Annotated in this window: 43 protein-coding genes and 3 pseudogenes; 12 read left to right on the plus strand and 34 right to left on the minus strand. The window is 35.5% G+C overall.

Annotation, left to right across the window (positions count from 1 at the left end):
- From KI356_RS05955 to KI356_RS05965, 3 genes and pseudogenes are all read left to right on the plus strand, one after another.
- Window positions 1-842, plus strand: a pseudogene (locus tag KI356_RS05955) (methyl-accepting chemotaxis protein); the annotation flags it as partial.
- Window positions 843-974: 132 nt separating this feature from the next.
- The gene (locus KI356_RS05960) at window positions 975-1,787 is read left to right on the plus strand and encodes an undecaprenyl-diphosphate phosphatase (RefSeq protein ID WP_128282832.1); all 813 of its coding nucleotides are present in this window, start codon (window positions 975-977) and stop codon (window positions 1,785-1,787) included.
- A 338-nt stretch (window positions 1,788-2,125) separates the two neighbouring features.
- A complete protein-coding gene (locus KI356_RS05965) occupies window positions 2,126-2,413 on the plus strand; it encodes an antibiotic biosynthesis monooxygenase family protein (RefSeq protein WP_212935043.1) in 288 nt (95 codons plus the stop codon).
- A 38-nt stretch (window positions 2,414-2,451) separates the two neighbouring features.
- On the opposite strand, the gene KI356_RS05970 is transcribed toward KI356_RS05965, so the two are convergent.
- Window positions 2,452-2,655 carry a hypothetical protein gene (locus KI356_RS05970; protein ID WP_002116219.1) on the minus strand — a complete coding sequence of 68 codons (204 nt, stop codon included), beginning with the start codon at window positions 2,653-2,655 and terminating at the stop codon, window positions 2,452-2,454.
- A gap of 171 nt (window positions 2,656-2,826) precedes the next feature.
- Here KI356_RS05970 and KI356_RS05975 point away from each other — a divergent pair, with 171 nt between their 5' ends.
- Window positions 2,827-3,978 (plus strand): VanZ family protein, encoded by a 1,152-nt coding sequence (locus tag KI356_RS05975; protein WP_212935044.1) that lies wholly within the window; start codon window positions 2,827-2,829, stop codon window positions 3,976-3,978.
- Between the two features lie 7 nt (window positions 3,979-3,985).
- On the opposite strand, the gene KI356_RS05980 is transcribed toward KI356_RS05975, so the two are convergent.
- The 5 genes from KI356_RS05980 to bdhA form a co-directional block, all read right to left on the minus strand.
- Window positions 3,986-5,299 carry a D-arabinono-1,4-lactone oxidase gene (locus tag KI356_RS05980; RefSeq protein WP_212935045.1) on the minus strand — a complete coding sequence of 438 codons (1,314 nt, stop codon included), beginning with the start codon at window positions 5,297-5,299 and terminating at the stop codon, window positions 3,986-3,988.
- A complete protein-coding gene (locus KI356_RS05985; RefSeq protein ID WP_128282829.1) occupies window positions 5,287-6,459 on the minus strand; it encodes an amino acid deaminase/aldolase in 1,173 nt (390 codons plus the stop codon). Before KI356_RS05985 ends, KI356_RS05980 begins: the two co-directional genes overlap by 13 nt.
- A gap of 321 nt (window positions 6,460-6,780) precedes the next feature.
- The gene (gene cerA / locus KI356_RS05990) at window positions 6,781-7,632 is read right to left on the minus strand and encodes a phospholipase CerA (protein ID WP_002116209.1); all 852 of its coding nucleotides are present in this window, start codon (window positions 7,630-7,632) and stop codon (window positions 6,781-6,783) included.
- 264 nt (window positions 7,633-7,896) lie between these two features.
- Complete coding sequence (locus KI356_RS05995) at window positions 7,897-8,241, minus strand: potassium channel family protein (protein ID WP_002116206.1); 345 nt, start codon at window positions 8,239-8,241, stop codon at window positions 7,897-7,899.
- A 119-nt stretch (window positions 8,242-8,360) separates the two neighbouring features.
- Window positions 8,361-9,413 carry a (R,R)-butanediol dehydrogenase gene (gene bdhA, locus KI356_RS06000; RefSeq protein WP_002116204.1) on the minus strand — a complete coding sequence of 351 codons (1,053 nt, stop codon included), beginning with the start codon at window positions 9,411-9,413 and terminating at the stop codon, window positions 8,361-8,363.
- 225 nt (window positions 9,414-9,638) lie between these two features.
- Here bdhA and KI356_RS06005 point away from each other — a divergent pair, with 225 nt between their 5' ends.
- Entirely contained in the window at window positions 9,639-10,817 is a 1,179-nt protein-coding gene (locus tag KI356_RS06005; RefSeq protein WP_212935046.1) for an MFS transporter, read from the plus strand.
- Between the two features lie 352 nt (window positions 10,818-11,169).
- Here KI356_RS06005 and inhA2 read toward each other — a convergent pair whose 3' ends face one another.
- From inhA2 to KI356_RS06055, 10 genes are all read right to left on the minus strand, one after another.
- Complete coding sequence (inhA2, locus tag KI356_RS06010) at window positions 11,170-13,563, minus strand: M6 family metalloprotease immune inhibitor InhA2 (protein ID WP_212935047.1); 2,394 nt, start codon at window positions 13,561-13,563, stop codon at window positions 11,170-11,172.
- 409 nt (window positions 13,564-13,972) lie between these two features.
- Entirely contained in the window at window positions 13,973-14,620 is a 648-nt protein-coding gene (gene fsa, locus KI356_RS06015) for a fructose-6-phosphate aldolase (protein WP_000667669.1), read from the minus strand.
- 38 nt (window positions 14,621-14,658) lie between these two features.
- The gene (rbsB, locus tag KI356_RS06020) at window positions 14,659-15,582 is read right to left on the minus strand and encodes a ribose ABC transporter substrate-binding protein RbsB (protein WP_128282825.1); all 924 of its coding nucleotides are present in this window, start codon (window positions 15,580-15,582) and stop codon (window positions 14,659-14,661) included.
- A gap of 14 nt (window positions 15,583-15,596) precedes the next feature.
- A complete protein-coding gene (locus tag KI356_RS06025; RefSeq protein WP_212935048.1) occupies window positions 15,597-16,532 on the minus strand; it encodes an ABC transporter permease subunit in 936 nt (311 codons plus the stop codon).
- A 3-nt stretch (window positions 16,533-16,535) separates the two neighbouring features.
- Window positions 16,536-18,020: a ribose ABC transporter ATP-binding protein RbsA gene (rbsA, locus tag KI356_RS06030; protein WP_128282823.1), complete on the minus strand. Its 1,485-nt coding sequence runs from the start codon at window positions 18,018-18,020 to the stop codon at window positions 16,536-16,538.
- 18 nt (window positions 18,021-18,038) lie between these two features.
- Window positions 18,039-18,434, minus strand: a complete 396-nt coding sequence (gene rbsD, locus KI356_RS06035) for a D-ribose pyranase (RefSeq protein ID WP_128282822.1) — start codon at window positions 18,432-18,434, stop codon at window positions 18,039-18,041.
- Window positions 18,431-19,327: a ribokinase gene (gene rbsK / locus KI356_RS06040; protein WP_212935049.1), complete on the minus strand. Its 897-nt coding sequence runs from the start codon at window positions 19,325-19,327 to the stop codon at window positions 18,431-18,433. The genes rbsD and rbsK overlap by 4 nt, the downstream gene beginning before the upstream one ends.
- A 13-nt stretch (window positions 19,328-19,340) precedes the next feature.
- Window positions 19,341-20,312: a ribose operon transcriptional repressor RbsR gene (gene rbsR / locus KI356_RS06045; protein WP_002116186.1), complete on the minus strand. Its 972-nt coding sequence runs from the start codon at window positions 20,310-20,312 to the stop codon at window positions 19,341-19,343.
- A 138-nt stretch (window positions 20,313-20,450) separates the two neighbouring features.
- On the minus strand, window positions 20,451-22,064 hold the full coding sequence (locus KI356_RS06050) for an MDR family MFS transporter (protein ID WP_212935050.1): 1,614 nt from the start codon (window positions 22,062-22,064) through the stop codon (window positions 20,451-20,453).
- Between the two features lie 19 nt (window positions 22,065-22,083).
- On the minus strand, window positions 22,084-22,542 hold the full coding sequence (locus KI356_RS06055) for a MarR family winged helix-turn-helix transcriptional regulator (protein ID WP_105586101.1): 459 nt from the start codon (window positions 22,540-22,542) through the stop codon (window positions 22,084-22,086).
- 269 nt (window positions 22,543-22,811) lie between these two features.
- Between KI356_RS06055 and glpT the strand changes: the two genes are divergently transcribed.
- Window positions 22,812-24,161 carry a glycerol-3-phosphate transporter gene (gene glpT / locus KI356_RS06060; RefSeq protein ID WP_128282818.1) on the plus strand — a complete coding sequence of 450 codons (1,350 nt, stop codon included), beginning with the start codon at window positions 22,812-22,814 and terminating at the stop codon, window positions 24,159-24,161.
- Between the two features lie 130 nt (window positions 24,162-24,291).
- Here glpT and KI356_RS06065 read toward each other — a convergent pair whose 3' ends face one another.
- From KI356_RS06065 to KI356_RS06080, 4 genes are all read right to left on the minus strand, one after another.
- Window positions 24,292-24,408, minus strand: a complete 117-nt coding sequence (locus KI356_RS06065; protein ID WP_128282817.1) for a DUF4027 family protein — start codon at window positions 24,406-24,408, stop codon at window positions 24,292-24,294.
- A 375-nt stretch (window positions 24,409-24,783) separates the two neighbouring features.
- Window positions 24,784-25,206, minus strand: coding sequence for a universal stress protein (locus KI356_RS06070; protein WP_002116162.1), 423 nt, complete (start codon window positions 25,204-25,206; stop codon window positions 24,784-24,786).
- Between the two features lie 67 nt (window positions 25,207-25,273).
- Window positions 25,274-26,725, minus strand: coding sequence for a SulP family inorganic anion transporter (locus KI356_RS06075; protein ID WP_128282816.1), 1,452 nt, complete (start codon window positions 26,723-26,725; stop codon window positions 25,274-25,276).
- 309 nt (window positions 26,726-27,034) lie between these two features.
- Window positions 27,035-28,282: a cell wall-binding repeat-containing protein gene (locus tag KI356_RS06080; RefSeq protein ID WP_212935051.1), complete on the minus strand. Its 1,248-nt coding sequence runs from the start codon at window positions 28,280-28,282 to the stop codon at window positions 27,035-27,037.
- Between the two features lie 174 nt (window positions 28,283-28,456).
- Between KI356_RS06080 and KI356_RS06085 the strand changes: the two genes are divergently transcribed.
- Window positions 28,457-29,134 carry a response regulator transcription factor gene (locus KI356_RS06085; RefSeq protein ID WP_128282814.1) on the plus strand — a complete coding sequence of 226 codons (678 nt, stop codon included), beginning with the start codon at window positions 28,457-28,459 and terminating at the stop codon, window positions 29,132-29,134.
- Between the two features lie 11 nt (window positions 29,135-29,145).
- Window positions 29,146-30,516: a sensor histidine kinase gene (locus tag KI356_RS06090; RefSeq protein ID WP_212935052.1), complete on the plus strand. Its 1,371-nt coding sequence runs from the start codon at window positions 29,146-29,148 to the stop codon at window positions 30,514-30,516.
- Window positions 30,517-30,549: 33 nt separating this feature from the next.
- Here KI356_RS06090 and KI356_RS06095 read toward each other — a convergent pair whose 3' ends face one another.
- A complete protein-coding gene (locus KI356_RS06095; RefSeq protein ID WP_128282812.1) occupies window positions 30,550-31,071 on the minus strand; it encodes a dihydrofolate reductase family protein in 522 nt (173 codons plus the stop codon).
- 108 nt (window positions 31,072-31,179) lie between these two features.
- Between KI356_RS06095 and KI356_RS06100 the strand changes: the two genes are divergently transcribed.
- Complete coding sequence (locus KI356_RS06100) at window positions 31,180-32,121, plus strand: helix-turn-helix transcriptional regulator (protein ID WP_212935053.1); 942 nt, start codon at window positions 31,180-31,182, stop codon at window positions 32,119-32,121.
- A 316-nt stretch (window positions 32,122-32,437) separates the two neighbouring features.
- Here KI356_RS06100 and KI356_RS06105 read toward each other — a convergent pair whose 3' ends face one another.
- The 9 genes from KI356_RS06105 to KI356_RS06145 form a co-directional block, all read right to left on the minus strand.
- On the minus strand, window positions 32,438-32,815 hold the full coding sequence (locus KI356_RS06105; protein WP_212935054.1) for an OsmC family protein: 378 nt from the start codon (window positions 32,813-32,815) through the stop codon (window positions 32,438-32,440).
- Window positions 32,790-34,217: an amino acid permease gene (locus tag KI356_RS06110; protein WP_212935055.1), complete on the minus strand. Its 1,428-nt coding sequence runs from the start codon at window positions 34,215-34,217 to the stop codon at window positions 32,790-32,792. The genes KI356_RS06105 and KI356_RS06110 overlap by 26 nt, the downstream gene beginning before the upstream one ends.
- Before the next feature lie 204 nt (window positions 34,218-34,421).
- A complete protein-coding gene (locus tag KI356_RS06115) occupies window positions 34,422-35,066 on the minus strand; it encodes an amino acid ABC transporter permease (protein WP_128282808.1) in 645 nt (214 codons plus the stop codon).
- On the minus strand, window positions 35,067-35,723 hold the full coding sequence (locus KI356_RS06120; protein ID WP_128282807.1) for an amino acid ABC transporter permease: 657 nt from the start codon (window positions 35,721-35,723) through the stop codon (window positions 35,067-35,069).
- A gap of 83 nt (window positions 35,724-35,806) precedes the next feature.
- Window positions 35,807-36,637 (minus strand): glutamine ABC transporter substrate-binding protein GlnH, encoded by an 831-nt coding sequence (gene glnH / locus KI356_RS06125; RefSeq protein WP_128282806.1) that lies wholly within the window; start codon window positions 36,635-36,637, stop codon window positions 35,807-35,809.
- Window positions 36,638-36,649: 12 nt separating this feature from the next.
- On the minus strand, window positions 36,650-37,570 hold the full coding sequence (locus KI356_RS06130) for an amino acid ABC transporter ATP-binding protein (protein ID WP_274387939.1): 921 nt from the start codon (window positions 37,568-37,570) through the stop codon (window positions 36,650-36,652).
- Entirely contained in the window at window positions 37,515-38,975 is a 1,461-nt protein-coding gene (locus KI356_RS06135; protein WP_002116142.1) for an alanine/glycine:cation symporter family protein, read from the minus strand. Before KI356_RS06135 ends, KI356_RS06130 begins: the two co-directional genes overlap by 56 nt.
- Before the next feature lie 159 nt (window positions 38,976-39,134).
- A complete protein-coding gene (locus tag KI356_RS06140; RefSeq protein WP_128282804.1) occupies window positions 39,135-40,106 on the minus strand; it encodes a phosphotransferase enzyme family protein in 972 nt (323 codons plus the stop codon).
- Window positions 40,107-40,135: 29 nt separating this feature from the next.
- Entirely contained in the window at window positions 40,136-40,822 is a 687-nt protein-coding gene (locus KI356_RS06145) for a CPBP family intramembrane glutamic endopeptidase (RefSeq protein ID WP_212935057.1), read from the minus strand.
- Between the two features lie 148 nt (window positions 40,823-40,970).
- Here KI356_RS06145 and KI356_RS06150 point away from each other — a divergent pair.
- Together KI356_RS06150 and KI356_RS06155 are read left to right on the plus strand one after the other, a co-directional pair.
- A pseudogene (locus KI356_RS06150) lies at window positions 40,971-41,177 on the plus strand (spore germination protein); the annotation flags it as partial.
- Window positions 41,166-41,434 (plus strand): annotated as a pseudogene (locus tag KI356_RS06155) (Ger(x)C family spore germination C-terminal domain-containing protein); the annotation flags it as partial. The pseudogenes KI356_RS06150 and KI356_RS06155, both read left to right, overlap by 12 nt.
- A gap of 83 nt (window positions 41,435-41,517) precedes the next feature.
- Here the strand turns inward: KI356_RS06155 and treC are convergent.
- The 3 genes from treC to treR form a co-directional block, all read right to left on the minus strand.
- Window positions 41,518-43,179: an alpha,alpha-phosphotrehalase gene (gene treC / locus KI356_RS06160; protein ID WP_212935058.1), complete on the minus strand. Its 1,662-nt coding sequence runs from the start codon at window positions 43,177-43,179 to the stop codon at window positions 41,518-41,520.
- 13 nt (window positions 43,180-43,192) lie between these two features.
- A complete protein-coding gene (gene treP / locus KI356_RS06165; protein ID WP_212935059.1) occupies window positions 43,193-44,620 on the minus strand; it encodes a PTS system trehalose-specific EIIBC component in 1,428 nt (475 codons plus the stop codon).
- A 140-nt stretch (window positions 44,621-44,760) separates the two neighbouring features.
- Complete coding sequence (gene treR / locus KI356_RS06170) at window positions 44,761-45,471, minus strand: trehalose operon repressor (protein ID WP_002063767.1); 711 nt, start codon at window positions 45,469-45,471, stop codon at window positions 44,761-44,763.
- Window positions 45,472-45,920: 449 nt separating this feature from the next.
- Here treR and KI356_RS06175 point away from each other — a divergent pair, with 449 nt between their 5' ends.
- The gene (locus tag KI356_RS06175) at window positions 45,921-47,315 is read left to right on the plus strand and encodes an amino acid permease (RefSeq protein ID WP_128282800.1); all 1,395 of its coding nucleotides are present in this window, start codon (window positions 45,921-45,923) and stop codon (window positions 47,313-47,315) included.
- Between the two features lie 35 nt (window positions 47,316-47,350).
- Here the strand turns inward: KI356_RS06175 and KI356_RS06180 are convergent, their stop codons facing one another.
- Complete coding sequence (locus KI356_RS06180) at window positions 47,351-49,054, minus strand: putative bifunctional diguanylate cyclase/phosphodiesterase (RefSeq protein ID WP_128282799.1); 1,704 nt, start codon at window positions 49,052-49,054, stop codon at window positions 47,351-47,353.
- Window positions 49,055-49,486: the final 432 nt, after the last annotated feature.

Raw genomic sequence — 49,486 nt, forward strand, 5'->3', positions numbered from 1 at the left:
GAAATTATATCTTCTATCCATAATCGTGTAAAAAGCGTTATGCAAGAGCACGAACTTGTAAATAACCAACATCATACACTCCAAAACTTAATTCAACAATTGAACGCATGCTTTGAAAATGTTTCTATGCGTACTACACATTCCAACGAATTAAATAACGAAATGCTACAAAAAGAGCAAAACTTAATTCAATCTATTGAAGAAATCATTGATTGCTCTAATGAAGGAAAAGAATCAGTTCATCGCTTACTCATTGTAATTAATAAATTAGGTGAACAATCTCAACGTACCTCTAATAGTATGAATCATTTAAGTGAGCGATCTAAAGAAATTGAACAAATTGTAGAAGTGATTCAAAACATTGCAGCACAAACAAATTTACTAGCATTAAATGCAAGTATTGAAGCTGCACGTGCTGGAGAACACGGTAAAGGATTCGCTGTTGTTGCTAATGAAGTAAGAAAACTAGCAGAAAGCACAGCTGAAAGTACAAAAAATATCGGTAACTTAACGAAAAAAATTCAAGAAGAAATTGAAAAAGCATATGAAAATACAAAAGATAATTTACATTTAGTTGATGAAGGTGTAGAAATGAGCGCTGATACTAACGCTAGAATTGAAAATATTTTAATGATGATTCAAACACTACAAAGTGGCGCTACAAATGTTATTAAAGCTATCGAAAACCAAAAATCTTGTAATGATGATATATTAAGAGAATTTGCAAACACACAACAAATGTTCCAAAAGTTAAATACTACTATTATGAACCATATTAATGATGCTGAAAAAGTCGATGTCCAATTATCAACAGTATTCAAGAAATAGTAGTTTCTCAATAATGCAGAAAATCCCCTATGACGTCATAGGGGATTTTTATTATATTTCGAATATTATTTTCTTCTCAATATTCGCTCTCTCTTTTGTTATAATAAAAAAGTTGTTTCTTTCGACTAATACACAAGGAGGATGTTATGGAACAATTTTATTACATTTTGAAATATTTAATTCTTGGTCTATTCCAAGGACTAACAGAACCAATTCCGATTTCTTCAAGCGGTCACCTCGTTTTAGCACAACATTTGCTAGGACTAAAAATAGAAGGGTTTAGCTTTGAGCTACTTGTTAATTCAGCTTCATTATTAGCTGTATTACTTATTTATAGAAATGACCTAATTCGTCTAACAAAGAATGGTCTATCTTATATATTCACAAGAGCAGAAGATGCAAAATCAGATTTCTTCTTTATTATTTATCTTGTTATTGCAACCATTCCAGCAGGTGTAATTGGTGTTTTATTTAAAGATTATATCGATCAGTATTTAAAAGGTGTGAAAATGGTTGGGATTTCCCTTCTCATTACCGCTATCGGTCTTTGGATTATTCGAAACTTACGTGGACGTAAAAATGATGGTGACCTTTCTATAAAAGATGCAATCATTGTCGGTCTAGCACAAGCTTGTGCACTAATTCCTGGTATAAGCCGATCAGGTGCTACAATCGTAGCAGCAATGTTACTTGGTATGAAGCAAGAAACAGCTCTTCGCTTCTCATTCTTACTATACATTCCTGTTAGCTTAGGTGGTTTATTGCTAAGTATTACAGACATTGCAAACGATCCAAATTTAGATACATTATTTGTACCTTATATTGTTGCTTTCATCGCAACATTCATCATGACATATATTTCATTAAAATGGTTTATGAACATTATGGCAAAAGGAAATTTAAAATATTTCTCTTTCTACTGTATTATCGTAGGTTTACTAACTATCATTTTCTTATAAAGTGAAACTTTAATCAGCCCTCACCAATCGGGATTTTATGGGCAGTTGATCTCCCACCTAACTTCTTTGCTCCGGCCGAATTTTAAGGTGGAAGTTTTACTGCCCACAAATAGCAGGATAAAATGATAGTTAACACTCTTTAAAGCAAGTCACTCTATTTAAATAGGATGACTTGCTTTTTTATATTTCCATTTTAAATAAGCTTTTTATTTACTTTGAATTTTCCGAATAGTATAATATTAATTATTCTCGTTACTTTTTCTTACTATAAAGAAAATAAAGTAAAACTGCTCTCTTCTATCCTATTTTTTTACTACTATCGAAAAAGAGGTGTTCGTATGTTTATCGTTACTAAACTTATTCATATAAAATATGGATATGAAAATGAAATATTTCATTCACTTAAACAGCATTCTCCGTCATATGGAACACATGGCTTTATTAACATAGAATTTCCACAGATGCATCGTACAGATAATAGTGCCGAATATATGGTTCGTATGCTATGGAAAACTCAACAAGATTATCACAAATGGCTTTCTCAAAAAAAGAATGATGAAACGTGGAAACACCAAATACAAAATTATATCCTTTCTTCAAAATCCAATGCTGCCTATATGCAATAAAAAACCTCTTACTGCCCCCATACAGTAAGAGGTTTTCCTTACACATAAACTTTCTTTTCCTGACAATACAAGCGAATAACATGTGTATTTTTTTGAAATAAATCATGTGTTAAGCGAATAATAATAAAATTTCGTTTTGTATTATCATCATGAACAAAAATCTGTTCCCCCTCCTGAAAACGCCACGTGCTTTCAAAAGTTGTAATATGATCCCCGCTTACTGAAAAAAGCTCATATTGCATATCATGTACCCTCTCTCAACTCATATTATCATAATATACTTATATTAAATTCAATATAACTTAATATAAGTATAATTTGTAATTTTTTCTATTTCGAACTATTTTAACTTTGTTTTACACTCCTTTTAACGCTATAATGATAAACGAATTTTCAATGAAAGGAGCTTCATTTTGACTGCATATTTATTTCCAGTAAAAACAGCTTTTATTTTATTCCCTATTTTGGCAATGTTTCTCTTAATTCCTTTTTTAATATTTAATTATCGAAAATACGGTTATTTAAATAAATGGCGCTCATTTATTTTATACTCATTATTACTCTACTTATTAAATGCCTATTTTCTTGTTATTTTGCCATTACCACAAACGTATGATACTTGTAGCCTACAACCGGCTAATACACAGCACATGCAACTCTCACCATTTTATTTCATACAAGAGATTAGTAATCATACATCGGCAATTTTGACGAAGCCAGCTACCTACTTCTATTTATTAAAGGAATCTGCGTTTTTACAAGTCGCTTTTAACGTTCTACTAACCGTTCCATTTGGTATTTACTTACGTTATTATTTCCGACGTAGTTTCTTACAGACTATTTGTATTTCTTTTTGTCTTTCATTATTTTTCGAGCTAACACAAGTGACTGGACTATACGGTATTTATAATTGTGCATATCGCTTATTTGATATCGACGATTTGTTTTTAAATACACTAGGTGGCGTAATTGGTTTTATCATTGCACCAATATTTACGTACTTCCTTCCGAAAGCAAACGAGTTAGATAGTCGTATTGATTTGGAAACGAAACCAGTCGGATTCATTCGTCGCCTTATCGCGATGCAAATTGATTGGATTTTCTTATCTATCGTTGTACCTGTCATTAAAAACAAAGGAAATTCTTTCTTCATTTCTAATATTCAATCTTACACCAATATATACGAACTCATTTTCATTACGTGTTCAATCTTTATTTACTTTATTATCATTCCATACTTTACGAACGGAAAAACAATTGGGAAAGCATTGCTTCGTATTTATGTGAAAGGAAAGTCAGATCGTATTACAATGAAGGAACTATTCATCCGTTACGGTATATTCTATTTTATTTTAGGTGGAATCAATTATATTCTTTCTAGTAGCTCTATATTAAATCTCACAGAGCCTTTAGTATTACTAGTTATATTGTTATTCCAATTCGTAATTAACGGCCTATTTATTATTCATGTTTTATTACATGTATTTAGCCGCGATAAGTTACTATTTTACGAGCGTATTAGTCAAACAAGAAATGCAATTATACTAAAAAAAGCTGACAAGTAATAATTTGTCAGCTTTTTTTCATAATCGTAAATAACTTTTCTGTATAAGGGCTTAAAAACATTCCTGTTTCATCTAGTGACTTCCTCATTTTTAGAAACGAATGCAATTCTGGATATATATTTTGTAATTTTTCGTACGTTAACGTATGCATTTTCCCCCAATGTGGGCGCCCTTCATACTTTAGAAAAATCTTCTCCACTTCACCAAAATAAGCAGCATATTTCATACCTTTATACATATGAACAGCGATATACGCTGAATCCCTTCCGTAGGCTGGACTGAGCCATATATCATCACCTTTCACATAGCGGCATTCGATTGGGAAGTGCACCTTATACTTTTTCTTTTCAATAAGATTTGAAATTTCTTCTACAACAGTCCTCATATACTTTGAAGGAACACTATACTCCATTTCATAAAATGGAACCGTACGTGATGTAGCAAACACTTCATAGCTTGGACCAATTATTTTTGTATTTGGTACAGCCTTAGCTGATAATTGGCTTACTCCTTTACTTATAGAAGGAAACCATTTACACCCTTTAGATAACAAAGAGAACATCCTATTTTCAAGTAACTCTACCTTTAGTTTATGCCATTTCAAATTACTTTCTTTACTCATTGTTTCATTTGTAAATTTCACTTGCACCTCATCTGAATAAGGAAAAACGAAAAATTCAAAATGACGATTTTTCTTATATTCTTCTAGCTTGTTCATTACAGTAGATAATGACTGTTTTTCACTTTCATAAACGAGCGAATACGCTCGGATAACCTTCAATTTTATCTTTACAATGATACCTAGCATTCCAAGCGACAACTGGAATGCTTTCCAATATTCGACGTTTTTGGTTTCTGAACAAACTATACTCTCACCTGTTGATAAAACTGCCGTGATCTCTATAACTTGTGTTGATAAACTCCCAAATGTAACACCGGTCCCATGAGTTCCCGTACTAATCGCTCCCGCAATAGATTGTGAATCAATATCCCCTAAATTTTCTTGCGCATAACCTTTTTCCTCAAGTAACTTCCCTAAATCATGTAACTTTGTTCCTGCCCACACTTCAACAGTCATCTTCTCTGCATCAATATTCATAATGCCCTTCAATTCATCTAAAGAAACTAAAATTTCTTCCGTTTGCACGAGAGGTGTAAAAGAATGCCCTGAACCGACAACACGAATTTTCTTTCCTTTTTCCCGTGCAAGCCCCACAACTTCTACTACATCTTGTATACTTTTTGGATACATCGTATAATGCGGCGTTCCTTCTACATTCCCTGTCCAATTTCTCCATTTTTGTCCCTTTATAGAAAGCATTGCCCATCCCCCCGATATGTTGAATACTCCCCAACAATCTCTCCCTCTTCAATACGATACAACATAGAAAAACGCTCACATAACTCCCCGGCTTTACTATGGCGAAACAATATAGTATCTCCTATATTCACTCGTTCCTCACCGTTATAAAAAATTGGCGTTTGCACTTCACCAGCACCTTCTAAAGCTAATAGTTTGGCGCCACCTGGTCTCCAAACCTCAGGCACTTTATCTTTACCAACTGCGCCTGAAGCAATATATCCACCACCGAGGCAAGTATAAATAAACGGAGCTGGTTTGCGCACAACTGGTAAAGCAAATCCGACAGCTGGATGAAATTGTACTTCTTTATAATAATCAAACAGTTTTGGAGAATAAAAAGCAGAACCTATTGTAATCTCGGAAACTGAATTATCTTGCTCAGTTGTTTTTATACTACCTGTTCCTCCTCCATTTACAAACCTTAGTTCAATACCAAGATTTTGGATTTCTTTTACGATATGTCCCCTTCTTTTTGTAACTTCTAGCACTGATTTTTTCTTTAAATACGAAATCACTTTACTTTTCATCCATTGATTCGGTATATGATCCCCCACCCCGGCAATTTGAGCTTCATATCCCATTACACCATCTAGTATTAAATATGATGACTCCTTCACCTTTTCTACTATTTTCAAAGCGTCTTGCCCATTTTTTACTGGGGATCTATGTACACCAAAATGAAATTTTAAAAAACGACTACTCATATCAATATCCAAACAAACGCGAAAACACCCTTTAGACTTCTCAGCAATTTTTTCTAAATAAACAATATGCTCTTCACAATCCACCATACATGTAATAATGAAACCTTGTTTTGTTAGTAAACTAATTTCATGTAAAGCTCGTTCATCATAAGCAGGGTACCCTAACAACAAATCATTAAATCCTTGTTCTATTAAGAACAAAGCTTCTCTAGGTGAAAAACACATAATACCTTGAAATCGATCATTTGCAGCTAAAATTCGTTTCATAATTGGAACAGATCGTAATGATTTACTCGCTATACGGATCTTCTTATCTCCACTTAACTCTATAATCGATTGAATATTCCTCTCTAAAGCCACTTCATCTAAAAATGCACACGGTAATGGAACTTCCTTAAAAATTCCTCTATCCACATTTTTCTCTCCTCTTCTATATATGTCTTATACATATTGGAAAGAAAGAATGATTTTCCTGTTTTCAAATAAAAAAAGTTTCTTCTTCACGAAGAAACTTTTTTAAGACTACTCTACTTCATAGAAATAGTCGCCTCTACTGGATAATGTGCGTCATCACTTTTAATGTATCATTTTCATTTGTGGACATTTCTGCTTGAACGGAAGACCCACTATATAAAGCTGCTAGACCCATCCAAAAGCTAAGTACCACCTTTCATGTATTGTATGGTTATAAAAAGGCCAAATACTCTATTCTGAGATTTGACCTTTCTCCAATACTTAACGATTTCCGTACGTATCAAACCAAAGCTGAATATATCCAGCCGTTACGCGTTGCGCATCCATTAAGCGCTTACCTGTTGTTGGTGTAACTTCAGTGCGCCATTTGTCGGCATAACTTTGTGATACAGCAGCTTTTACAAACCAACTTTTCGTATTACTATTTACAATTCCAGGGTAATCTTGCTTCGCAGCCACCGCTGCCCCATGAATCCAATCTTCAGGGTTCATACCCTTCCAATTCCAATATCCATTCCCGTCCGTTACTTTATAGTTATCTTTAATTGTATCTACAAAGTTTTCATATTTAGAGTGGAATCCTTGTGGATAAGAAATATTCGTAAAGTTTGCTGCATGCATCGGTTGATTTACATCTCCTAAGTAATGAAGAGATAACCCTAAATAGAAGAATGCTTGTTTCATATCTTTATTTTTATATGACTCACCAGCTAGTTTGAAATACTTTGCTCCCGTTTCCTTTGCTTGTTTTGCAAATGGAATATATGTACTTCCATCATCTGGATCATAGAAATGCGATGCAAATGTACTATTATCATAATAAGGATTTTCATAGTCAGCAGAATAAATACCGTTCTCTAAATCTGTACGCCATTCATTTAATAGCGCAACTTGATCTTGTTTTACAATTGTCGTATTACGAGACATAATATCAATTGCGCGATTCACGATCCATAAATGAGAGTTTACACCTTCTGAATGTTTATCTTCAGCAGACCAATACTGAATAATTTGCACTCTATTTCCTCCATCATTTTCATGTGCAAATGCTACACTTTGTAACGGAGCTACTAACGTAATTGCTGCTGCTAAAGCAAGAACTTTCTTTTTCATCTGAAATCCTCCATTTTATAATTAAGTTATAGTAAATATTTTGTTAAGATCCTACGATGTCTTTCGGTTAACCTATGATTAGAATATCCCACCTTTCATCGAATTTCTATTATTAAATCAAAATATGCAAATGTTCATATCACTATAACTTTATACATAGTGAACGTAATGAATGAATGCACTTACATTGTAATAAAGTATTATTAAGCTACTGCAAATGCTTATCTAAAATAATGTAAAAAAAGAGTAAAGCAATTACATGCTTTACTCTTTTTTTCTATTCGATAATATACTCGGCAGTTGCACATTCACTGCCAATTTATGAATAAACCCAAACACTAATCCAATCCCGATAAATATGTATAATATCGTAAATATCTTCCCAAAATCAGTTTGAGGACTGAAATTTCCATCACCGACAGTCGTCAATGTGACCACACTAAAATATAAAGCGTCAAGAGGACGTAATTCTTCAACTGTACTATAAAAAATCGTACCCGATGTTAATGTTAAAATTGTTAATACGAATAACACTTGAAATTCTTTATCTTTCCGCGCTCGTAAACAGGCTCTTAACATCCGTTTCAATGTCAACATAAATGAAAGCATTGGACTTCCCCTTCCAAACAAAAATACCTTTAGTTAAAGGAAAGTCTATCACCTTTCATTATAGAAAAAAAGTAGCCCTTTTCTATTTCTAGAAAAGGGCTACTTTCTTCTATTATATATTATTTAGGTGAAACAAGAATTTTCACTTGCGTTTTATCTTTTACAAGCGCTTCAAAGCCTTCTTCAACAACTTGGTCCACTGTAATTTTTTTCGTAATTAATTTCTCTGCTTGAATTTGGCCAGAGCTAATTAATTTAATAACAGCTGGGAATATATGACGATATCCAAGAATACCGATAACTTCTTTTTCTTTTAATACAAGGTTGTTCGGAGTAATTGTTGCATCTTTTTCCCATACACTAACAATTACAGTTTGGCCTTCAAAGCTTGTACTTTCAATCGCTTGACGAAGTACAACTTCAACACCTGTTACTTCAAAGCTAACATTTACACCTAAGCCATTTGTTAAGTTGCGAATTTCTGCTAATACATCTTGAGTAGCTGGATTTAATACGTAATCCGCACCTGCTAATTTCGCTAACTCTTGACGTTCTTTAGAAAGTTCCACTGCGATAACAGGAGTTGCTCCTGCTGCTTTTGCTGCTTGGATTACAAGAAGCCCAATCGGACCACAACCAAATACGGCTACAGCTTCTCCCTCTTTTAATTTACTTTGACGTACTGCATGAACTGCTACTGCTGCTGGTTCTACAAGCGCCCCTTGTTCATACGTCATTTCATCTGGAATATGATGAACCATATTTTCTGGTACTACTGTATATTCAGAGAAACCACCGCCTTCCCCGCCAAGACCGTGGAAAACAAGTTGTTCACAAACATTGTAATGTCCATGTTTACAAGCTTCACATTTACCACAAGAATAAATCGGTTCTACAACAACGCGGTCTCCCACTTTATGAGATGTAACTCCTTCACCAATTTCTACTACCTCACCACTAAACTCATGACCTAAAATAACCGGTGCTTTTACGTGTGTTAATGGATGTTCTTCTGTCGGAATAAAGATAGGACCTGCTAAATATTCATGTAAGTCTGTCCCGCAGATACCACACCATTTAACTTTAATCTTAACTGCTCCTGGTCTTACAGTTGGTTCTGGTACTTCTTCTACTCGTACATCACGTTGATTATGCCAAAGTAATGCTTTCATTTTATACATCCCTCTCTATGTATATACTTAACTTGGTGAAGTTTACAAATCTATTATAGTACTTTCATCCATATATTTCAAAAAAACAATCTCATTTCCACTAATTTTTAACAAATAACGTTCAATATTTTGTCACTTTGTACTTTTTTCCACATCTGTTAATTCAATTTCATTGCGGTTGAAATTAGCATTATGCCATAATAGCATAGGAGAGGTGAATATCACTTGAAATATTTTATTTACTTTATTGTTATCGTAGCGTTTTTAGATACATTTTCACAATTACCTATTATGAGTACTTTCGCTCAAAGTCTTGGAGGAACCCCTCTTGTTATCGGGCTAGTTGTCGGTATGTACTCATTCGCTAATATGATCGGTAATATTATTGCCGGAGCCGCTGTCGATAAATTTGGCGCAAAAAAAATCCTTTATATAAGCATGGGAATTACGAGTTTCATAGTCTTGTTATACACCGTTGTTCAAAGTGGTGAACAACTATTAGTTGTGCGCTTTATGCACGGTTTTAGTGACGGATTTTTAATTCCTGCTGCCTTTACGTTTTTATCAAAGCAAACAAATTCAGCACGGCAAGGTAAGGCAATGGCTCTATCTGGTGCTGCTGTTGGAACAGCGGCAATCGTAGGACCTGCTTTCAGCGGCATTATGAAAGCAACAGCTGGTATAGAGTGGGTTTTCATTACGATTTCTATTTTAATGGCCCTTGGTACAATCGTATCTCTATTCTTCTTACCAAATAACGTATCAAGAAAAGATACATCAAGAACACAAATGATGAACAAAAAAGATATGATTGAACTATTGAAATCAGAACCGTTATTACAAGCATATATTGGTGCTTTCACACTAATGTTTTCACAAGGGATTGTCACTTATATGTTACCAGTAAAAGTTGAGGCGTTAGCACTTAAAGCATCTACAACAGGCATGATGTTAAGTGTATTCGGAATTACCGCTATCCTCTTCTTCTTACTGCCAACAAATCGCATTTACGATCGATTTAATCGTTCAAAACTAATGCTAATTGGGATTTCAGTAATGGCACTAGCATTATCTCTACTCGGATTATTTGCAACAAAAAGCATGCTCTTTATCGTTATGATGATTTATGGAATTGGATTCGCTATCCTCTTCCCAGCAATTAATGCTTTACTTGTTGAAAATACGACAGATGGTAACCGTGGGAAAGCATTCGGATTGTTTTATGCATTCTTCTCATTAGGAGTTGTTGCTGGTTCCTTTACAGTTGGAGCAATCGGGGCATCACCTAGCGCTAGCTTTGTTATCGGAACTGCATTCTTATTAACATTTGCTGGAATGATTTATGTAAGAAGCAAAATAAAAAGCAAAGTAAAAGGCAAAGTAAAAAAGACAATGATGGGTTAATTTCATCATTGTCTTTTTTCGCCTAATATATATTACTTTTGTGCATAACCAAGTAATACTGTAAATAAACTTATGTATAAAATCAATACTACCTTCTTCATTTAAGAAAGAAACTGAATAAATACCGACGCTACTTCGACAATTTCCTCGGAAATATTTCCTTTCCCCTCATAATTTGATACACTATACATGAATCAATAGTTGTATTACATGAGCTAAAATAATAACGTACTGTACAAATAAAGAAGCACATTCTTCATATGAAGAATGTGCTTTTATTTTATCTTGATTGGTGTGGGCTAATAATCAGTAGAGGAGGGACAAAACTCCCACTGATTAAAGTTTCACTTTATTAACGTCTAATCCAAACAGCACCTGCAGACTTATCCTCTGCTTGTCCAACAACTTGGAATTTAAGACCAAGGTTTGGAACTTTTCGTCCTGCATCAGCAATTTGTTTGTTACTGTATACTTTTGAATCATCAAATGTTGTAACACCTTGTAATCCAGTATAATTAAACTGTCCACGTGTTAATGAATTTACACTCCATGCTGGCGTTTGATCAAATGAAAATGCAGCGTCTGCAATTTGCATTCCAGTATTACCGTAAGCTGGTTTCCCATTTAGATTGCCAACTAATGCTTCTGGATGAGAGTCTACAACACCAAGGAATCCTTCACCTGGATGCACCCCAACCCAGTTATCTTTGAAGCTATCATCTGCATACCAAACGACAAGACCTGTATTATACACCGGACCTCTTCCCGCTTTTAATCCATTATCTGACCCAGCATAGTTTCTCCACTCTAAATAATAATACTGAGGTTTCTTTTCTGTCCCATCAGAAATAACGAATCCATTTAATTTCATTTTATCTTGTCCTTCTGCATCATCTGAAAATACTACTTGTCCATCAACTGTTACATTTACATTATCCATTGCAAAACCTTTATATGTTAAAGCTGGATCTGTAATATAGTCGAATTGTAGTTTAACTTTCTTCCCTTTGAACTGACTTAAATCGTATGATTTATCAATCCATTTCCCATCTGTTGTATCTTTATCATCTTGTACTATCTTTTCTCCTAATCTATCAATCAATGTTTTTGTTCCATCTTCAGTTACAGCATGTACTTCGATGAAATCACACTCAGCTTCTAATTCATAATTCGCTTTATAATCAAACTTTGCATTTGTCCCCTTCGTTAAATCAAAGAACGGTGTTTCTAATTTCGTATGAATGTCATCGCCTCTTGTACTATAGTATGCCTGCTTTCCAAACCCAGGCTTAATTGTTTCAATACTCTTATCTGGTAAATTGACACGTACAACACCTGGACGATTTGATTTTGTAACACTTTGATCAATATATGTAGGAACTCCTACACCATGCTTAATTTTATCGTAATCTACTTCTAATATTTTTGCCCAGTTGCCACCCATATTCTTTTGTAAAAAGTCTTTATTTTGTGGTGAAAAACTAGTCGGCTCTGTTCCTGCAATTTTCCCTGTCCAACTACCTCCACTCATTAATGACCAAGCTTCAACGGGTGAGCCAGTGCCAGTATATTTCGTATCATATTCATCTGGTAAACCAAGGTCATGTCCAAATTCATGTGCAAACACACCTACTGCTCCATCTTCTGGTTCAATCGTGTAATCATGCGCTGCTACTTTTCCACCAAAGTAATCTACCTTTGATTTTGTACCTTCAATCGCTACTGGATCTGTTGCTAATTTTGAACGATGTGACCAAATCGCATCATCACCTAATTTACCACCACCAGCTTCTTGGCCAACACCAGCATGGATTACCATTAAATGATCAATTACACCGTCAGGTTCATTTTGATTCCCATCGCCATTTGTATCATATCTATCGAATTGATCAAACTGAGATAAATCTAACCCTTTCTCAGCAGCTGCATGTAAAGCTTCTTTCACTAAGTCACGCGCGCCTTTTGGACCTTTATTATCGTGACCACTGCTACCATCAGCCCCGTAATCAGCAGCTTTCCCTGGGACAGTTAGCCATTCAGTTACATATCCGTCTGTCGTATAACTGCCGCCAGACTGTTCTTCATAGTATTGTTTAAACGTTTTTACTTTTGAACCATCAAATAATGTATATGGCTCCTTACCGAACAACATCTTTTGATAATGCTCTCTACTAAAGTCTTTCGAATACATATAACCTGGTGTTTGATCAATATTATTATGTTTATAGTCACTAAATTCAACGAGTAGCACTAATACTTTATCAGATCGCACAGATCCCTTATACGGAGCTTGCTTTGCCTTAGAAGTTGGAACTTGTCCATTCAATTGCTTTTTATTTGGTTCCGGCTTTTGCTCAGGGTTAACATTTTTTTCGTTTTTCTTTACATTTTCCTTTTCTTCCATTTTTTTCTCTTTTACTTTTTTCACGAAATCCGATGTTTCTTGTGTATGATCATCTGGCAAAATTTCTTTATTTGCCTGATCCCCTTTTTTCTTTTCAATATATTGCTCTACAGCCTTTTTCGTCTCTTCTTTAGATGATGCTGGATTAATTGCTCCTCTTTCTTTCAACGCTTCCGCTAAACGATCTTCTTGAATTAAATTATGATCAATTGGCGTTGTAGACACACTTTCTTTTGCTGGCGTTTCTGCATATGCTAACGGAGCACTCATTACAGATGTGCATCCGATAGTTGCCGCAATTGCTAACGTTGATAGTACTTTAAATGGAACTTTTCTTTTCATCCTCTGTCTCTCCTTTTATAAAACTTAAAATTCAGATAAATAAGTGCATTTAAATCGAAATCCCTACTTTCTGCCCTCCCTATATAAAAAGGCATAATTCTATAAACGTTAAGCTTTCTGTTATAGAATCATGCCCTCCAGTTTTCTGGTTAGACCCTCTATCTTTTTATCCCGCTATTTGTGGGCAGCAAGACCCCGATTGGTGCGAACTAATAATCAGTGGGGAATGAACAAAACCCCCACTGATTAAAGTTTCACTTTATGTCGAAATATGAAAAATAAAAAGTGATTTGATATATATTAAATAGCTTATATAACAAATTTAAAAGACAATATGCAAAATTGCATGAAAATTCTTTTAAATAAAAAAAGAACCCTAGTCAATTAAACTAGGATTCTCGATTTTCTATTATTTCTCTTGTGTTTTTTCCCAATCAGCTAAGAATTTCTCAATTCCTTGATCTGTTAACGGGTGCTTCACTAATGAAGCAATTACGTTTGCTGGAATTGTTGCAATATGTGAACCATTTAATGCTGCTTCTGTTACGTGAACACTGTGGCGTACAGATGCTGCAATGATTTCTGTTTCAATGCCATGAATTGCAAAGATTTCTGCGATTTGGCGGATTAAGTCCATACCGTTATGACCGATATCATCTAGACGACCTAAGAATGGTGAAACGTATGTCGCACCAGCGCGAGCTGCAAGTAATGCTTGAACTGCTGAGAATACTAGTGTAACGTTTGTACGAATTCCTAAATCAGAGAATGCTTTTACTGCTTTTAAGCCTTCTGTTGTCATTGGAACTTTTACAACAACGTTTGGAGCGATTTTTGCTAATTCTTTTCCTTCTTCAATCATTTTATCAGCTTCTAAGCTAATTACTTCTGCGCTTACAGGTCCTTCTATAAAGCTGCAAATTTCACGAATACGCTCATGGAAATCTACGCCTTCTTTTGCTACAAGTGATGGGTTTGTCGTTACTCCAGCTACTACACCTAATGCATTTGCCTCTTTAATTTCGTTAATGTTTGCTGTATCAATAAAAAATTTCATTTGTTATTCTTCCTTCCTAATTTTCATTTTATATTTATTTATTTTTTCTTAATAAGCTCCAATTCAATCGGAATAAATTTGTCCACTTTTTTACCTTGTGTTATCTCTTTTGCTGTTTCCATCGCCTTCTCTCCGATTAATTCCGGTTTTTGAGCGACTGTTGCTGCCATGCGCCCATCGTTAACCGCTTTTACAGCGTCGTCTGTTGCATCAAACCCAACAACAACCACATCTGTTTTGCCAGCAGATTTTAATGCCTCAAGTGCGCCTAATGCCATTTCATCGTTATGAGCAAACACTGCTTTTATATCGCCATTTGCTTGCAAAATATTTTCCATAACGGATAACCCTTTTGCACGATCGAAATCAGCTGCTTGTTTTGCTACTACTTTTAAAGACTTATCCGCTACGTTATGGAATCCTTTCCCACGCTCACGAGCAGCAGACGATCCAGGGATTCCTTCTAACTCAGCAACATTTGTTCCTTCACCAACTAATTCCCGAATGTAATCACTAGCCATTTGACCACCTTCAACATTGTTGGACGCAATGTGAGAAACAACTTTACCTGAATTCGCAACTCGGTCTACTGTAATAACAGGAACATTAGCTGCATTAGCTGCACTTACCGCTGAAGCAACAGCATCTGAATCGGTTGGATTAATAACAACTACATCGACACCTTTTTGAATTAAATCTTCAACATCGTTTGTTTGCTTCGCTGCATCATTTTGTGCATCAACAGCAATTAATTCAATGCCGCTATCTTTCGCTTTCTTTTCTGCACCTTTTTTCAACGTGACGAAAAATGGATTATTTAAAGTTGAAACAGAAAATCCAACTTTAATAGTTTTATTTCGACCTTTATCGCTAGAATCCTTTGCCCATTCTGGTGGTTCCATTGAACAACCAGCAGTAACTACCATGATGCATGCAACGAGTATCAGTAACCATTTTTTCATGAATTGTCCCTCCATTACGCTTCTTTTCGACGATCAATTAGTACAGCTAATAAGATTACAAGTCCTTTTACAACTTGTTGGAAGAAAGAAGATACGCCTAATAAATTCAAACCATTATTTAGCACACCAATGATAAGCACACCGATGAGTGTACCAACAATCCATCCTCTTCCACCAGAAAGACTCGTTCCTCCTAGTACAACTGCAGCAATTGCATCTAATTCGTAAGAAGTACCAGCAGTTGGCTGTGCAGAATCTAATCTTGATGTTAAGATAATACCTGCAAGCGCTGCCAAAACCCCGGAAAGACCGTAAATCATTACTTTAATTCTCGTAACATTAATACCTGATAAAGCTGCCGCTTCTTCATTTCCACCAATCGCAAATGTACGGCGACCAAACGTTGTTTTCTTTAAAATAAAGTACAGTACTGCAAAAGCGATCATCATTGTAACGGCTGGCACAGGAATACCAAGGAAATAACCACGGCCAAACATTTGGAACATTAAATGATCACCAAGACCAGTGATCGGACGTCCGTCCATATAAACAAGCGTCAACCCGCGAAAAATAGTCATTGTTGCTAAAGTCGCAATAAATGGAGCTACTTTTCCCTTCGCAATAATGATACCGTTTACAATCCCCATTACAAGACCTGCTAATAATCCAACTGCCATCGCAAGGAACGGATCCATGCCACTTGCCATCATTCCGGCAACAAGTGCACTTGATAATGCTAAAATAGAACCTACCGATAAGTCAATACCCCCAGTTAAAATAACGAAGGTCATTCCAAATGCAATAAGTGCATTAATCGATACTTGGCGCAGTATATTAAATAAATTTGGAAGTTCAATAAATGCTGGATTTAAAGCTGTAATTACTACGATAATTAACACTAAACCGATTAAAGAACCAAGTTGTTGTAATACATTCCCCTTCTTAGCCATATCTTACTCTCCCCCTGTAGCTAGTGCCATAATAGACTCTTGCGATGCCTGATCTTTCTCTAAAATACCAGCGATTTTCCCTTCATGAATGACGAGAACACGATCACTCATTCCTAAAACTTCTGGAAGCTCAGACGATACCATAATAACGGCATCTCCTTGCTCGGTAAGCTTATTCATAATAGAGTAGATTTCTTTTTTAGCCCCAACGTCTACACCTCTTGTTGGTTCATCTAAAATGAGTAACTGCGGATGAATACCTAACCATTTTGCAATTACAATCTTTTGCTGATTTCCACCAGAAAGAGATTTTACAGATTGCTCTCCGTTTGCTGCTTTCACATTGAGAAGCTTCATCATATCCTCTGTAAATTGCTGTTCTAAACCTTTATTAACAACGCTTCCCTTTGAAAGACTTTCTAAATTTGGTAAAGCTAAATTTTCACGAATCGAAAAATCTAACACAAGCCCTTCAGATTTTCTATCCTCTGTAATAAAGGCAATTCGTTGTCTAATCGCATCAATTGGACTATCAATTTTTACTTCTTGTCCATTCATAAAAATTTGTCCTGAATCAAGCGGTTCATATCCAAATATTGCTTTCATAATATCTGTGCGACCAGCTCCCATCAAGCCCGCAACACCAAGGATCTCACCTTTTCTAACTTGAAACGAAACATTTTCAAATTTCCCTGTTTTCGTTCCGTTACGCATTTCAAAAATCACTTCGCCAATTTGACTATTTCGTTCTGGATAACGTTCACCAATACTGCGACCCACCATCATGCTAACTACTTCATCAAATGACGTTTCCGGAATTAATCTTTTCCCTACATATTCTCCATCACGCAAAATCGTAATAGCATCACATATTGAAAAAATTTCTTCCATCCGGTGTGAAATATAAACGAATGAAACGCCCTCTTTACGCAATTTATTAATAACAATAAACAGCGTTTCAATTTCGCGATCTGTTAATGCTGCTGTAGGTTCATCCATAATAATAACGCTCGCCTTTGTCATTAATGCTTTAGCAATTTCAATAATTTGCTGTTGTCCAACAGATAATTCACCTGCTAGCATAGCGCCTTTCACTTGTAGACCAAGGTTCCCCAATTGCTGCTGGGCAATCGCATTCATTTGACGCGTACGTAAAATCCCCGTTTTCCCATACATTAACTCTTTTCCAAGAAACATATTCTCAGCCACCGTTAAATTCGGTAATATGTTCAACTCTTGATGGATAAATGCAATACCATATTCTTCTGCTTCTTTCGCATTTTTAAAAGTTCGTTCTTGTCCATCAATTGTGACTGTTCCACTGTCTTTTTTATATACACCTGTTAAAATCTTCATGAGCGTCGATTTCCCTGCTCCATTTTCCCCCATCAATGCATGGACTTCTCCTGTTTCAATCGTAAACTCCGCGTTTTTCAAAACAGGATTACTATTGAACGCTTTTGAAATATTTTTCATTTCAATGTGCATTCTCATCACATCCCTTTGTTAAAAAATCACTCCTGCATGTAAAATAACATTCGCGTAAGGCGTTGCTTCTCCAGTACGAATAATCGCCTTTGCTCTCTTTGTATGCTCTTTAAATTCCTTATGAGACACATATTCAAATGCAGGCTCTATTAATCGCATCTCAACTTCTTTATTTACTTCTTCATTATTTGTAATGACTTCTTCTGCTAATGTCACTTTTTCAATTGCCATATCATCAGCAACTACTTGTAATACGTCTAAAAAGCTAGGTTTTCCAATTTCTACTGCTAAATCGATTCGTTTTACTCCATCAGGAATAGGTAACCCGCAATCAGCAATTACGATCGTATCTGTATGTCCAAGTGAAGCAAGGACTGCAGCGATTTCGCTATTTAATACACCGTGCTTTTTCATCCGATAATCACCTGCACTTCACGTACTCTATCTCTCGTTGGCATACCGCCCTGTGCCCCAAGTTTCGTTACAGAAAGACCACCAGCAATATTTGCAAAACGAATAGCCTTTTGAAGTGTTTCTCCTTCAGAAAGCGCAACTGCTAACGCGCCGTTAAATGTATCACCAGCCCCAGTCGTATCCACTACATCTACAGCAATACTTGAAACTTGAACAACTTCCGTTCCGTTATGGAATCGAACACCGTTAGACCCTTCCGTCATCAATAACTTATTTGGATATTTCGCAAGCAACTCTTCAATTGGTGATGTAAAATCATTTAAAACGATGCGACATTCATGTTCATTCGGCGTAATATAAGTCGCTTTTTCTAAAATATCTTCTGATAAGATTTGTGCTGGAGCCGGATTCAACATAACTGGAATTTTATTCTCCTCACAAATAGACAGAACGTATTTTACTGTTTCAAGCGGAATCTCTAGTTGAAGAACAACCATATCTGCTTTTACAAGAAGGTCTTTTGAACGATCTACAATCGACTCATTTACAAGAGCATTTGCTCCTTGTACGACAACAATACTGTTATCCTCTTCTGCTAAAACAATATGAGCGATTCCTGTCGTTCTATCTGTAACCGGTACCACATAGTCGATAAAAACTCGTTCATTCTCTAAATTTTTTCTAACTACTGTTCCGTAATCATCATTTCCTACTGCACCAACCATCGCTACATTTGCTCCTAATCTAGCTGCAGCAACTGCTTGGTTGGCTCCTTTTCCACCTGGGATCGTATGAAACGCTTCACCAATTACCGTTTCTCCTGCTTTCGGCCGTATTTTTGAAACAGCCACTAAGTCCATTGAAATACTACCTACTACTGCAATATTTGGCATCTGTCTCATCTCCTTACTTCGTTGTATTTCGTTCTATAATTTCAATCGGTAAACGATAGTGTTTCTCTTCTAATGGATTGCCTTTCATCTGCTCTAACAACAATTCTGTTGCAATTTTCCCCATTTCATAAATTGGCTGTGCAACAGTTGTAATAGATGGATACATCATTTCTGTTAAAGAAATTCCATCGAATCCGATAATTTGTAAATCGTCTGGAATAGAAATTCCCTTTTGCAAGGCAGCCTTTACAATACCGATTGCAATTAAATCATTCCCAGCAACAATCCCATCAATATGCGGATATTCTTCCAATAATTCCACCGCGACCTGTTCACTATTAGCTGGATCGAATGTACTCTCTGCAATCATATAAGAAAGATTTTTTTGCGTAATAACGTCTACAAAACCTTCAAAACGTTCATTAGCTGTGCTCACATCACGTGGTCCGCGAATATGTGCAATATGTTTACAACCTTTGTCTATTAATAACTTTGTCGCCGCCTGACTCCCTGCATAGTTATCTGCATATACAGTAGGAATGCGCTCATTAAACATACGGTCAATCGCAACAACTGGAATAGACAAATTCATGTAATTAACACTATTTTGTGGATTCGTTGCCACAATAAACCCATCCACATTATTTTGTCTAAGTACATCAATGTATTGTTTCTCTTTTTCTAAACTTTCATCAGAGTTACAAAGGACAACTGTGTAACCTTGCTTATGTGCTACATCTTCTACGGCACGTGCAACTTCTGGAAAGAATGGATTCACGATATTCGGAACAACTAAGCCAATTAAACGAGATTTTTTATTATATAAAGAACGTGCTACTGTACTAGGCTTATAATCTAGCATTTCAATTGCTCGCTCTACTTTCTTTAATGTATCCTCATGAACATATCCATTTTTATTTAACACTCTGGAAACGGTCGCAACAGATACCCCTGCTAATTTTGCAACGTCTTTAATCGTACTCATTCTCTTTTCTCCTCATTTCATGTAACCGTTTACACAAAATAATATAACTTATTTATAAAAATACGTCAATCATTTCTCATAAAAAAGCTTTTAAGGTTATACTCAAAAAAAGCACCGCCATAAGGCGATGCTTTTTCATTACGAAGATGATACAGCTCGTTCGTTCTCTTCCACAGCAGGCTCTTCAGCACCTTTTTTACGATCAGACAGTTTAATCTTCTGTAAGAAAATCGTAAAGATTGCACCTACTATGATAAATACTAATCCTGTTAAGAATACAGTATGAAGTGAGTCTACTAAAGAGCTTTTCAAAATTGGTACGATGCTATTAGCGAATGCTTCTGGCATTTGCTTTAATGCTTCTGGATTAAAGAGCATCGAATATAGACCTTGTGGGTCTGTATGAATCATATCTTTAAATTTTGTTACCATTTGTCCCGCTTCTTTCGGGAATGTATCTAGTACAGGTATTAATTTATTTGTTAATGTTGTACCTGAAGTGTTATTCATAATTGATCCTAAAATTGTAATACCGAATGTTCCACCGATTTGACGGAAGAATTGGCTTGATGATGTTACAACACCAAGATCTTTTTTCGGGAAACTTTCTTGTAACGCCAATGTTAATGTTGGCATAACAAGACCCATTCCTAAACCGATAACCATCATATAAACAGTAGCGGTAAGCTTAGTTGTGTGCATATCCATCGTTGTTAATAACCCAAAACCACCAGCCATAATAAGCATCCCTGTAATAATTTGTGGTTTCACACCAACTTTTAATACAAGTTGACCACCGATAATACTCATAACAATCATTGTAATCATCATCGGTGTCATAATCGTTCCTGATTCAGCAGCACTTACTCCTACAATTCCTTGCATAAAGAATGGTACGAACATAATAGCACCGAACATTCCGATGCTCATAAAGAAACCGATCGCATTCAGTATTGTAAACGTGCGATTTTTAAAGAAATGCATCGGTAAAATTGGTTCTTCAGCTTTCGTTTCAACGATAATAAAGCTAACAATACCAATGGCAGCTAGTGCAAATAGCCCGATAATTTGCCAAGAACCCCATGGGTAATCTTTCCCACCAAACGTTAAAGCAAGTAATAAACTTACAACACCGAGAATCATCGTGAAGATTCCAGCGATATCAATTTTAATTGGTCCTGTTTGTTTATGTGCTTTTAATCCCATTGCGATAAAGATTGTCGCTAAAATACCAACTGGTAAGTTAATATAGAATACCCATCTCCAGTTCACTGCGTCTACAATCCAACCACCAACTTGTGGTCCAATTACAGAAGCAAGACCGTATAGCGCACCAAAAATACCTTGCCACTTAGCACGTTCTTTACCCGTGAACATATCCCCGATAATAATCATAGCCATTGGCATCATAATACCGCCACCAAGACCTTGAATACCACGGAAAATAATTAATTCTGTCATACCGTTTGCCATACCACATAACGCTGAACCAACCATAAAGATAATTAATCCTGCTATATATACGTTACGACGCCCAAGTAAATCCGCTAATTTACCTGCAATCGGTACAACCGTTGTTGATGTTAACATATAAGCTGTTGTTAACCATGTCATTAAACTTAATCCGCCTAGTTCACCTACGATACGCGGCATTGCTGTACCAACGATTGTTCCGTCCAATGCAGCAAATAGCATCGCGATTACTAAACCGATTAACAACAACTTTCTATTCTGATTTTCTTGTTGCTCCATGTAATCTCCTCAATTCCTCTTAATTTTTCTCTTTTTTCTCTGGTGTCCCGCAAATAATTGTTTCTAGCTTTTCAAAGAGGCGTAACAAATCTTCCCTCTCTTGTAATTCTAAGTGTGAGAAATATTTTGCAATATGCTCATTACGAGCCGCCATCGCCTCTTCTACTGTAGCTTTCCCCTTTTTAGTTAGCTCAATGACAACTACGCGGCGATCATTATCGTCGTGATAGCGCTCTACTAATCCATGATCAATTAAACGGTCAATCATTACTGTAATTGCACTTGGTTTTACGTACATTTTTTCCGCTAATTGTGTCGCTCTTGAAGCTCCATAATGATCTAAAATCTTTAAAATATAAAACTGCGGTGGTGTAAGTCCTGATGCTTGCATTTGTTCTAATAGCTCTGTTTGCATTTTCTTTCCTATAGCAAATGTAAGAGCTTGAATCTTATCAATATGAGTCATATCATTTGGCATGTTATCCACCTCTTATTTAAGCAATAAAATATTTAACGTATTTAAATATTAATCCTACAAACAAACTACGTCAACATTTTTTTATAAAAACGTTTACATTTCTGTCACAAAGTTGTATAATTTTCGTCGAAGTTAATATTGACAGTCACGGAGAATCGGAGTATACGGCTATGAATCATAAAAAAGGGAACTTTTTTATATTTCATAGCCTTTTTGTATTCTCTCTGTCTTAAAACGCTTCCAATTAATTAGGGGAGGATTTTTATTTTATGTTTTTCACACAATTATTTAAACCTGCGCCCCACGCAGAACGCTTACCTGCTGATCGCACTGATAGCGAATATCGTAAATTGCGTTTACAAGTATTCTTGGGCATCTTCATCGGTTATGCGGGTTACTACTTTGTTCGAAAAAACTTTTCACTCGCAATGCCATACTTAATCGAACAAGGCTTTAGTAAAGGAGAACTTGGGGTTATCCTTTCAGCAGTATCTATCGCTTACGGATTAAGTAAATTTCTTATGGGTATCGTATCCGATCGTTGTAATCCTCGCTATTTTTTAGCAGCTGGGCTATTTTTATCAGGTATCATTAATATTATTTTCGGCTCATTTTCTTTCATTACAACGAGCATTGCACTTATGTTTGTACTTCAGTTTTTAAATGGATGGGTACAAGGTATGGGATGGCCTCCTTGTGGCCGTACGATGGTTCACTGGTTCTCCGTTAGTGAACGTGGTACAAAAATGTCTATTTGGAACGTCGCTCATAATGTCGGCGGCGCGCTTATGCCTTCTCTCGTTACATTAGGCTTATATTTCTTTGCAAATGACTGGAAAAGTATATTTTACTTCCCAGGTATTCTTTCGATTTTAGTTGGGATTTATGTATTAATTACAATGAGAGATACACCTCAATCTTGCGGATTACCTTCTATTGAAGAACATACTGGGGAATATCCATCAAATGAAAAAGTAAAAGATCGCGAACGCGAACTTTCGGTAAAGGAAATTTTATTTAAATATATATTAAACAATAAGTTTTTATGGTATATCGCTATCGCTAACGTTTTTGTTTATTTCGTTCGTTACGGCGTTGTAGACTGGGCTCCTACTTATTTAGTAGAAGAAAAAAGCTTTACTCATAGTAGCTCACGTACAGCTTATGCTCTATATGAATGGGCTGGTATTCCAGGTACACTTCTTTGCGGATGGATGAGTGATAAACTGTTTAAAGGGCGCCGCGCACCTGCTGGTATTTTATTTATGGTCGGTGTATTCATTGCCGTTCTTGTTTACTGGCTGAATCCTGCTGGTCACCCAATCATTGATAGTATCGCACTTGTTTCCATTGGATTTTTAATTTATGGACCTGTTATGTTAATCGGTCTACACGCGCTAGACTTAGCACCAAAAAAAGCTGCTGGAACTGCCGCTGGTTTAACTGGTTTCTTCGGTTACCTAGGCGGAGCTACTTTTGCTAGCGCAGCTATGGGCTTTATTGTAGATGGATTCGGATGGGACGGCGGATTCATCTTACTACTTGCATCTTGCGTACTTGCAATGTTCTTCCTTGCTCTTACTTTAAATACAGGATCTGCAAAGTCAAAACAAGCTTAAACAAAATATAATATGTAAAAAAACAAACATAAAAATAGCTCTTAGCGTTTACATACATGCTACGAGCTATTTTTTATTTACAATCCTTTTCTTACTATTTATAACAACCAATTCCTTCCCTACTATAAAATTAAAACATTTGCTGAAACATCTTTACTAAAACAGCTAACATAACAGATCCAGCAAATCCACCTAAACAAATAAGCCCCACACCTTGGCTATATGATAAATTTTGTAATGCTTTCATCTTCTTCATCCTCCCTATATCCCCTTTGATATTCTTATTTTATCAATGGAAAAAATTTCATAACATCGATTTCGCTGACAACTAACTTACAAATTTGTAAGTTAACAATTTCCCTCTAAATTTATATATCTATTATGTCCACACTTTCCCCCTTTATACACAAAAAAAGACCTTGAATTATATCAAGGTCTTGCTTACATTACAGAATATCTCACTCAATTTATTTTATCCCGCTATTTGTGGGCAGTAAGACCCACACCTCAAAATTCAGCGAAAGCAAAGAAGTTAGGTGGGAGTCGGGCTGCCCGTAAATGCCCGATTGGTGAAGGCTAATAATCAATGGGGGATGAACAAAACCCCTCACTGATTAAAGTTTCACTTTATAATCATCACCGGGCATTTCACACGCTTCGCTATTTTATGACTTACACTACCAAGCACCATCTCTTGCAATGTATTTAGCCCTCTACTCCCAGCAATAACAAGATCTATATCACCTGTATTTACATATTGAACAATCGTATCTCCTGGATCGCCATGTAGAATCGTAATTTTGTAGGTAATGTTCCCTTTCTTTAATAAACTCTCAATCTCTTTTAATTTATCTTTTCGACTAGCTGATATTGTTTCTAAATCCGTTTGTCCTTGTATAATATCTGATTTTGCCGTTCTATTATCTACTACGTACACAACTTCAACATGTGTTTCTTCGTTAAATTTCGCAATATATGTTGCATGCTCGGCTGCTCGAAGTGCATGTTCAGAACCATCACATGCTAATATAATTTGTTTGTACATATGCTGAATCCCCTTTTCGTTATCCTACCCGTATTATATAATAAAGCCTCCTAAAAAGGAGGCTTTATTAACTAGCAATTTTCTTATTATAAGTAGCTAAATTTGAAACAATCTGCGAGCTTCGTTCATTTAACCCTGTGATCCTTACTTTCACACCGTTCTGTTCATACTTCATTATAACTTTATCAATTGCCGCTACTGCTGAATCATCCCATACATGTGCATGAGTAAAGTTCATCTCAATTTCTTTCACATCTTCATTGTATGAAAAAGCATTTATATACTCTGTCGTAGATGCGAAAAAAAGTTGACCGTGAATTTCGTATATTTTCTTATTTTCAATATACGAATGTTTCACGTGAATCTTTGCCATATTGAATGCAAATAAAACTGCACTAATTACTGTTCCGATAATTACACCTAATCCTAAATTATGTGTGATTAGGACAATGACAACTGTTACGATCATAACAAAAGCGTTTCCTTTTGGTACTTTATGAATCGTTGCTACAGAGTGCCAATCAAACGTCCCAATCGAAATCATAATCATAACAGCAACTAAAGCAGCCATCGGAATATGAACAACGTAATCACCTAAAACAAATAGCAATACGATTAAAAAACCACCGGCTACAAACGTCGATAATCTCCCGCGCCCACCTGATTTAATGTTAATAACAGATTGTCCAATCATTGCACATCCTGCCATTCCTCCGAAGAAACCAGCGACAATGTTTGCAATACCTTGGCCACGTGCTTCCTTATGTTTATTACTTTCCGTATGTGTCATATCGTCTAAAACCGAAGCCGTTAATAATGACTCTAGTAAACCAATAATTGCAAGCATAACTGAGTACGGTAATATAATCCCTAATGTCTCAAGTGTAAACGGTACATGAGGAATACTAAAGAATGGTAATTCTTTCGGTAAGCTTCCCATATCCCCTACTGTTTTCAACTGTAATCCGCTCATAAGTGCAATACTTGTCACAATAATAATTGAAATAAGTGTAGACGGTACAGCCGTCGTAATACGTGGAAATAAATATATAATTGCAAGTCCTAATGCGACAAGTGCATACATTTGCCAAGTTGCATTTTTAAAATGCGGCAATTGCGCTGTAAAAACTAAAATACCAAGTGAATTTAAAAAACCACTCATAACTGATTTCGGAACAAACTTCATAAATGAACTAAGTTTGAATACCCCAAAAATAATTTGGACAATACCTGTTAATATTGTCGCAGCGAATAAATATTGTAAACCGTGATCTTTCACGAGCGTCACCATTAATAACGCCATTGCACCTGTTGCCGCTGAGATCATCCCAGGCCTGCCGCCCACAAACGAAATTGTAACCGCAATACAAAAGGCTGCGTATAATCCAACGGTCGGATCTACGCCTGCAATAACAGAGAAAGCTATCGCTTCAGGAATTAACGCTAAAGCAACAACAATTCCCGATAGCATGTCCCCCCTCACATTTGAGAACCATTCATTTTTTATAGTTTGAAACAAAATAACACTCCTCTACTCTTTTGTAATTTGATTTTCTCCGTAAGAAAATCAGAGCCGACTGCACGAAGGCTATTATATAACGAGTAAAGGATTTTTTACTATGTAAAATTTTCCTAAAGAAAAGACGCTACCTTCGTAGCGTCTTTTCTCATTTCATCCCGCTATTTGCCGGGCAGTAAGACCCCACCTCAAAATTCAGCGAAAGCAAAGAAGTTAGGTGGGGGCGGGCTGCCCGTAAATGCCCGATTGGTGAGGGCTGATAATCAGTGGGCAATGAACAAAACCCCCACTGATTAAAGTTTCACTTTATTAATGTCCACCGTGACCTTGACCATTTTCTTGAACAATCTCTAACCTCTCATCTAATATCCCTTGTGTTTCAAATGAAATATTTTCAGTATTCCCTAATAAGAACCCATGATTGTATGGACCAAGTGTCGGATCACCTTTGAATTTCGGCTGAATAGTAGCAAGGAAGTCATAAACTGGTTGTGAAGCTTTTCCTTCCTCTAATAAGATAACAGGGGCATGTTTACCCATATGTGAAAAAGGGGCTCCCGCAATTGCTAAGTCTGGTGTTTCGCTTGAAACAAACGACAAACCGTGACCAGGTTTTGTGAATCCCCAGCCAAATTTCGTTTTTTCATCTTTAAATTTCGCAAATGCAATCGAATTTTCTGTTGGAGTCTCCCCACTAATACGTGTTACTTTCCCATATTTACTTAACTCTTTTTCTACTTCTTTTGAAATGATTTTTTCTGGTCCTAACACATATATATTCGCTTTATCTTTTCTCATTTTCAATGCCTCGATTGTCGCTTCTGGCACTTTATCCTTTTCTACATATAAAAGTGGTTCTGGCATATGAGAAATCCAATTTACAGCTGGCATTGTATATAAACGTCCTTCTTCTTCAGATGAACCAATAATAACGCTATTTGGATAACTCCCTGTTATATCGGCATATTCTTTATCAACATCTTTCGCAAATTTAGCTGAATCCGTTTCTTTTATTTGCTTTACTTTATAGTCTTTTAATTGATCTAGGCTAGCTGCACCTACATCACCCATCACCATAATTTGCGTTCCATCTTTCGTTCCGAGCGGATTTAATCTTTTTATTTCTTTTAACGTCATTTCGGATACCTTTTCTTTTTCTATAAATAATATAGGTCCGTTGTTTGGATGATGGATAAGATCGGCACTTGCAATACCTAATTGCCATTCGTTCACTGGCACTAAAATAACCGCGCCTGGTTGATTCTCTTTATGAGTTGCTGGCCATATCGTTTGCGAAGTTAATACTGCCATTTTGAGTGGATCATTTGTATTTAATCTCGTCACATTTTTTAAACTTGTCGTTAATAAATCATTCGATGCCCCGCTATTCATTTCTTTCGGCGCAGTTACCTCCTGATTCATTTTCATTTCCTTTTGCTCTGTTTTCTTCTCTTTTGTAGATTCATGATTTTTATGGTCTGTATTCGTTTGTCCACATGCAGCAAGACCAACTGCTGTAATGATCGTTACTCCCAAAATTCGAGTCATTTTTTTCATTATACCGCCTCCGTAATAATCATTTTCGAGCCAATATGATTACCTAAAATGAAATTTCAACTTTACGATAACAAGCAATTCTGAAGAAATTATGCAGATGCATCATAATCTGCACCATTTCTTCATGAGTTTGACTTACAATTTAAGTAATAACTACAAATGCGGAGGTACTCTATGATCGATATACTACTCGTAGATGATGAACCGAGAATGCTTGAATTATTAACGCTTTATCTTACTCCAATCGGATATAACTGCGTATGTGCAGTATCCGGAGAAGAAGCTATTTCACATATAGAAAATCGAAACTTTAAATTTGTTTTACTCGATATTATGATGCCAAAGATGGACGGATGGGAAACGTGCAAAAGAATTCGATCATTTAGTAACGTTCCAATCATTATGGTAACTGCTCGTGATCAAACGGTAGATGTCGTTCAAGGATTAAAACTTGGAGCAGATGATTATGTAACAAAACCTTTTCATGAAGAGGAGCTCTTTGCAAGAATTGAAGCTGTTTTACGGCGTACGAATCAACATGCGCAAATCCAATATCACGGCATTTTATGGGATGAGGCAAAACATTTTGTATCTGTCCATGATGAAGAACTTCTTCTCACTCCAATCGAATTCTCTTTGCTCGGATTATTTTTACGTCATGTGAACTACGTATTGAGCCGCGATCAGCTCATTGAGCGAATTTGGGGATTCAATACAAATACAGAAGATCGCACAGTCGATTCACATATTCGTAATTTACGTGATAAATTACGGAAAGTAAATTTCCCTATTGATCATCATTTAAAGACTGTATACGGAGTAGGTTATCGATGGATTGATACCCTAGAGTAAGGAGCAAAGCGATGAAACGAATCTCTATTCAATTCGGATTTTATTTTCTAATTGTCACACTTTTAATCGAAAGCGTTCTATTTGTTTTGCTCTATTATAGCCTTGTAAACAATAGAGTAAATGAAGAAATGACAGCTTTATTAAAGCGAGGAAATAGTCACCGAGATGTCCTTGAAAAGTATTTTGACAGGCAAACAATCTCCCATGTCGCTTTAATGGAATCCGAAGCCGAAACAACTGTCGTTATTACAAATGCAAATAAGGATGTACTAGCTAAATCTAATGAAATAAATACCACTATAAAAAAACATATTGAAAGCATGCAAACACGAACAGATCATAATGGAGCAATTATAGAAAATCATTGGAAAACATCTAATTATATATGTACAGTGAGTCCCATTGTAGTAGATGGCACCATAGAAGGCTATGTATATATGTTTCTCGGAACGGAATCAATCGAAGAAATGGTTAACGGGCTAACAAGACAATTCATTATCGCCGGAGTCATTACTTTTCTATTAACAGCCATCACCATCTTTCTATTATCACGTTTGTTAACAAAACCATTGTTACACATGAAACGAGCGACTGAAAAAATGAGTAAGGGTGATTTATCCGTTTCATTAACGACTACTCGAAATGACGAAATTGGTGAACTAGCCCAATCCATCCAAACTCTCGCAAATGATTTACATTATATGAAAACGGAACGAAGCGAATTTTTAGCGAGTGTTGCCCATGAATTGCGAACACCTTTAACGTACGTAAGAGGTTATGCTGATATTGCATTAAAAGACAGTACAACTCCTGAGCAACGTTTACGATACTTATCCATTATTAAAGATGAATCTGATTACATTACAAACTTAGTTCAAGACTTATTTTTACTTGCACAAATGGAAAAACATAGTTTTTCTATTCAAGCAACAGAAGTGCATGTTCAGTCTTTTCTTACTCGCATAACCGAAAAAGTAAACGCGATGTTCGAAGAAAAGCATATTAAAGTTTCTTTCGCTTGTCCTCCTTCACTGCTAGTAAAATTAGATGAACAGCGATTCGAACAAGTTGTAGTAAACATTTTAAATAACGCTTATAGACATTCAAAAGAACATTCTCATATCAACATTTCTGTTACAGAAGAACATAAACGTATTTTCATCAAAATTAAGGACGAAGGTGAAGGTATTCCTAAAGAAGACCTCCCTCACATTTTCGACCGCTTTTATCGTGTTGATAAAGCAAGAACACGTGCTACAGGCGGAACCGGTTTAGGACTTTCTATCGTGAAGGAAATTGTAGAACTACATGGCGGAAATATTACTGTCACAAGTGACGTTGACCGTGGGTCTTGTTTTACAATTTCATTGCCATTTATGTAGAAACACGACTATCATCAATAGTCGTGTTTTTTATCATTTTACCTTATAATATAAATTTACAAATTGTCCAAAACGTTTTGTATCCGTTAAAGTTAAATTAATTTCCGGATTCTTTTCTTGAAATAACGGCACTCCAGAACCTAATATATGAGGTGTAATCGTAACAACATATTCATCAATTAGATTATTCTTAAAAAATTCTCTTAGTAGACTCCCTCCACCGACCATCCATATTTTAGATCCTTCCTGCTCTTTTAACTTTTTTACAAACTCTACTACATCTTCATTTACAAACTCCAGATTTCCATTTGAGCCTTTTTCTGAACGAGAAAAAACATAACATGCTTTATCTAGGTACGGGAATGTTTCTGTATGCTCTACTACATAATCGTACGTTTTCTTTCCCATAATTATTGTATCAATCGTTTCGTACATTTCTGTATAACCGTTGTCTCCTTCTCCTTCCGTTTCCATTAACCACTGTAAATCATCATCTTCTTTCGCAATATATCCATCTAAGCTCGCTGCAATAAATAAAACAACTTCACGTGACATATTTTTTCCTCCTTGTATCTCATCTTGATAACATTATGATGTAAACAATATACTAACAATAAAACATGACAATTTACGTCATGTTAAAAAAGAAAAAAGGTGATGTATTTGTCAAAAGCAAAACGTTTATTAGATATTCTTATATTTGCTTCCGCGAAAAAAACATTTACAGCTCAAGAAATAGCTGATGAATTTAATATTTCCGTTCGTACTGTCCATAGATACATTTTAGATTTAAGTGATATGGGATTACCGATTTATGCTGAACAAGGTCGCAACGGAGGATATAAAGTATTAACGAATAGAGTAATTCCCCCTATTTTATTTACGGAAGAAGAAGCGGTCTCCATCTTTTTTGCTTTTCAATCTTTAAGCTACTACCGAGACTTGCCTTTTAACACAGAAATCAATTCTGTTACTCATAAACTGTATAGCTCTCTACAAAATGACGCGAAAGCTAAAGTTGATACAATACGTTCTTATATCGCTTTTTGGAACCCTAAAAGGACAATTGATACCCCATTTTTAAAAGAAGTGTTAACAGCCGCTATTGAAAACAAAAATCTACACTTTCAATACGAATCTAAAGCAGGAATAAAAACAAAACACGTTCACCCTATCGGTATATATGCTCACGATGGTTTATGGTATTTGCCATCCTATGACTACAGTCGAAACAAAGTATTGCTGTATCGCGTGGATCGTATTCTTTCCATATTATCGACCGAAGAAACTAAAGATGAGTTTATGAATTTAGAAGAATGGTTCGCCTCTAACTCTAACGTAATAAACGTTCCTACTCAGTTACATGTTTTACTAAGGGCAGAGGGCGTGCGCCAATGTAAAAGCGTTCCTTACCTTGAAGAGCTCGTTGTAGTAAACGAAGATGGGACCGGATATATAAATTCAACAATTGATAAAGGAGAAATTAATTTTATTACGCCTCTATTTTATCGGCTTGGAAAAGATGCACAAGTTTTAGAACCGCAAGAATTGATAGATGGTTTACGTATACATGCGAAAGAAATTTTAAATATGTATGAAAACTAAAAAAGCTGCTAAATATAAGCAGCTTTTTTAGTCTATTTGTTCCTATTGTTTTACTATTGACGAATATGAATCCACCAACGATATGCCGCATTCATATTTTCAGTACCACCATTCTCTCTTTCTAAAACAAAAAACGTGAGCGCCCTATTCTCACGTTTTTACATTTCACTTTATCCCGCATTAACGGGCAGTAAGACTCCTATCTCAAAATTCTGCTATAAAGCAACGAAGTTAGGTAGGAGATCAACTGCCCGTAAAAGCCCGATTGGTGAAAGCTAATAATCAGTGGGGATAAACACCCCCACTGATTAAAGTTTCACTTTATTAATTCAATTGTTTCTGTAACCTTTATACTATCTTTTACAGATTGAACAATTGTGCAATTTTTCACTGCAAGTTGCAACGCCTTGTCCAACTGCTCTTCTGTAATATTTTCCGCTTTAATTTTATAGTGCAAATGAACACTTTCAACTGGTTTTGATAGAGCGTCACTTCTACCAATTTCAGTTTCAATTGTAAACGTATCGTATGTAATACGTTTTTTCTCTAAAATTGTGCGAAAGACAATTGCACTACATCCTGCGATAGAAGAGATTAGTAATTGTAACGGTGAATATCCGTTTTCTTTTCCAATCGCTAATTGACCATACGATAAATCTGCTTCTATATCATCGTGTTTGATTGTTAGTTTCATTTGTTTTTTCCATCTCCACTTTCATCGGTTTCTTCCGTTTCTTACTTATATAATAATATATGTAGCAGAAAATGATAAATGGAATACCACAATATAACGCCATTCTTTGTTCTGGAATAAACGCTAAACTAATAACAACGATACTATTTGTAATTAAAGCTAAAATTGGAACAAGCGGGTATAGTGGTGTTCTATACTTTAAGTCCTCTAATTTTCCTCCGCCTTTTAAATATTGACTTCTAAAGCGAAGTTGCGATAAAGCAATAATGATCCAACTTGAAACAGCAGATAAACCAGCTATAGACAATAAGTACATATATACTGTATCTTCTGCAAGGAAGCTTGTTAATAAGGATAACGCCGCAACAGCAATCGTTACGACTAGCGCTGTAATCGGAATACCACGTTTATTTACTTTCTTGAAAGAAGTTGGTGCCATTCCTTCATTTGCAAGTGACCATAGTATACGCGTTGCTGCATATAATCCTGAGTTCGCTACAGATAATAAAGCGGTAATAATAACGAAGTTCATAATATCCGCTGCATATGGAATACCGATTTTATCAAATACAACTACGAATGGACTTTCAATTATCCCTGCTTCTTTCCAAGAAATTAACCCTACTAAAATTGTCATTGTTAAAATGAAGAATAACATAATGCGCCATACTGTATTACGAATTGCGCGTGGAATTGTTTTTTCAGGATTCTGACTCTCTCCTGCTGCAATCCCGATTAACTCTGTTCCTTGGAAGGAAAAGTTAACTGTAATCATCGTAAGAAGCACTGCAGCTAGTCCATTTGGGAATAGCCCACCATCACTTACAAAGTTAGAGAAAAGAGGCGCTGCTTCTTTTCCGTCGTATGGTAAAAATCCTAGTAATGCGCTACCACCAAGTAGAATGAATGCAATAATTGTAACTACTTTAATGCTAGAGAACCAAAACTCTAATTCAGCATAACTTTTCGCTGATATTGCATTTGAAGCATATAAAATAACCCCGAATACGAGACACCATACCCAAACATCAACATTCGGAAACCATCTTTTCATCATTAAACCGATCGATGTTAATTCTAATCCTACTGTTACTGCCCAACCAATCCAGTATAGCCAGCCGATCATAAACCCAGTTCCTGGTCCAATAAACTTCGTCGCATACTTTTGGAAAGATCCTGAAACTGGCATTGCTACCGTTAGCTCTCCAAGACAAAGCATTGTTAAATACATAATAAATCCGCCCACTAAATATGAAAGGATGGCTCCCCCTGGTCCAGCCTGATTAATGGTGTAACCTGAACCTAGAAAAAAACCAGTTCCGATTACTCCACCTAGTGCGATCATAAATAAATGTCTACTCTTCATCGTACGATGTAATTTCTCATTCGTTGTTTGCTGCATCTTAATCCTCCCCCTACAAGTACCCCTATCTCTTTTTAAAATTTTCTGATAATAAAAATATACACGAAAGCGATTACAATTTCTATATAAAATTAACACTTTTCTGATAAAATAATATAAAAAATCGAATTATTGCAAGATTTAGATACTATTTAGAGGAAAATAAGGAGAAACAAGGGAAAACCCTTACATATATTGTAAGAGTTAACGAAGCTCTAATCTTCTCGATAAAATTGATAAACTATAATTTACGATAAAGTACATACAAGCTACTACTATAAACGTTGGGATCATATAATTTACATTCTGCCCGCTAATAATTTGAGCATTATGCATAAGCTCTGGTAATGATATAACAACTGCAAGCGATGTATCTTTCAGCAATGAAATAAACTGACTGACAAGCGGCGGGACCATTCTTCTTAATGCTTGTGGTAAAATAATATGCCAAAGTGCTTGAACATACGTTAATCCTGAAGATCTTGCAGCCTCAATCTGTCCTTTTTCAATAGATAATAAACCACTTCGAACAATTTCAGATATCATTGCTGCTTCAAATATTGTTAAAGCAACAATTGTAGCTGTTATAATTTCTAATTTCAATCCTGCTTCTGGCAGTGCAAAATATGTGAAAAATATAATTAAAAGTAGTGGTAAATTTCGAATCACTTCAACGATAATTCCTAAGACTTGTGAGACGACAGGTATTTTCATGTAGCGCAATATCCCTATTACACTACCAATAATAAAGCTAAGCACAATTGCTACGAGTGCTACCTCTAACGTTATAAGTAATCCTTTTAATAAAAACAGAATATGATCACCTGTAATTGCTCCCTTAAAATCCATTTACACCGCCTCCTTTGCTAAGCGTTTTTCTAAATAACGCACTAGCATACTGAGCGGAATTGTTAATATTAAATAAAACATCCCGACAAATATATAGACATCAAACGTAACAAACGTCTTCGTTGAAATTAAATCTCCTTGATACATCAAATCCGTACCAGCGATAATTCCGAGTATGGAAGAGTTTTTTACTAAATTGAGAAATTGATTTCCTAAAGGAGGGATTACGATTTTCATCGCTTGAGGTAAAACGACATGGTACATCGCTTGCGTATAAGTCAATCCTGAGGAACGTGCTGCTTCCATTTGACCTTTTGCTACGGATAAAATACCGGCGCGAATGACTTCCGCAATAAACGATGCAGTATATACAGTAAGCGTAACTGTCCCTGCTACAAAACCATTTAAAGTGATTCCTATTACAGGTAAAGCAAAATAGAATATAAATGCAATTAATACGAGTGGAATATTCCTTACAAACTCTACAAAAGCAGATCCGATCCAATTTAAAACGCGAATAGGTGCTATACGCATTACCGCCAAAATAACTCCTAAAATAAAACTTCCTATTAATGCAAGTACACTAGACATTACTGTATATTTAAATCCTTCTACATACATATCAATGTTATTCGTTAATATAGAAAAATCAGGCACATATTCTCCCCTCTTTCTTTACAAGAAGAGGATGAGCATCTCTCATCCTCTCATTCTTATTATTTATTCCAATTAGTGTCACTTTATTTTTCTTGTTTTTGACCGATCCATTTTTCATATAATTTATCGTATTCTCCATTAGCTTTCATATCTTTTAATAAACTATTAATCTCTTTTGTTAAATCCTCTGCACCCTTTTGCACTGCAATTCCGTATGGTTCATCCGTAAAAATTTTCCCTACAACTTCATAATTAGCATCTTGTTTTGCCATTCCGTAAAGAATTGCATTATCTGTCGTTAAAACATCACCTTTCCCCGCTTTTAACGCTGTAAATGCCTCACTATAATTTTCAAATTCTAATACAGTCGCTTCTGGTGACTTTTGACGAATGTTATTTGTAGATGTTGAGCCCTTTACAGCTAATACTTTCACACCTTGTTTTATATCATCAATACTCTTAATATTGCTTCCTTTTTTCACAAGTAACGATTGCCCTGCTTTAAAATATACATCTGAAAAATCAACTTCTTTTTTACGTTCTTCCGTAATTGTCATTGTTGCGATAATTGCATCAATATCTCCATTTTTCAGTAGTGGAATACGCGTTTTAGACGTTACTTCTTTTAATTCTAATTTCTTTTCATCTCCAAGGATTTTTTTCGCAAGCGCCTTTGCGATATCAACATCAAATCCTTCTACCTGACCTGTTGAAGGATTTTTCAATCCAAATAAGTTCGTATCATTCTTCACCCCGACTACTAGTTTCCCGCGCTTTTTAATTTGCTCAACAGCCCCGCCTTGCTTCGTATTCGTTTCCTTCGCCTCATCTTTTTTACTTCCGCACCCGGCAACGACAAGTACGAATAAACATGAGAATACAATTAAGGTAAACAACTTTTTCATTTTAAGCATGAAATTCCTCCTTTAATGGTTTAACACCCGACTTAAAAACAAACGAGCTCTTTCTTGTTCAGGATTCGCAAAGAATTGTGCTGGTGTTGTATCTTCAATAATTTGACCTTCATCCATAAATAAAATCCTATCTGCTACTTCACGTGCAAATCCCATCTCATGTGTGACGACAACCATCGTCATGCCTTCTTTGGCTAATGCTTTCATAACATCAAGTACTTCTCCGATCATCTCTGGATCAAGAGCAGACGTAGGCTCATCGAATAGCATAATTTCCGGCTGCATTGCGAGTCCCCTAGCAATCGCTACCCTTTGCTGTTGTCCACCAGATAATTGATGCGGATATACACTAGCCTTCTCCGGAATTCCTACTTTCTCTAAATAAAACATCGCTGTTTTCTCAGCTTCCTCTTTTGAAACTTTATTTACTTTAATCGGTGCTAGTGTAATATTTTGAAGAACCGTTTTATGTGGATATAAATAAAAATGTTGAAAGACCATCCCGATATTTCGGCGTAATTCATTCATATTTGATTTCGCATTGTGTACCTCCGTATTTTGTACAATTAACTCTCCATCTGTAATGGTCTCTAACTGATTTATACACCGAAGCAACGTGCTTTTTCCTGATCCTGAAGGCCCAACAACTACTACTACTTCACCTTTTTTCATTTGCACATTAATATCTTTTAAAACTTGAAAGTTACCATAATATTTATTTACATTACGAAACTCTATCAACATACTCCCCCCTTCCACTAACAAAGCATGTACATTCTTTTTATATTCAAAAATAGGCAAAAAAATAACTTTCAGCCTCATTTTTCCCATAAAAAAAGCAAAGGGATTTTCCCTTTGCTTTTTCATTTCTATTCTATTAAGATACTTCTTCTTTCTTATCTTTTCCGTATTCATGCTCCCAGAAATCTGCATTTTTAATTCCTAACGACTGCGGATCGAATACTGGATCTTTTCCTTCTTTTTTCTGCTTTTCATAATCCTTTAATGCGATCAATGCCGGTTTTTGTAATAATAGAATCGCAATAATGTTCACCCATGCCATAATTCCTACACCAATATCTCCTAAAGCCCATGCTGTTGCTGCTGTTTTTACACAACCGTAGAATACAACTCCTAAGAATACAAACTTTAGTACGATAGACATCCAAGGACGGTCTTTATCACGATTTAAGTAAGCTATATTCGTTTCTGCAATGTAGTAATAAGCCATAATTGTTGTAAATGCGAAGAATAGTAGAGAGATTGCGACGAAACCGTTTCCAAATCCAGGGAAAACAGATTCTACCGCTGCCTGTGTATAACCAGGACCTGGCTGTGCACCATTTAATTTATTGACGATAAAGTTTTTTCCGCTTGCATCAAATACGTTATACATGCCTGTAATAATCATCATAAATGCTGTTGCTGAACAAACAAATAATGTATCAATGTAAACGGAAAATGCTTGTACTAACCCTTGTTTAGCTGGATGCGATACTTCAGCAGCTGCCGCCGCATGGGCCCCAGTTCCTTGCCCTGCTTCATTTGAATAAATACCACGTTTTACACCCCAAGAGATTGCTAAACCGATAATTCCACCAAAAGCTGCTTCTAGTGCAAATGCACTTTTTATAATTAACATGAAAGCATCTGGTAATTTTTCAATATTCATAGCGACAATTACACAAGCTACTAAAATATAGCCAAGTGCCATAAATGGAACTACAACTTGCGCTACGTTAACAATTCGCTTAACTCCACCAAAAATAATAAGTGCTAATGCCGCTACTAATACCGCTCCGGATACAGAAGTATTAATGCCAAAAGCTGTTTCTAAACTTACAGCAATACTATTTGCTTGAACACCCGGTAACAGCATCCCCGTCGCAAGAATCGTTGCTGCGACGAACACCAATGCGTACCATTTAACCCCTAGTCCTTTTTCAATGTAATAAGCCGGACCACCGCGGAATTGTCCTTGATGCTTCGTCTTATATATTTGTGCAAGTGTCGATTCTACATAAGCAGAACCTGCTCCTAGAAAAGCTACCGCCCACATCCAAAAGACAGCTCCTGGACCACCAAATGCAACAGCTGTTGCAACACCGGCAATATTTCCCGTTCCAACGCGCCCTGATAATGAAAGTGCTAACGCTTGGAATGAGGAAACACCAGCATCAGACTTTTCTCCTTGAAATGTAAGTTTCACCATTTCTCCTACATGTCTTACTTGTAAAAACCTCGTTCGAATGGAAAAATATAAGCCTACTCCTAAACATAAATAGACAAGTGCGGGACTCCAAACAATATTATTTATCCAACTTACGATAGCTTCCAACTTTCCCCCTCCTTCTTTATAAAGAATATTCAGAATATATATAAAATTATAAGTGTATACCGAATCTATAACAATATTATTTTAATAAAGTAAACATATTTTTGTATAAAAAAACAAAGTATACATTTATTTTGTATACTTTGTCTCGATCTGGATGTATTATATATTCACAATTGCTTCCTTCTTTATAATTCTTTCATAGAGTTGTTCTGCTAATTCTCGAAAATGATCTGGCATATCTTTCCCTTTAAACTTCTTTTGAAGCGTACCGTATAGGCCTATATCACGTAAACGTAAAAATAACGGTAACGATTCATACCAACTATCCGCTAGCCTGTGCTCATATTCATAACCTTTTCGTAACACTTGTAACTGTTTACAAGCAAATTTCGTCTTCTCTTCTGTAGTCCACGGTATAAATAGCACAGAGTAATAAAGAACCATTGCCAAATCATGAATGAAGTAATTATATGTCGCATCATCAAAATCAAAGATTGTAAGCTCTTCTCCATCATAATGAAAATTACCAGGATGAATATCACCATGCATAAGACCGAACGTTTCCTTTTCGATTGGCAGGACCTTTATTTCATCCATTAACACAGTAGCAATCTCTTTCACTTTCTCATCTTCTAATTCATTAACAATGCTACTTTCGTCCTCTTCCCACGTATCACGGTAGTCTGTTTTAGGATAATCCATTGTAAGGCGATGCAGTTGTCCAATCGCTTTTCCCCAAGCTTCAAAGAAAGGATCTCCCCAATAAGGCGATTCATCTCCTTTTACTTGCTCACCTTTTGCATATGTAAATAAAGACGCAAAAAAGAAAGTGCCATCTTCCGCTCCGATTTCTTCTACAAGATTTTGAGATATTGAATTACGAGGTCCCGCCACTTTCGCCCCATGCTCCGCAACATACCGTAAAAAATCTAGTTCAGCCTCTACCTCTTTTTTAGAGCGATGAGAAGAATGAGTTAATCGTAATACGTAATCTCCATTATTTTTATCCTTCGCCTTAAAAATATAATTCTCAAAATCACCAAGTGGTTTTTCTTCCACTGTTACATTAAATATCTTTGCAGCTTCTGCTAAAATCTCATTTGTAAAAACTCGTTCCACAGCTATTTCCATATTTATTCCCTCCTATATGTACCCTCTAATTAATTCGACATGAATGTGAGAAGTACTGCTATGAAATTGAATAATGCGTGGGCAATCATAGCCGATAAAATAGAATTTGTTTTCTCATATAACCACGCAAATACTACTCCGCTTAAAAAATTCACCGGTAATGTGTTATATGTGGGAATATGAACAACTGTAAATATTATTGAACTTATAAGCACACCGCCCCATATGCCATATCTATCTCGAAAAAACGTATAAAAAACACCGCGATATAAAATCTCTTCATATATTGGTGATATAACCGCCGCTCCAATTACCGCGATACAAAATGAATATATTGATTTATCCTTTTGGACCGTATCCGTTTTACTATTTTCAAAGGAAATACCCATTTTCTCCATTATCATTAATACACCAATACTAACTACAATCAAAGAAATAACCGCTACAAATGTCCACAAGAAATCTTTCCATGAAAGCTTCCTAATTCCAATATCTTTCCACGACAGTTTATATCTTTTTATGCAAAAAAGATAAACTACAAACGTAAATATCACTGCCATTATAAGCCCCATTAATACTCCAGCATATAATGAGTTCCCTATTATTTTTAAAGCATAATCATAAAAAAGAGATTCAATCATTACTGGTACAATCAGAAATACGAAAACAAATAAATATAAAATTTCTTTCCATCCCCACATATATTTTAAAGTCATCTACACCATCCCCTATACCCTATTTTCTTTAGTATAAAAGATGACGTAACGTAACTTTCAAGCTACTTTTTCAAATAATCCAAGCATAAATTTCTCATAAAAAGAAAAAATTAACAGAAGTGACTTTATTCTAAAAGAGGTGGAAATTATGACAGAGCGAGAAGATAAACAAGAAAACAATAACAAGAAGCATATGTTTCCATCACTTCCCGAAAACATTAATTACATCGATAACAAGCTCTGCCATTCTGATGATATAAAAAAATTAGATGTTCCTTTTCAAAACGGAAAAGGCACGATCTTATATATCGAATCTTTAGCAGACCCAAATTTAATTCATCAATTAGCTCTTGAAGCACCGAGCGATAATCTTTATACAATGGGCGAAAGAAAAAACTACAAAAGGAATTATCTAAGCTACTCACAAAAGAAGCAAAACGCATAACAAAAAAATTACAAAAAGCAAATTGTGATGCTTTCGGTATCGGAAGATATCTTATCGCCTATTCCCCTGATTTATGGAAGAAAAAAAATTGGAATAAAGATTATGCAAAAGTGAAGTTTAAACCTGAAGTAGAAGTGGATATTTTGTATAGCGGTGTCTTAAAGTAAAAGGTTGTATGCCTCGTGGGCATACAACCTTTTTATCCCGCATTAACGGGCAGTAAGACCCCCTACTGATTAAAAGTTTCACTTTATTTCGTACATCGATATACAATCGACTCATACGGTCTTAATATAAGATTGTTTATATCCGTACTCGAATCTTTATAATTTGATAATAAAACTTCTTGCTTCATCTCATCTAATTGAACATCTTCTGGTATAGAGTAAGCAACTTCTTCTCCATAGAAGTTACTTACAACAAGTAATACTTCATTCTTTACAGTACGTGTATATGCCCAAATCTTAGGGTGATTCCCATTTAAAACATCATATTTCCCTTCTGTAATGACATCGTATTTTTTTCTAAGTTCAATTAACTTTTTATAATGGTAAAATACAGACTCTCTATCTTCTAATGCCTTCTCTACGTTTATTTCTTTAAAGTTTTCAGCCACTGAAATCCAAGGTGTACTTGTTGTAAAACCACTATTTACCTCTTCATTCCACTGCATCGGAGTACGGGAGTTGTCACGAGATTTTTGTTTTAAAATCCCGATAATCTCTTCTTTTGATAATCCTTCTTCTAGCTTTATATCGTATATATTTAACGATTCCACATCGCGATACTGCTCGATGGATTCGAATTTAGGATTTGTCATACCAATTTCTTCGCCTTGATAAATGTAAGGTGTGCCCTGCAACATATGCATAGCTGTCGCTAACATTTTAGCAGATTCATTTCGGTACTTCTCATCATTTCCAAAACGTGAAACAATACGAGGCTGGTCATGATTACACCAAAATAACGCATTCCATCCTCCGCCCTTTTGCATTTCAATTTGCCAACTAGACATAATTTCTTTTAATTTAATGAAATCAAAATCAGCTTTCGTCCACTTATCACCATTTGGATAATCTACCTTTAAATGATGGAAACTAAACGTCATGCTTAATTCATTACGCTCAGGGTTTGAATATTTAATACAATTATCAATTGTCGTAGATGACATTTCTCCAACTGTAATCACATCTTTCCCTTCAAAAACATTTCGGTTCATCTCTTGTAAATATTCATGGACACGTGGACCATCCGTATAATATTTACGCCCATCACTTGTAGCCGTGCTTCCTTCATCACTTAAAAACCTTTGATCCTTTGAAATTAAATTAATAACATCAAGACGGAATCCTTTTACACCTTTATCAAGCCAAAAGCGCATCATATCGTATACTTCTTCACGAAGCTTTTCATTTTCCCAATTTAAATCTGCTTGTGTCTCATCAAATAGATGTAAAAAATATTGTCCTGTCTTCTCATCATACTTCCAAGCCGGTCCACCAAACTTAGACTGCCAATTATTCTTTTCATCACGCCAAATGTAATACTCACGATACGGGCTATTTTTATCTTGACTCGCTTCTTTAAACCATTTATGCTCTGTTGAACTGTGATTTACAACAATATCAAGCATAATCTCAATATTACGTGCCTTCGCTTCTTCTAAAAGTTCTTCAAACTCTTCCATCGTTCCGTAAGATGGATCTATACAATAATAATCACTTACATCATAACCATTATCATTTTGTGGTGATTGGTATATTGGTGTTAACCAAATATAATCCACTCCGAGTTCCTTTAAATAATCTAATTTCTCTGTAACTCCCTTTATATCACCGGTTTCTTTATTATAGTAACTATTAAAGCTCTTCGGATAAATTTGATAAACTACATTTTTATGCCAATCTTTCATGCTTAATTTCCTCCTACTTTTGTTTTACTCGTTTCGCAAATAACCATGTTAATGTAAATGGAATTACTACTGCGATTATCATTCCTACAATAAACATTGGAATCGATTTCGGAATGATAGAAATGAATGCTGGCAATCCGCCAATTCCGATAGCCGGTGCTAATACACCGTTTAATGTAATAAATATCGCTGCCACAGCAGATCCTATAATCGCTGCATAGAACGGGAATTTATTTCGTAAATTCACACCAAACATCGCTGGTTCTGTAATACCGAAGTACGCTGAAATCGCTGATGTTGATGCCATACTTTTATCATTTTGATTTTTTGAAATCCAGAACATTGCAAGTGCCGCACTACCTTGTGCGATATTTGAAAGAGCAATCATCGGCCAAATAAATGTACCGCCGTGTTGTGCAATTAACTGTAAATCGATCGCAATAAACATATGATGCATACCTGTAATTACTAACGGTGCATATAATGCTCCGAATAATACTGCTCCAAGTACTGGTACTGTTTCATATACTCCTACTAATCCAGCCGTTAATAAGTCTCCAATATGACGTGTAACTGGACCGATAATTCCTAAAGCTAACACTCCTGTTACTACAATCGTTGTAATTGGTACAACTAATAATTGAATTGCATTTGGTACATGTTTCTTTAAAAAAATTTCAACTTTACTTAATACGAATGCCGCTACTAAAACTGGTAAAATTTGACCTTGATATCCAACCTTTTCAATTTGGAACAATCCTAAAATATTGAAGTACTCAATCTTTTGTCCCTCTAAACCAGTTGCTGCTTTTCCATAATCCCAAGCGTTTAATAAGGCAGGATGCACAAGCATTAATCCCATTACGATTCCTAATATCGGACTACCACCAAAACGCTTCGTCGCTGACCAGCCAACAAGTGCTGGTAAGAATACAAATGCTGTATTCGCCATCATATTAATTAAATCCCATAGTCCACCTAAGTTCGGATAAACATCTAATAAATTTTTACCATCAAAAAATAAGTCCTTTGCCCCTAATAGATTGTTAATCCCCATTAGTAAACCAGCTGTTACGATCGCTGGTAATATCGGCATAAATACATCGGAAAATACTTTTACAAACTTTTGAGCCGGATTTAACTTTTGGTTTCCAGAATCTTTCACGTCAGCTACTGTCGATTCTTCCATACCTGCAAGCGTTATCAATTCAGCGTATACTCGATCCACATCACCTGGACCAATTACAATTTGAAATACCCCAGCGTTATGAAACGCTCCTTTCACTAATGAAACAGATTGTAATTTATCATTATCTATTTTACTTTCATCCTTCAAAGCGATACGAAGCCTCGTTACACAATGTGCCGCTTGATCGATATTGTCTTTCCCACCAATATATTGCAGCACTTCTTCTGCTGTTTTGCGATAGTCTTTCCCCATATTTCCATCCCTCTTTTCTTTTTTGATACCGTTTACACTTACATATTAACTCGTATATATAAGTTAGTCAACACTCGTATATACGAGTTGGTGATTTTTTTATAAAAAAAAGAGATAGAACAATATTTTGTTCCATCCCTTTACTTTCTTCGCGCCACATCCGAAAAGTGAAAAATATCTAAACGGTGACGTGATTCCGTATATTCGAACTGACTCCCATCGTATAAATGAGTAAAGTTTTTTACAACGACAACATAGTCTGTTCCATTTAAATCTAAGTACTTTCGGTCATCATCTGTACATGGTTGTACTTCAATTACCCTCTGTGAATAGCTAATATGTAGCCCTAATTCTTTCTCAATGTATTTATAAATCGATGCAGTTGCAATTTCTCTCGTTAATCCTGGAATATACTCCGATACAAAATGGTTTATATCTAAAATTACTTTTTCTCCATCAATATTTCGAACACGTTTAATATGATCTATTTCCGTTTTTTCTTTCACGTTTAATAACTTTGCTACATCTTTCGTCGCTTTCATTTTCTCTATTTCCACGACTTCTGTAATACAGTAACGTCCTAAACGTTCATTTTCTTCTTGAAAACTTACAATACCACCAAAGTTAAATTCAATATTTTTGCGCTTTAATACAAAAACACCTTTTCCGTGTATTTTTTGAACATATCCACGCTCTTGCAATAAATCTACAGCTTTTCTTACAGTCCCCCGGCTTGCCTCATACTGCTTCATTAATTCCGTTTCTGATGGAATTTTGCATCCTTCTTTTAATTGTTTATTATCAATAGACTTGCTGATTTCTGTATAAATTTGTTCATACTTACTCATCATCTACAATAGCCCCTTGTCACCTTCTAGTTCTATATGTATTATACCATGCTATACTCTTCTGCCAATCTCTCACTTATTTTCCAGTACAAGAAAACTATAGGTAAATATTTAGTCTCTAAAACGTATTTTTATAAATTTTTTCATATTTTTCTTTTCATTCAAAAAAACATGTAGTATACTAACTTCAAAATCAGAGGAGAAAGGGAGCAAAGAACTATGCTTACTTATACAACAATTGTAGTTACATTTGCACAAAAACATCATCATCATACGTAACCCTTGAAACCTAGCGGAAAAATTACGCGTAGGTACAAGGGTTATTCCCGTTGTACCTACGTTAGGCGAAGAGCTATGTAGGTATTTTTTATCTACATGGCTCTTTTTTTATTGTCAAAAAGCTAGTAAAAAATGATGTTTACGCAAAACTTACTACAAAGGAGTTAACAAAAATGGAAACGAAAAAATGGGGATTATGGGTTTTAACAGCTTTTGTTATCGGGAATATGGTTGGTGGCGGCGTATTTATGCTCCCAGCAAATTTAGCACACGTATCAGGTCCAATGGGATCTACACTTGCATGGAGTATTACAGGACTTGGTGTATTTATGATTGCACTCGTATTCGGAAATTTAGCAATTCGTAAACCAGAATTAAAAGCAGGACCACAAAGTTACGCCCAAGCAATGTTTACTTCCCAAAAGGCAGGTAAAGTTGCAGGATATAGTATGGCTTGGGGTTATTGGGCTGCTAACTGGGCTGCTACAGCATCTGTAATTATTTCCTTTGCCGGATATTTATCAACATTCTTCCCAGTTTTACAAAGTAAGCAAATTCTCTTTTCAACAAACGGATTTTCATTAGAACTTGGAAAAGCTTTAACCTTCCTAGTATGTAGTATGATGCTATGGGGAATTCAATATATTCTTTCTCAAAATATTGATAGAGCAGGAAATATGAACCTTCTTGCAACGATTGCAAAAATCATCGGATTTACAATGTTTATTGTAATCACATTATTCATTTTCAATGCCTCTAATTTCGGGGACGGTCAAACATTTATGAATGAAGCTGGACAACCTATTGCGTTGGGTGGACAAATAAATTCAGCTGCTATTGCAACACTTTGGGCGTTTATCGGTATTGAGTCAGCAGTTATGCTCTCTAACCGCGCAAAATCTCAGCGCGATGTTAAGAAAGCTACGATTTTCGGATTAATTATCGCCCTTATTATTTACATGGCAATTACTCTACTAACAATGGGTGCTCTTCCACAAGACGCTTTAAAAGAGTCTCAAAAGCCATTAGTAGATGCATTAAATTTAGCAATTGGTACTAAAGGTGCTTATATAATGGCCTTACTTGCACTCGTATCTTTATTCGGCTCTACTGTAGGATGGATCGTTGTTAGCTCAGAAGTACCTTACCAAGCAGCAAAAAATGGGCTTTTCCCTAAGTTTTTCGGAAAAACAAATAAAAAAGGAAGTCCTTCAAAATCATTATTTATTACAAATGTGATGACACAAATTTTCTTATTTTCAACGATTTCTGGTACTGTTTCAGAAGCATATAATTTCGCTATTGTTGTGGCGACATTAGCATATTTAATCCCGTACCTTGTTTCTACCTTGTACCAGTTAAAATTAGTTATTACGGGGGAAACGTATGATATAATGCCTGGATCTCGAATAAAAGATGGGATCATTACTGCACTAGCATTTTTATATTCCATTTGGGTTATTAAAACAGGAACTGCTGATTTAAAAACGTTCTTCTTAGGAATTGGGTTGTTTGTATTAGGCCTTATTCTTTATCCAATTTTAATGAAAGATTCACAAAAAAAATAATAAAAAAGAGAAGCTTTCCGCTTCTCTTTTTTTTATTAAAAGTCAGTTAATAACTTTTCTTTTAGTTCACCTACATCTAACGGTTGTGCATAATAAAAACCTTGTACAAAATCGCAACCCATTGATTGTAATAAGCTTTCTTGTTCTACCGTTTCTACCCCTTCAGCAACCACTAATAAATTTAAACTATGAGCAATTTCAATAACCGATTTTACAATCGTTCGCTCTGGCTGTGCGTTATCATAATGAAACTCACGAATAAAATTACGATCAATTTTTACAATATCAAGTGGTAGTTGTTTTAAATAATATAATGAGGAATACCCTGTTCCGAAATCGTCTAAAGCGATTAAAATTCCCATACTTCTTAATTCTTGTAATGTAGCAATAATATAATCAAAATGACGTACAGCTATACTTTCTGTTATTTCTAATATTAAACGATTTGGTGAAAACCCTGTTCGCTTCAATATACTACGAACAGATAAAATAAATCGCTTTTGCATCAATTGTTGTATTGATAAATTAACAGATAACTTCAGTCCCTCTTGATACTCTGGTAAAGTTTTAAACAGTCGACATGACTTTTCTAGTACCCAATCTCCTAGTTTTATAATAAGTCCACACTCTTCAGCTACAGGTATAAATTCACTTGGTGAAATAGGACCTTCTTCTGTCTGACAACGTGCTAAAGCCTCAATACCAGTACATTTCTTTGTTTTCAAATCAATAATGGGCTGTAATGCCACTTTTAATTCTTCGTCACGAATTGCTTTTTGTAAAGCAAACTCTATTTTCATTCTACGATTTATTTTCGCACGTAATTCATCTGTAAAGAAGCACGCCGCATTTCTTCCTTGCTCTTTCGCACTGTACATGGCTAAATCTGAATTTTTCAATAATGTTTCAACGTCTTTTCCATCTTGCGGATAGGAACAAAGTCCTAGACTGGCTGAAATATATATTTCATGACCTTCAAGCATAAATGGCGCTTGAAAGCATGACAACACAGATGTCGCTAACTGCCTCATCCCATCTTGTGTATGTTTTTTTGTTAATAGCACAAATTCATCTCCACCCAGCCTAGCTAGAACATCTTTATCTTCTAGTACATAATGCAATCGTGAAGCGACTTCGCTTAAAAGTAAATCTCCTATCATATGACCTAACGTATCATTCACTAATTTAAAACGATCTAAATCAAAGTAAATCATACCAAACTCTATTTTCTCTGCAATCATCTTATTTACAGTCGTAATTAACTGTAGACGGTTTGGTAAACTTGTTAACGCATCGTGATAAGCAAGTTCTCTATAACGACTTTCGCTTAATCGTAATCTTTGTTCTGCTTCTTTCCTACTACTTATATCATTTCGAATTGCAATAAATTGATAGGGTTCTCCCTTTTCATTTAAAAATGGAACAATTGTTGTTTTAACCCAATAATACGTACCATCTTTTGCTTGATTTTGAATTTCCCCCGTCCAGACTTTTCCACTCAAAATACGCTTCCATAGGACTTGAAAAAATGCTTTCGGATGGTATCCAGAATTTAAAATACGGTGATCTTTTCCTATTAACTCTTCTCTTTTATATTTTGATATTTTACAAAATTTATCATTCACATATGTAATAAGACCTTTTCGGTCTGTAATAGCAACAATTGAAGACTCATCTAATGCTAATTTTAAATCTTGCAATGAAGAGTCATATAATGCATGATCTCTTTGTTCTAGCATGCTCATCTCTCCTTGCTTCCTATCTGACTAAAACACAACTCGTTTCTCTTCATAGAAATAGAGATATTTCATTTTCTCATAATAGACCTTTACATAAACCACATTATTAAATAGACCGATTAAAATAACATAATATTATTTGTAATAAAAAGCAATATGGTGCTGTTTTAATTATAGTAGAAGCTTCTCATCTCTCTGCTTATCTAAGCTTATTATACAGTATTCTCTTACATTCCTTTAATTTTTAAAGTGACAATTTCATCACTATTAGCCTCTAATCCCTACTAATGTGGCCTCACACCTAATCTCTTTTATTTCTTGAAATGTTAAGATGTAAATCTGATTGCTGATACATAATGAAATAGGATTAAAATACAAAATGCGACTATTCACAAATAATAATATAAAATCAAAATTTGCATTTAACATATT

Source organism: Bacillus hominis, from assembly GCF_018332515.1.
Lineage (GTDB): Bacteria > Bacillota > Bacilli > Bacillales > Bacillaceae_G > Bacillus_A > Bacillus_A hominis.

Coding starts and splice junctions, on each gene's coding strand:
- KI356_RS05960 (WP_128282832.1), top strand. CDS start 975: ATGGAACAATTTTATTACATTTTGAAATATTTAATTCTTGGTCTATTC.
- KI356_RS05965 (WP_212935043.1), top strand. CDS start 2,126: ATGTTTATCGTTACTAAACTTATTCATATAAAATATGGATATGAAAAT.
- KI356_RS05970 (WP_002116219.1), bottom strand. CDS start 2,655: ATGCAATATGAGCTTTTTTCAGTAAGCGGGGATCATATTACAACTTTT.
- KI356_RS05980 (WP_212935045.1), bottom strand. CDS start 5,299: ATGCTTTCTATAAAGGGACAAAAATGGAGAAATTGGACAGGGAATGTA.
- cerA (WP_002116209.1), bottom strand. CDS start 7,632: ATGAAAAAGAAAGTTCTTGCTTTAGCAGCAGCAATTACGTTAGTAGCT.
- KI356_RS05995 (WP_002116206.1), bottom strand. CDS start 8,241: ATGCTTTCATTTATGTTGACATTGAAACGGATGTTAAGAGCCTGTTTA.
- bdhA (WP_002116204.1), bottom strand. CDS start 9,413: ATGAAAGCATTACTTTGGCATAATCAACGTGATGTACGAGTAGAAGAA.
- inhA2 (WP_212935047.1), bottom strand. CDS start 13,563: ATGAAAAGAAAAGTTCCATTTAAAGTACTATCAACGTTAGCAATTGCG.
- fsa (WP_000667669.1), bottom strand. CDS start 14,620: ATGAAATTTTTTATTGATACAGCAAACATTAACGAAATTAAAGAGGCA.
- rbsB (WP_128282825.1), bottom strand. CDS start 15,582: ATGAAAAAATGGTTACTGATACTCGTTGCATGCATCATGGTAGTTACT.
- KI356_RS06025 (WP_212935048.1), bottom strand. CDS start 16,532: ATGGCTAAGAAGGGGAATGTATTACAACAACTTGGTTCTTTAATCGGT.
- rbsA (WP_128282823.1), bottom strand. CDS start 18,020: ATGCACATTGAAATGAAAAATATTTCAAAAGCGTTCAATAGTAATCCT.
- rbsD (WP_128282822.1), bottom strand. CDS start 18,434: ATGAAAAAGCACGGTGTATTAAATAGCGAAATCGCTGCAGTCCTTGCT.
- rbsK (WP_212935049.1), bottom strand. CDS start 19,327: ATGCCAAATATTGCAGTAGTAGGTAGTATTTCAATGGACTTAGTGGCT.
- rbsR (WP_002116186.1), bottom strand. CDS start 20,312: ATGAGTACGATTAAAGACGTTGCAAAATTAGCAGGGGTATCTGTTGCG.
- KI356_RS06050 (WP_212935050.1), bottom strand. CDS start 22,064: ATGGAGCAACAAGAAAATCAGAATAGAAAGTTGTTGTTAATCGGTTTA.
- KI356_RS06055 (WP_105586101.1), bottom strand. CDS start 22,542: ATGCCAAATGATATGACTCATATTGATAAGATTCAAGCTCTTACATTT.
- glpT (WP_128282818.1), top strand. CDS start 22,812: ATGTTTTTCACACAATTATTTAAACCTGCGCCCCACGCAGAACGCTTA.
- KI356_RS06065 (WP_128282817.1), bottom strand. CDS start 24,408: ATGAAAGCATTACAAAATTTATCATATAGCCAAGGTGTGGGGCTTATT.
- KI356_RS06070 (WP_002116162.1), bottom strand. CDS start 25,206: ATGTACAAACAAATTATATTAGCATGTGATGGTTCTGAACATGCACTT.
- KI356_RS06080 (WP_212935051.1), bottom strand. CDS start 28,282: ATGAAAAAAATGACTCGAATTTTGGGAGTAACGATCATTACAGCAGTT.
- KI356_RS06085 (WP_128282814.1), top strand. CDS start 28,457: ATGATCGATATACTACTCGTAGATGATGAACCGAGAATGCTTGAATTA.
- KI356_RS06090 (WP_212935052.1), top strand. CDS start 29,146: ATGAAACGAATCTCTATTCAATTCGGATTTTATTTTCTAATTGTCACA.
- KI356_RS06095 (WP_128282812.1), bottom strand. CDS start 31,071: ATGTCACGTGAAGTTGTTTTATTTATTGCAGCGAGCTTAGATGGATAT.
- KI356_RS06105 (WP_212935054.1), bottom strand. CDS start 32,815: ATGAAACTAACAATCAAACACGATGATATAGAAGCAGATTTATCGTAT.
- KI356_RS06110 (WP_212935055.1), bottom strand. CDS start 34,217: ATGCAGCAAACAACGAATGAGAAATTACATCGTACGATGAAGAGTAGA.
- KI356_RS06115 (WP_128282808.1), bottom strand. CDS start 35,066: ATGGATTTTAAGGGAGCAATTACAGGTGATCATATTCTGTTTTTATTA.
- glnH (WP_128282806.1), bottom strand. CDS start 36,637: ATGCTTAAAATGAAAAAGTTGTTTACCTTAATTGTATTCTCATGTTTA.
- KI356_RS06130 (WP_274387939.1), bottom strand. CDS start 37,570: ATGCAGATTTCTGGGAGCATGAATACGGAAAAGATAAGAAAGAAGAAG.
- KI356_RS06140 (WP_128282804.1), bottom strand. CDS start 40,106: ATGGAAATAGCTGTGGAACGAGTTTTTACAAATGAGATTTTAGCAGAA.
- KI356_RS06145 (WP_212935057.1), bottom strand. CDS start 40,822: ATGACTTTAAAATATATGTGGGGATGGAAAGAAATTTTATATTTATTT.
- treC (WP_212935058.1), bottom strand. CDS start 43,179: ATGAAAGATTGGCATAAAAATGTAGTTTATCAAATTTATCCGAAGAGC.
- treP (WP_212935059.1), bottom strand. CDS start 44,620: ATGGGGAAAGACTATCGCAAAACAGCAGAAGAAGTGCTGCAATATATT.
- treR (WP_002063767.1), bottom strand. CDS start 45,471: ATGATGAGTAAGTATGAACAAATTTATACAGAAATCAGCAAGTCTATT.
- KI356_RS06175 (WP_128282800.1), top strand. CDS start 45,921: ATGGAAACGAAAAAATGGGGATTATGGGTTTTAACAGCTTTTGTTATC.
- KI356_RS06180 (WP_128282799.1), bottom strand. CDS start 49,054: ATGCTAGAACAAAGAGATCATGCATTATATGACTCTTCATTGCAAGAT.